This window comes from Rickettsia endosymbiont of Halotydeus destructor (assembly GCF_049278075.1).
In the GTDB taxonomy this organism is placed as follows: domain Bacteria; phylum Pseudomonadota; class Alphaproteobacteria; order Rickettsiales; family Rickettsiaceae; genus Rickettsia.
In genome coordinates this window covers 57,672-115,342 of record NZ_JAPNPB010000002.1, presented here as the reverse complement: position 1 = coordinate 115,342, position 57,671 = coordinate 57,672, and the positions used below count along the sequence as shown (strand labels likewise).

The window sequence follows — 57,671 nt, the reverse complement described above, 5'->3', positions numbered from 1 at the left end:
GCGGGTATAAAGCTTCTAATGCAAAAACATCCAAAATTAAAATTGCATATAGTTCAGCAAGCGGCAAGCGATGATCAAGCAGAGATTAAAAAAATATACTCAAAATTAAATATCTCTTATAAATTAGCAGAATTTTTTGACGATATTGCTCATCAATATCAAAATACAGATTTAGTAATTTCAAGAGCAGGGGCCTCAACCATAGAAGAGTTAACTTATATAGGTTTGCCAGCTATTCTTATTCCTTTGCCGACGGCTGCAGACAATCATCAATATTATAATGCAAAATTATTAGAAGATGCGGGAGCAGGATGGTGTATGGCGCAAAGTGATACTTCTGAAGAAAAATTAGCAGATAAGATATTAATGTTAATAAAAAATCCTGGCATGTTAGAACAAGCTTCACAAAATTTATTAAAAAGAAAAAAAGTAGGGCATAAATTTTTAAGTGATTTGATAGAAGAAATAGTAAAATAAGAGGGGTATGACACCATACTTACAATTTTTTACTTTAAACAGGTTTTATCCTCATTTGTTCCTTGCAACTTTAGTAGTTCTATGGCATTAATTAAGGGTATAGAAAAGATTATTAGGTTATAAACATGTTGAAAAAGTGTATTATCTTATTTTTAGGATTATTTATCCTTACAGGTTGTACAGATAATTTTAGAAGTTATTTTAAAAAGTCAGCAAATGATAAATTAGTCGATAGTAAAGGGTTTAAAGGTGGTAAACGCAAGCCATTATATAATAGTAAATATATTACTTTAGCTAAAAAGAATATTGTTGAAGATAACCTTGATGACGATCAGGAGGATGAGGATAATGACAATCCTTTAAATAATGAAACAATTAATCCAACAAAAAGAAATCGTGATATGTATCTTAACATGATCAAAAGAGATATGGCACGCCAAAAAGCTGAGTCTAGAGATATAGATGATGATTATCCTCTTAATACTGGGAATAGAAAAGTTAGAAAAAATAATAACGATAAAGAAGAAAAATTAGAGCAGGAATTAGCGCAGATTAAAGCCATGCTAAGAGAAACCAGACAAGATTTATCAAAATATTCTTGCCCTGCTGCGCAAGAGCGAAATTATGCTCCAGCAGTTTATCCTTCTTCTCCTCTCAATAATAAGAAATCGCAGGTAAAAAAGAAATTTATTAGAGAAGATGATGATAACATTGGTGCAAAAGATAATGCCTGTGCTATATAGTTTGATAATCAACTTTTATGGTTAATAATAATTTACTTACGCTTAGTTCTGTAACTCAAACCGTTACGACTAATAAAAATATAAGAAAAAAAATACTTGATAATATTAATCTTACTTTAAAATCTAATGAAATAGTTGCGATTCTTGGGAAATCAGGAGCGGGTAAATCAACATTACTTAGAATAATTGCCGGCTTAAATGAGCCTGCGGCAGGCAAGTTAATTTATCATAATCAGGAAACAGCTAAAGATTGCTTTAAAATAGGGATGATATTCCAGACATTTGCTCTTTTCCCCTGGCTTACCGTTCTTGAAAATGTTGAACTCGGCTTAAAAGCTCTGGAAATTTCTGAGCAGGATAGACGAAAGAGAGCCCTTGCCGCTATAGATTTAATAGGGCTTGATGGATTTGAATCGGCATATCCGAGAGAATTATCCGGCGGCATGAAACAAAGAGTAGGTTTTGCAAGGGCCTTGGTTTTAAGACCGGAAATTTTACTTATGGATGAGCCGTTTTCTGCTCTGGATGTTTTAACGGCTAATAACCTAAAGAATGATTTTCTTGATTTGTGGGGTGATGGTAAAACTCAAATGAAATCAGTAGTTATTATTACTCATTCTATTGAGGAAGCAATAACCATGGCAGATAAGGTGTTGGTTTTTTCATCTAATCCGGGGCGTATTGTTTCCGAGCTACCTATTACCTTACCGCATCCAAGAGATAGCCAAACTGCTGAATTTCGTGCTATAGCCGATAAAATTTACGGATTGATGGTAGCTGCTTCTGATAAATCCATTATCAAAGAGAAAAAACTAGATATTTCTAATATTACTCAAAAAATTCATTTAACTCAAATAAATCAATTAATAGGTAGTATGGAAGCTTTGTCTACTCCTCCTTATAAAGGTGTTGCAAATCTTGCTGAATTATCTAAAATTTTCCATATTAATAATACTGAGGATATACTCCGGATAGTTAGCGCATTAGATATATTAAAATTTGCTCTAGTTACAAATGATAATATTAAATTAAATAAAGCCGGTAAGGAGTTTGCTGCTGCAGATTCTGAAGCTCGTAAAAAAATGTTAGCGCATCATTTGCTTGATAATATATCGCTTGCATCTTATATATGTAAAGTTTTGTACCAACGTTTAGATCATAAAGCTCCTTTATCTCGTTTTCAAATGCAGCTTGAAGATAAATTATCTAAAGAAGATGCTCTTATGACTTTAAAATCTATAATAGCGTTTGGCAGATATGCAGAAATTTTTTCATATGACGATAATAAGAAAATTTTTAGTTTAGATAACCCAACCGGTTAATATTACAATTTATAAACCAATAAGCACATTTTTTATCTAGTAAATAAACTTAAATACTTGACTATAAGTTTTATTTTCATTATTTTCTAGTATTAAAATAATGATGCTTAGCTTCCATCATTTGTAAACTTAGATTAACCGGTAATTTACCTTTGTTATATTAAAATAGCGGGAGCAGTAAAAGCTGATTTATAATATTAACAAGATTGTGGGTTAGTGTATCTTAATAATCATATTAAAGGACAGAAATATGAATGAGGAAGAAGAAAAATTATTAAATACTTTAGAAGAAGATGAATATACGGAAGAAGAAAAAAGGCAAAAAGCCGAAGATTCAAGAAAACAGCTTAAAGCAATATTATTTACTTTTTTCCCTTTGTTAATAGGTTTCCTGGTTTTTACTTATTATTTTCTTAATTCTATAGAAGAAAAAGCGCAAGTGCAAAGACGACTTGAAATTCGTGAAGCAATGAAGCTGGAAAGACAAAATAAAGCTCAGCAAAATCAACAAGTTACGCAACCTTTGCAGAATCCACAAACACAACAGTAAAGAAGCGCAACAGTAAAGAAGCGTTGTTTAGCTTATCGATTCTTATGTCATTCCCGTGAAGGGTGCCCCGTTGCGCCTGCGCGGATCGCAAAACGAGTATAATGTCATACCGAGGCCCCTCCCACGGTATCCAGAAAAACAACTTACAATAGTAATTGTTTTAGATTTTTAACTGGATTCCGTGAATAAATCACGGAATGACAGCAGTTTGGCTGATCTTATGAGGGCATCCCGTCCCGTAAAAACGGGAATCTAGGCTAAAAAGCCTTAGCCTGCAAGGTTTTTTTCTATATAATTTTAAATTATCGTTATTCTTTAGCTTAATTTTTCTGGATTCCCGCCTCCGCGGAAATGACAAGGGCGTGCTTTAATTATCTATGCAACAATGCCTGCACAGGAATAACATAAAACATTCAAATAAGCCATAATCCTCTCACTTCCCCCCTCATAATTTACCCTAAATATACGTTGTGACAAAAATGTTATAAAAAACTGTTGATTTCTTTTATATTCACCACTAACGTATATATTACATTAATATTTTAAGGTGAACCAATGTCGCTAATAGATGTCCTGGTAGTAGATGATGAAGAAGATATAAGAAATATAGTTGCAGCAATTTTAAAAGATGAAGGATTTAATCCTAAAGTAGCGGCTAATAGCACACAGGCGCTTAAAATACTTGCCGAGAAACCTATGTCGGCGGTTATTTTGGATATTTGGCTTCAAGGAAGTGAAATTGACGGTCTTGGAATTTTAGAGATAATAAAAAAACGCTATCCATTAATGCCAGTGATAATAATTAGCGGACATGGTAATATTGAAACAGCGGTAAATGCTATAAAAATAGGCGCTTATGATTATATAGAAAAACCATTTAGTAACGATAAATTAATGATTCTGCTTAAAAGAGCTTGTGAGGTGACAAAATTAAAACGTGAAAATCTTGATTTGAAATCAAAAGTTATCGATAAAACGGAACTAATAGGCGAGTCTTCTATTACTTTAAAACATAAGGCTGAAATCGAAAAAGCTGCTTTTTCCTCTAGCCGTATTATGATTCGTGGTAAAGTCGGTAGTGGTAAGGAGTTAGCTGCTAGGTTAATACATAAAAAGTCGAAGCGAGTAAATAACCCTTTTATTATTTTTAGTCCGACATGTATGAGTACCGAAAAAATTAATCAAGAATTATTTGGTGAGGTAGATAAAGTAGAAAATAGCAGTAAACGACCTACTTTATTAGAATTTGCTAATAACGGTACTTTATATATTGATGAAATTAGTAATGTTCCGATCCCTATTCAAATAAAATTGCTTAAATTTTTAAAAGATCAAGCCATAAGGAAGCCATGTGGAAAGAATATTAAGCTTGATATAAAAATAATCACCGGTACTTCTAAAAACATGCAGGAAGAAGTTAATAACGGCAAATTTTTAGAAGATCTTTATTATCGTTTAAATGTTTCTGCTTTAAAAGTGCCTTCATTATATGAACGAAAAGAAGATATACCTTTATTAGTAAAATATTTTGTCAAGCAGCTTTCTAAATTTTCAGGATTAAAAGAGCGCAATTTTGCCGATGAAACTATTGCTGCTCTTCAATCTTACGAGTGGCCTGGTAATATTAGACAGTTACGTAACGTAGTTGAATGGACTTTAATTATGAACCCGATATCTTCGGGTAATAATGAAGTAATTAAACCTTATATGATACCCTCCGAGATTTTAACTAATAGTGCTAATCTTACCAAATTAGAGGATAGTTTTGATATGTTATCCATGCCTTTGCGGGAGGCGAGGGAAGTTTTTGAACGGCAATATTTATCGGCGCAAATGAGTCGTTTTAATAATAATATTTCTAAAACTTCGTCCTTTGTTGGGATGGAGCGTTCAGCCTTGCATCGTAAATTAAAATTATTAAGTTTACATGTTCCTTTAAATAAACTAACTGATGAAGAGTATGAGGAAGTTAATGCTTAATAAAATTAAATTCCTAAAATATAAGCAGTATATATATTTATTAAGTATATTAAGCTTACTATTTTTAACTGCTTGCTCAGAGTCGACGCGAGACGCAAACGGTTTACTAACCGATAAAGAAAGCCTAGTAATTAAAAATTATATAAATGCTCAAAATACTAAAAAACTTAAAGTGAATATCAAAGATAAATTTGGTTCTAATTTAAGAGGATTAAAGTTAATCGGCGTAAAATTAGCAAATGAAGATTTATCAGGGATAGATTTTAGTTCTTGTGAAATATTGCGAGTTGATTTTTCAGGCAGCAATATGCAGCAAGCCATTTTAACAAATAGTATAATTCAGGAAAGTGATTTTTCAAATTCGGTAATACAAAATATATCTGCATATAATTCTGATTTTCAAGGTTCTATTTTTGAAAATACTACATTAACGGATATAAATTTTTCTCAAGCAAACTTTAGCGATACCGCAATTAATAAAACTGTTATGAAAAATATAAATTTTGAAAATGCAAAGCTTGTTTCTACGCTTTGGAACAATAATAACGTGGAGAAGATTAATTTTCAAAAAGCAAGCCTTAGAAATAGTAATTTTAAAAATACAGTAATATTAGACTCTATTTTTTACGGCGCCGATTTACAAGGAGTATCAGTAAGTAATACTAGTCTAATAAATAATTATTTTGAATCGGTGGATTTGAGTAAAGCTAAGTTAGTGTCGGTAGTTATTAAAGATTCAAATTTCACTCAAAGTATTTTCAACGAAACAAATTTTGATAATATTCAAGTTAATAACTCTCTATTTTCTTTTTCTTCATTTCAATCTATTATTTTTAAAGATGTGAATATTACGGCTTGCGACTTTCAAAATACTGGTTTTAGTAGTTCTAGTTTTGATCAGTTAAGAATTGCAAATAGCTTGCTTAATAATACAAATTTTAATGATAATAAGTTAAATAATTTATCAATAAAAAATAGCAATGTTAATTTTGCAAAATTTAATAAAATACAAGCGACAAACATTACTTCAGAAAACTCTACTTATATTAATTCATTCTTTAATAATAATAATATTAAGCAGCTAGCTCTTATTAATGGTGATTTAACTAATAGTGAAATAATGAACTCGAATATTGCAAATAGTAAATTTACTAAAGTAAATTTTTCTAAAGCTTTAATTCAGAATGTTAATTTTTTAGAAGTTAAATTTGCTTTAAGTAATTTAGCGCAAATAGCCTTAATCGATTCACACTTAACAGATACGGTATTTGATACTTCGCCTATTTTTAATTCACAAATAAATAATACGACTTATGTGAATTCTACTTTTGTTAATGCTCTATTTACTAGAAATATCATATTAAATAGTAATGATTTTAGTAAATTCCAGACAGGTATAATAACCTCTCTTAAGGATTTGCAAAAAATTACTGATCTAACAAATATGAATTTTCACGGGCTGGATTTTAGTAATTTAATATTTGATAAAATAAATTTTTCTGGATCTGTTTTTAAAAATGTAAATTTATCAAATACCATTATTAAAAATTCTACTTTGCAAAATACAGATTTTACAACTGCAATGCTTAATAAAACAAATTTTAATAATAGCGATCTAACAAATGCTAATTTCAGCAAAGCCATTATTGAAAATATTTCATTAGAGAGTGCAAAAACTAATGGAACAATAGGTCTTACATCTCCATAAAATCTTTATTTTCTTGTAAAATAAAGTGAAGCAATTAGGATTTATACAAATATAACAGGTATTATTTATGTCTAAGAAGGATAACGACGATCAAGATTTAGAAGATAGGCTTAAAAAGCTAAAAGGTGAAACTCCAACTCTAGAGGAACTAGAGAATAGGCTTGATAAACTAAAAGATAGAAAATCTACTAGAAATTTAACTCCTGCACCGCAAAATGAAGTAGATAAGTTAATGGAGCAAATAACCGATGAAATCAAGATAGAGCAAAGTATTAAAAAGGATAATGAAAAAAAACATCAAGCTTTACAAGACAGGCTCGATAAGTTAAAAGGGAATAAATCTCAGCATTCAAACAAAATCAAATCTACCGGTAATTCTGAAGTAGATGGAATAGTAAAGAAAGCTTTTTTAGATGCAAGAGTAGATAAAGAACAGAAAGAAAGTAGCGAGAGAAAAAAACAGGAAGCCAAAGAAAATATGGCTCGTCTAGATGCAAATTCTAACAAAACATTAGAAGGAATCTATGGAAAAAAGCAGCCGTCAGTAACCGCTAAATCTGTAGATATTAGCAATAAACCCAAGCCCTTAAAATCTAGTGAGGCAAAAAATCCTCAAAAGGTAAATTTGAAAGTTGAGCATAAAACTGATTCTCAAGCTGCTAAAAGATCATTAGATAATTTACCGAAGAAACAACCAAATTTAAAAATTTGGGAAGCTATTAAAAAAATTATTTTTGAACCTATTAAAAAATTTTTTGATAAAGCAGTTGGAAAAGAATCATCTCCTCACACTCCTACTAAATATTCTAATAATACAGAGAACTACAAGCGTTCTAATGAAGAAGTATTACATGACTTTAAAGAAATGATGGAACCGATTAAAGAAATACAAAAAATTGCTGATGGGATTCAAAAAAATCTTACTAATTTAGCACAAAAGAGAAACACGGGACAAGCGAGATTAGGGCAAAAACGAGTAGAACAGATAAGCAAAGTTGGAAATAAAGAAAAAAAATCCGGAGGAAGATCTTTCTGAGATATCAAACAGACCTTCGAGGGCATGCCGGTGAAAGCTGATATCTAATTTTGTTATATTGTTAAGTAGATTCCTTTTTTCAAAGGAAGGCATTGCTGCGTGGATATCCTCAATCATCATTGCAAGGAGGAACACTACCTCGTCATTGCAAGCATTTGCTCGGAACGCGGCAATCTAGAAATAATAAATTTCTTAGGGTTTTGCTATTTTATCAGATTGCCGCGTCGTTGCTATCGCAACTCATCGCAATGACGAATGGAGTTTTGGATTGTGGCGTTGAGGATACCTCCCTTCTCGCAATGACTATTGAGGAACTATTATAAAATTAGTAAAAAGCAATTACTTATGATTGAGTTCGGTATATATAAACATTACAAGGGTAAAGAATATAAAGTAACCGGCGTTGCTAAGCATACAGAAACAGGCGAAAAGCTAGTTGTATATCAAGCTTTATATGATGATTTTGCTCTATGGGTTCGTCCGATTAGTATGTTTAAGGAATTAGTAATAATAAACGGACCGCAGATACCACGTTTTAAATATTTATCAAAATAAATTGTAGTATTATTTTGGCTATAAATAATTATTATAAAATTAAAACTTTATGCAAAATAAAAATACAAGTACGGCTCTTGAAATACTTGCACTTTTGCAAAATTTCCCTTCGGAAACAATAATATTTTTAGATATTGATGACACTATTATAACTCCTAAATTGACCCCTTTTAGAACACCTTCTTATAATTAACTGATTGATGAAATCAAGCAAAATAAAAATAACTATTCAAATTATGAAGAAGTCGTTAGTAATTGGCGATTACAAAGAAAAGCAATATTAATTGATGAAAATGAAAAGTGAGTAGAAGCTTTAAATAGCCTCAAACTTTAATAATAGCGATTTAACAAATGCTAATTTCAGTAAAGCTACTACTGAAAATATTAGTTTTTAAAAATGTTTATTTCCTTCACTTTATTCTTCTCTTCTCATATTTTTGTAACAAAGCCCTTTAAATGTATTTCGAAGACCTTAATGAATAAAACTTATTACCAAAGATTAGAGGACATATGCGTGTAATGAATGTAATGTTAGCACGTGGTGACGGCGGTGTTGAACAAGCTAGTGCAGATTATGTCTTAATGTTATTAAACCAAGGATGTAAAGTAAGTTGTGTGTATGTTCAGAAGGCTAAAAGTAAACAATTATTATATCCCTACCTTAAATATATTGAGTTTCATCAAATTAAACGCTTTGGTTCAAGAGATATTTTGGCTATATTTAAAGTGCGTAAAATTATTAAAGATTTTAAGCCTGATATTGTTATTGCTCATGCAAACCATGCAGCCTTTATTGCTGGTATTGCAGCAATAAAACTTGTGACAACCATAGGTGTATCACATGGTTATAGTGTAAAAGGCACTAAATATACAGATTATGTTATTTGTATCACTAATCATATGAAAAGTATATTACAAACAAAAATATCAAAACCAATATTTGTTATTCCAAACATAACTCCTATTTTCAAACCTATTACTGATAATTTTACCTTTCGTTCTCCTCCAGTCATAGGAGCCTTAGGTCGTTTTGGTTTTGAAAAAAATTTCAGTCTTTTATTACAAGCTGTAAAAATACTTAAAAATAAGAATATTATAGTAAAAGTAATAATTGGTGGAGACGGACCAGAAAGTAATAATTTACAACAAGAAGCCGAACTTTTAGGTATTCATGATCACCTTCAGTGGCTGGGATGGGTTACTGATAAAGATAGTTTCTTTTCTAGTATTGATATTTTTTGCTTAACAAGTAACGATGAACCCTTTGGTATTGTTTTACTAGAAGCTATGATAAACTGCAAAGCTATAATATCAACAAATACATATGGAGCACAAGAAGTATTATCGCATAATAACGACAGTTTAATTATTCCAATTAACAACCCAGAAAAACTAGCAGAAGCAATTATTTGTTTTATTAATAACCCTGAATTTGCTAAACAATGTATAAAACAGGCGTATAATAAAGTAAAAGATCATTATACTCCGGAAATAGTTGGTAAAGATTTGCATAGAGTAATTAAGCTTTGTACAGCATAATCTATTAAGGTTTGGAAGGGAATCATCTTCTCATAACCCTAAATATTTTGATAATACAGAGAACTACAAGCGTTCTAATGAAAAAGTATTAAAAGACTTTAAAGAGATAATGGAATCGAGTGAAAAAACTTTAGCAATTGCTAGGTTCTGTAAACAAAATTTAAATTAATCTATTTTAGTTCTTTTTTGCTGCAAATTATAAGATTTTTTTGAAATATGAATAACTATTCCTACAAAAATCTTATTAATTTTTGCTAAAAAATATCTTAAAATATAAATAACTTAAATTTTGTTCACAGAACCTAAAAAGATTCAAAAAAAATCTTACTAATTTATCTCAAAAGAAGGAAACGCGAAGAGGGAAACCAAGACAGGAACAGATGAAGCAGGAAAGCAGAGTGGAAAATAAAGGAAGAAAATCGAATTCACGAAGCGGAGGAAGACCATTCTGATATTTTACACGTCATTGTGAGAAGTTGAGATAAGCAACAACGTAAGAATCTAAAAGTGCACCGGTTTTGTTTAATGCAATTAGTACGTTCAATAATGCTGCTATGGGAGCTACAACTTATAAAACTTGTAAAAGCCTTGGATGATTTAGAAGATATTTTTAAAGTAATAGATCATTTATAAATAATTTTAAGCCTTAAATTTCTAATCAGAAACTATAATGTATCTAAAGCTCCAAGTACTTCCAGGTGGTGACTATTAGCAAAATTTTCTACCTCATTATGGTTACCGTAATGATCAAAATTTATTAATAGCTCTCCATGAGAATTTTTATATAATATATTTGTATATAAACGCATATCCCCATCAATTTTAACCTCTACCGCTTTATTTTGTAAAAATTTGACGCCATTAACGCTTGTTTTACAATATGTAATACCTTTTTCTATAGCTTTCGTGAAAGAATCAATTAGATTATTATCTAATTTGTTTTTAATTGTCTCCGCAATCTTTGCAAAGCAATTAAGACCTTTATATTTTTGTATAAAAATAGTATCATCTTTTTTAACTTCTTGCTTATTGATATTCCAATTAGTAGTAATTTGGTTATTAGTAATTTTTTGGCTAACTTCTAAAAGTTGTTGTTGTTTTACTCGTTGATAATAGGTATGTATTTCTTTTGCGTCATATTGCTCAATAAGCTCTGCTATATTTTTAGCCTTGTTATCTCTAGAATAGTTAGCTATAATTTCCTGTTGTTTTTCTTCACTTAATTGATTTATATACTCTTTGGCTCTGCTACTGTTATTATTTAATAAAGCAGCGGCTATACCGATTTCTAGAGAATTTTCATTATTAGGATCGTATTGTAAAGCATCTTCTACTTTTTTAGGAACTGCAGCTAATTCGCCATTAGAAATTAAGACACTACTCGAAATATTAATTATATTCGCTGCTTCTTCTCCCTGTAGATTGTTGTTAATAACAAGCTGTGAAGTTTCATAGTTATCTTCTAAGCCTAATAAAATTTTAAATTTATAAAGGAGTTTATTTTGGAATATCTCTTCCTTAGGTAATTTTTGCGTAATTTCTTTTGCAAGCTCAAATTGCTCAGTGTAGAGTGCCGCTGAAAGTAATTCTGTAGTAGTAGGGTAAATTTTAAGAAGTTTTTTAAAAGCTAAGATTTTATCTGCGCCATGGAACTTGCTCTCATTAAATTTAGCTATATATTCTAAACTTTCAATTAAAGGAACCAAGCTTTTAGGCAAAGAGTTTTTATTAATTGTTTTTAATTTTATTGCAGAAACTTCAGGCAAATTAAGAGAAATTTCTAATAGGCTCTTTATATCTCCAGGTGGTAAATTATTTATAGAATTTTCTGCCTTTTCTACTTCTCCAATTTTTAAATAGACTTTATATAACTCTAAAATCGTATCTTGATCATTTGGTAAATGTTTTAAAGCGCTTAAATAATATTTTTTTGCTAACTGATAATTTGCTTTGTTATAATATGCTAACCCAAGGTTATAATAACAATCACCAATATCCTCATTTATTTCATCGGTTGTATCTTTTAGCTTAGGCTCTAATAATTCTATTACTTCATCATAATATTTTTGAGATAATAAAACATGAGAAAAACCTCCTAATATATAGAAATTTTGTTGCCAATGCTTTTTTAATATTTGAAAAGGATGAATTCGTGATTCCGGCTCTAATAAATTTATTATCTCAGAAATAATTATAGTGCTTTCATCATATTCAGGACGACTCTTCGCTAAAAATAAACTTAAATCTAAATCTGCAGTTTTTAATGATTCTTTTATTAATTCTTCAGCTGTTTTTATATGATTATTTTTTATAGCGGTATATATAGCGTAACTCATAGCCTGCATTTTTAAAAATTTATTTTCATAAAAATCTCCTTTATTCTTTTCCTTCGGTATAAGCTTAGTCTCGTAAAAGTTTTTACCTATCTTGTATATAAAAGTTTTTTCGGATAATTTTTGAATTTCATACTTTTCAAGTAATTTATTACCTTTAAAATCGTCATAGTTATAATGAACAAATAGTTCTGCTATAATATTTTGTATGAAAGTTATATTATTTCTTTGAGAGAAATAATTAATTAAATAACTAGCCATTTCTATAGCAGCTTTAACATTTTTTACTAGCGCAATAGAGTGATACAATGTTTGTGTTTCTAGCTCTTTTATCTCTGATAGTTTTGCTAACCCTCTAGAAGTGTTAGCATTTGCAAGGACACCTTTGCCTTCAGGGAAAGTAATAAGCTTGGGATTATTGGGGGCGGAGTTAACAATATTATTGTTTATCATAATAATTAATCAATAATTAATTTCTTAACGCATTATAAACTAAATATTGATTTCTGTAAAGAAGCAATTAGTAAAGAAATAATATTTAAGAAAGTTATAATACTTCAAAAGAATTTTTCGTGAGCTACCCCTGTTATAAAATAGAAAGTTATTACTTTAGAATGAGGATACGATTTTTTTTATAAAAGAATATTCATAACCCCAGTCATTCAAAAGGAGATACTCTGAAAATATTTCCTAGGGTTTTAATACTGGTTCAATTATATTAGGATATCTTGAGGAACATTTGAAAATGTACAAGCTTATTGACTGAAGGATGAAGCTGCTTATAAAAAATTAATAGCTGAAATAATGAGTAGATTTTAAAATAGCTCTTCTTTATAAAATTATGATATATAAATCGCTAAAATTAATTCGTAGTTCCTGCTCTAAAATTGTATATAATTTAATATCGTTTTTTGTTTTCCAGGTGCCCAAATCATAATAAAAATGATAAGGACCGCTAATAGGTGAAGACAACCATATTTCTTGAGCAGCGCTATGTTTATTAATTACAAACATGCCGTTATCGGTTATCAGGTTTAAAATATCACCCTGAAAATCGAGGTCTATTAGGCAATCTTTATCTTGTACTTCAATTATATCAGCTATTAAGCTAATTGTCTTATCGGCTATTTTTGAAAATTCGGTATTTTCCATTGTTATTAATTATTTGTATCTGGATCTATTTGCGGTGTTTTAATAATGAGGCTTTTTCTATAACTGTCTACATGCTTATTATGCTCTATAATATTATCGGAAAAATTATGCCCTCCTATACCGTTGGCAACAAAAAATAGCGAATTAATTTTAGCAGGATTTACTACTGCCTCTAATGATTCTTTAGAAGGGCAACAAATCGGGCCGGGTGGAAGTCCTTTAATATAATAAGTATTATAAGGTAATTCTAGCAGTAAATCTTTTCTAGTTAAAACTCTGCCTAATTTTTCTTTTCCTTCGGTTAAGGCATATATTGTAGTTGGGTCGGCTTGCAACTTCATATTTTTCCGCAGGCGGTTTAAAAATACTGCTGCAATCATCGGTTTTTCTAAATTTGAACCCGCTTCTTTTTCGATTATGGAAGCAAGAGTCAACACTTCAAGTCTGGTTTTTAACGGCGAAGTCGATGAAAGCTTTAGCATAACTAGATCTAAATTGAAAGACATTAACTTTCGCATGCGGTCAATTATTTGCTCTTTTTGATCACCGTAAGAATAAAAATAAGTTGAAGGCATTAAAAATCCTTCAGGTATAATCCCTTTTATCTCACCTATTAAACGATCTTCTTCATTGATCTTTTTTACAATTTCACTAACCCATACTCCTTCTGGAATAAATAATTTGTGTATAACAGATTTACCGCTAGCTAAAATCTTTAAAGTTTGTAACGGCGAGATATTACTCGTAAAAATATATTCACCGCTTTTAAGTGGATTTTTTAAAGAGTAAAGTTTAGCAATTATTTCAAATAACTTAGGATGCTCAATTATCTCGTTAGAGTGTAGCTTAGTAACAATTTGATTTATGGAAAGTTTAGGCTCAATAATTAATGTTTTATTTTTAGGCAACGATCCTGGTACAAAAAGGTAAAATATACTAAAATTTAAAAAAGTAATAAATAAAATTAGTAATAAAATTATAAAAGTAAATTTAATTTTCAACGTTTTTTTTAACATAATAGTTAATAGATAATATTATTTCGTGCATCGATTTTACTTTATCATTCCGAGGAGGCATTTATGCTACGTGGCAATTTATGAAATTAGCTAGATTGCTTCGCTCCGCTCGCAATGACGGGTGAAGTTCTAGATTGCCACGTCGGGACTACGCCCCTCCTCGCAATGACGGGTTGGAATTCTAGATTGGCGTGCTCCAAGCAAATGTTTGCAATGACGTTTAGGGTATTGACGCAACAATGTCATACCGCGACTTGAGCACAGTATGACAAAACAAATTTATCTTCAGTTAAGAACGCGGGTTTTTGAGCAAATTAATATATTTCCCTGTACTTTAACAATAAAAATCCTATCTCCTGCTTTCGCCTCTTGTTGATTTTGCTCTAGCAGCGCATTCATAACAACTCCTGACCATTTTACCTGTCCTATTTCCCTAGAGGAGATTATTGAGCTATAAACTTCTACTTCTTTATTAATCATATCGGAATAATTAGTTTCTTTAGTGTTACTATTCCTATAGAAGTATTTTTTAAGAGGTCGCCATAATATAATAAACCATAATAAAGAAATTAAGCCAAAAATTGTTATTTGCTCTTTTAATAAAATAGGATAATTATGTATTATAATAGTATTTGACAATGCGCCGAAGCCAAAAAATAAAAATCCGATATTAGGAGTAGCAAAGAATTCTATAATAAAGCAAATTACTCCTATGATTAACCATAATTCCGTTAATGAAATATTGAACATATTTTAATTTATCCTACTTATCATGAACATATGTTTTTAAAAATAATATAACATCGGCTATGTCTTGAGGATTTGATAACCCTATAAAAGACATTTTTGTCCCAGGAGCATATTTACTCGGTTTATGCAAAAAGGAAAATAAACTATCGTCATCCCATACACCGCCGATTTTAGTTAAAGCACCGGAGTATTTATAATCTTCTATGCTAGCTTTTGGGCGTCCTGCAACATCCCAAAGATGAGGTCCTATTTTATTAGGTCCGTCCTTATCTAGCGAGTGGCACATCAAGCATTTTCTTGCTATTGCTTTGCCGTTTTCGGCATTAGCATTTTTCATTAACTCTGGTATATTTATTGTCGTGTCCGCAGCTTCCGTATTAGTGGGTAAAGATGACTCACTTACGGCAACACTGTAACCTCGATGAGAGGGTTGTAACTTTGGCTTGTAAAGTATATTTGCAATGAATCCTACCATCATTGCAATTAAACTGGTAAATAAAATAGCTGCAACGATTTTATTTAATTCTTTTCCTGACATTATATTTATGTATATATTAGTTTTTTAGTTATAGAATTAACATAATTTTTTCTAATTTAGATTATAGGGAATATTAATTCAATGACTAAAATAAAAAATTTAAAAAAAACAATAATGGATGATTTAGAAATTGAGAATAGAAAAAAATTATCAAAAAGAACAAAATCAAGAATCAAGCAAGTATTTGATAAAATAAAGTCTGTATGGAACTCTTTTAAAGAGAGCAAAACAGGCAAAATTTTATTTAGTAACAGTTTTAGCTATGCTCTTTCGCTAGGAGGAGTTGCGATTGCACTCAGCGGAATTTTTGCGCCGATCTCTCCTATAATTATAGCGGGAGCAAGTATAGCGGCTACAGGGGTAGGAATTCAAGCGGTAAATGAAACTTTAAAAATACATTCATTACGTAAACTTCAGAAGGAAAATAACTTATTAGTTCAAAATAGAAATGCTAAGACCACACAGGATTATATATTATCGTTAGAACCTAACTTAAAAAATGCTTTGAAAAATGCTTTATTTATGCCGCAGTTAAAGCAAAAAAATCCTAATAAAAATAAATATAATATAAACTCACAAAAACTATCAAGTACCGGTCGAGTGTTAGCGAATAATATCGGTGGGGTAGCTTCTATTGCAAGAAATATTATTGAAGGAGCTAGTGGTAATGTCGTTGCTATTTTAAAAGCTACCGGCTATGGTGTACTTACTACGGCATCTTTAATTACTGGGGGGCTCAGTGAAAAAGAAAAAAATGATATTCAAAAAATGTTTAAGTTAAATATAAATACAGAATATCAAAAGCAAGATACACCGAATTATAAAAATTTAAAACAGTTAGAAGAATTTACTAAAAAACAAACTCTGCAAACGTTAGCTTTAAAAAAATTAATAACGGATAAATATTATTGGAAAATAAAAGATGTAGACAAGCAAGAAAAATTTTATGAAATAGAAAAAGAGTTTAAAGAGGAAATAAATAAAGACGGACTAAAAGCATTTCTGGCAAAAAAAGAATTAAATATAGATAACAATAAGGTAAATTATAAAAGAGATTTTACTAGAGGGTTAGATCCATTTTATGAAAAACCTACTAAAGCTCACGAATACACCCCTTTAACAGAAGCTATGAAGGCAAAACCGGAGCTTATTAATATTAAAGAAGAAGGGAATAAAATTTCCAAGAAGTCGAATAAGATAATAGTTAAAAATGCGAGTAAAAAAAATCAGAAAAAAAAAAGTAATATCAATTCTTTTTAATAGAAAGAGTTGTTGTCTGGGTCGAAATCATTATAAAAAAACCTTGTCATTGCGAGAAGGCATTTATGCCGACGTGGCAATCTTATGATTAGATTGCTTCGCTTGCAATGACGAAGTCTTGATTATTTTTTAGATTGCCACGTTGCTACGCTCCTCGCAATGACAAGAGTCATCTAAATTGCACGCTCCTTTAGTCGGTCACAATGACGTTTATAATATCTATGCCACAACGTCTTAATAGAAAATAATGTTTTTTTAAATATTCTGAAGAAATATTTTATTTAACTCGTGGGTTAAAATAGAAAAGTCTACTTTGTCAAAGCCTTTTCGTGGAATTATTATCATTCCTAAATTAGTTAACTTAAATTTAGGGTTATTAATAATTAACCTTATTAAATGCTTTATACGCCTTTTGATTTTATTACGAATTACTGCTCTTTTATCTAGTTTTTTGCTAACTTTTATTCCTAAAAAAGCAGTATTTTGACAGGTGTGAAGAATATTGGAAAAATTTTTTGCTATTACTAAAATAAAATATTTTCCATGGAGTTTTTTACCTCGTTTATTTACGAGTTCAAATTCTTTTTGATCTTTTAATGAGGTAATAAACAATTTATTTATGCCGGCTTATTTAGGTTCTTTGTACAAAATTTAAAATAATATATTTCGGCTCTATTGTAATTACAATTGTAAGATTTTTTTAAAATAAAATAATTATTCCTGCAAAAATCTTATTAACTTTTGTACAAAATATCTGGAACCTAAGCTGATAATTTTTTTCTACCTTTGGCACGACGTTTTCTTAAGATTTCTCTTCCGCCGACAGTAGCCATTCTAGCTCTGAAGCCGTGTCTTCTTTTTCTTACTAAATTGCTTGGTTGAAATGTACGCTTCATATAATTTTATACCGAACGAAAAATGGATTTCTAAATAATAAGTATTTATAATTAAATAATTCTAACTTGTCAATGTCATTCTCGAGCGTTATTGGTATCAGTGAAACGGTTTTATAATTATATGCGCCTTGCAAGCTATGTATTTAATCTCTCTCTCAAATTTCCTACATATTTTAATATAGAACCATCATATTGTTTTGATAAATTAAAATTATAGCTATAACAAAATAAGCGTAATAAAAGATTTTATTTTTTAAAAAAATTTAGAGTCTGTCCTTGTAACTTCCATACGGTTATACCAAAAAAGCATATGCAAGGCTTAAGAAAGTGAAAAAGCCAAGAGCGTCTGTGATAGTAGTTAAAAACACTCCAGAACCAGCAGCCGGATCAATATCTAGGTAATGTAATGCTATAGGTATAGCTGAGCCAAATAACCCCGCAACAAGGAAATTTAAAATAACTGCAATAGCAAAAATAATACTAAGATTTAAATCAAGTAACATCACAAAACTTAATCCTGCGCCGATAAAGGCAAGAACAAAGCCGTTAAAACCGCAAACAGCAATTTCTTTTAATATTACCTTACTAAAATTATTATAATGAATATCCTTGTTGGCTAAAGCTCGAACAGTGACGGTCATAGCTTGTGTTCCGGCATTACCTCCCATCGAGGCAACAATCGGCATAATAACTACAAGTGCTACAAGTTTTGAGATAGTCTCGTTAAAGTGATTAATAATAAGCGAGGTCATGCAAGCGGTAATCAAATTAACAAATAACCAGGGAAAACGGTGCTTAACCGTATAAAATAAATTAAAGAAAGTATCCTGGGTATGCACCCCGCTAAGAGATAATATATCTTTTTCTGCTTGTTCCTCAATGATGTAAATTATATTATTTATCGATACGCTACCGACTAACTTACCACTTTTATTTACTACTGGCACTATAGTTAACGCATATTGTCTGAAAATAAAGCTCAGCTCGTTTAAATCGGTGAAAGTATCTGCAAGCTTAAAGTCTTTATTTACTAAATCTTTTATTAATTCTTCGTTTTCGTGTTTTAGTAGAGTACTGAGTAATATGATGCCTACAGGACGAGATTTACTATCAGTTACGATAGCTGCATGAAAATCTTGTTTTATATGTTTAATGAAATTTATAGATTTTTCTACCGTCCAATTTTCCTGAAGGTTAATAAAATCTCGCTCGATTACTCGCCCGACGGTATTTTCCGGATAAGTGCAGCCCTCGGCAATTTGTTGACGCTTCTCTTTACTCAGCTTTTGTAAAATTAGTTCTTTTATATCATCGTCTAAATCTATTATTACTTCAATAGCGTCTTCTATGACTAGCTGATTAATTAATTCTGTAGTTTTTTGTATTCCAAGTTCTTCTATTACTAAAGGCTTACTATTAGCATTTAACCATACTAAAATTTCCGGTTTTATAGTATCTTTTAAAAAGGGAAGGATTTTTTTGTAGGTTTTATGATTTACGTTATCTAAAAAATCAGCCAAATCAGCATAATGTAACTCTGATAGCATTTTTGCTGCAGCAGCAAATTCTTTATCATCTAAAAGATCATTAATGTGATCAAAAATTTCAGCAAAATGATCATGATGATCATGTAATATGCTTTTGAACATATTAGGCATAATTCCTTACCTATTAACTAAAAATGCTTAAGTGTTAAACTTAATGGGTAAACGTCAAAAAATGTCACCCCGCGGCTTGATTACGGGGGCTGGAAAAGACCTAAAAAAGAACTGGGTTCCGTGACGGGGCAACGGAATGATAAAATAATATAATTGGTGCGGTCGAGAAGATTTGAACTTCCACTCCTGTTACAGAACAGCACCCTCAATGCTGCGCGTCTACCGTTTCGCCACGACCGCTTAACCGAAACTTCATTATAACAACGACTTCGGTATTGTTGCATAGTTAGGAAAAAGCGTTCGATATCATTTCCGCGAAAGCGGGAATCCAGTCTTTTTTTGTCATGCTGAACTTGTTTCAGCATCTTTTTAGTAGATCCTGAAATAAATTCAGGATGACTATAATTTTCTGGATTCCTGCTTTCGCGGGAATGATATCGGGGCCATGCAACAAACGCCTAACGACTCCTCGCAATGACCGCTTTTTTTAATCATATAGCAAATTATTAGCCTAATATCAACAATTGTTTATAACAAAATCTAGTTTAGCTTGATAACAAAACTTGGCATTACGCCTTGCTCTAGGGCAGCAATTTTTAGCTGTACCAGTTTTTCGTCTAAATCATTATATTTACTGTGAAATTTTTCAGCATTACCGGTTAAAACTAATGCAGAATCGATGCCGAGTTTATTAGCTCCTAAAATATCGGTATAAAAAGTGTCGCCAATCATCAATATACGATTTTTTGGTATATTGTCTAATTGATTTAATACTTTATTATAGATTTCTGCATAAGGTTTGCCGGTATAAATCACTTCTCCGCCGAATTGTTTTAATTTTTCGGCATAATAACCGGCGCAATATCTATACACTCCGCGCTGATTAATACCGATATCGGGATTAGCGCAAATATTAATCATTTTATTTTTAACAGATATTTTAAGAATATCATTAAATTCGTCTAAATCTAAATTTTCATCTTCATCGCGATAAATAGTTAAAAGCAAAATATTGGCATCATTAATATTATTAGTAATAGGGCATTGTATGCCGTTTATTATATCATTCTCTTCATATCCTAAATGGTATAATACCGGTTTTTCGATCCCAAATTGCTCTTTGCTTTTTAAAATCATGTCGACAGCTACTTCTCCTGAACTAATTATCATTTCTGAAGTAGCATTAAGTCCCCAGGATTTAACCATTTGTAATAAGGAAAAAGTATTACGAGGAGCATTAGAAACAAAAAATACTTTTCTTGAGGCAATTATTTTATTAATGTTTTCGACAACGTTTGGGTAAGTATAAGCTCCTTCGATTACTACCCCCCAAAGATCAAATAAAAATACGTCATAGTCATTTACTATGTCCACAATATTTTTAAAATCTAACTTGTTCATTATTCTTCTCTAAATTATGGTTAGGCGGATAGCTGTTAAAACTCAGCAGCATTATGTCATTCCCGCGCAGGCGGGAATCCAGAAAAACACTTAGAAATAAACATTATATAAAAATTTACTATATAATTCGCTTAAATACTTTCTGGATTCCCGCCTGCGCGGGAATGACATAGAGCATGCTTTAATCATCTATGCGACAATGCCTTCTCACAATAACGAATCCTTCCTTTTTAATAAATTTACTCAAAACTTTACTCTTCCTATAAGTTTAAGTATACTGGTTTTTATCGTTTTTATCAGTATGTGAGATGTATGTCAAATAATGAACTAAATATTGTAGAAGAATCATACGGTGCAGATTCTATTAAAGTTTTAAAAGGCCTCGAAGCAGTAAAGAAAAGGCCGGGAATGTATATTGGGGATACCGATGATGGTTCGGGTCTTCATCATATGATTTATGAGGTAGTAGATAACGCTATTGATGAGTCTCTAGCCGGTCATTGTGATTTAGTACAGGTAACTTTAAATAAAAACGGTTCGGTAACCGTGCGTGATAACGGGCGGGGAATCCCTATCGATATTCATGAAGGTGAGGGAATTTCGGCAGCTGAAGTAATCATGACGCAACTACATGCCGGCGGTAAGTTTGATCAAAATTCCTATAAAGTTTCCGGGGGATTGCACGGTGTTGGCGTGTCGGTAGTAAACGCTTTATCTGAATGGCTAGAGCTACGCATATGGCGTGCTAACAAAGAATATCTTATTAAATTTCATAATGGAGTAGCAACCTCTCCACTTGCTTGCCTTGGTGAAGCTGTTGAAAAAAAAGGTACGGAAATTACTTTTTTTCCATCAGTTGAAACTTTTAGCAAGATAGAATTTGATTTTGCAACTATTGAACACCGCTTGCGGGAACTAGCTTTTTTAAATTCTGGGGTAAAGATATTATTAACTGATAATAGATTTGAAGAAGTTAAAGCTGTAGAATTTTATTATACAGGCGGCGTAGAAGAATATGTAAAATATATAGACCGTGCCAAGCATGCTGTGCATCAATGTATAACGATAAATACTAATAATTCGGAATCTGGTATTAGCTTAGAGCTTGCGATGCATTGGAATGATTCTTATCATGAAACTATTTTATGCTTTACTAATAATATTAGGCAACGTGATGGCGGTACTCACCTCAGCGCTTTTAAATCAGGACTGACACGTGTTATTAGTGCTTACCTTAAAAGTACCGGGCTTGATAAAAAAATGAAAAGTGAATTTATTGGTGAAGATGCAAGAGAAGGTTTATCCTGTGTTTTGTCTGTTAAAGTACCTGACCCAAAATTCTCTTCGCAAACTAAAGACAAGCTAGTAAGTTCTGAGGTGCGTCCGGTAGTCGAAAATGCCGTACATACTAAAATTCTTGAATGGTTTGAAGAGCACCCGTCTGAAGCTAAATTAATCGTTAATAAAATCCTGGAAGCAGCAACAGCTAGAGAAGCGGCAAGAAAAGCCAGAGAATTAACTAGGCGTAAATCTGCACTAGAGATATCTAATTTACCGGGTAAGCTTGCCGACTGTCATGAAAAAGATCCAGCCTTGTCGGAATTATTTTTAGTAGAAGGAGATTCGGCAGGCGGTACAGCGAAGCAGGGGAGGGATAGCAAGACTCAAGCTATTTTACCACTGCGTGGTAAAATTTTAAATGTTGAGCGTGCAAGATTTGACAAAATGCTTAATTCAGATCAGATAGGTACTCTAATTACTGCGCTTGGTACTAATATTGGTGTGCAGGATTTTTCGCTTGAAAAACTTAGATATCATAAAATTGTTATTATGACTGATGCGGATGTCGATGGCTCGCATATTAGAACTTTATTACTGACGTTTTTTTATCGTCACATGCCGGAATTAATAAATAAAGGATATCTATATATCGCTCAGCCGCCGCTTTATAAAGTAAAAAAAGGCAGTCAGGAGCTATATTTAAAAAATGAGCAAGCGCTGCAGGATTATTTAATAAAATCTACTATTAATGATGCCGGGCTGATTTTATCGGATCAGGAGCAACTAATCGGTACGGCTTTGGAAGAATTTATTGTCAAGGTAATTAAATTTAATACCTTACTTGATCAGGCAAGCAAAAAATTTAATCGTCCAATTGCCGAATGTCTAGCCATTAATAATTTATTAAATAATGAAATATTTAATATGGAAAGAGCAGCTGATCTTAAAAAAGCCTTGGATATTTTAAATGCTACTCAAATCTCCCTTGATAAAACTGTTTGGGAGGTATCAGTACAGGATAATAGCGTAGAATTTTTCCGCTTTAGCAGAGGTTTAAAAGAAAGTAAAACATTAGTGCGAGAGCAATTAGAATCTTTTGAATTTGGGCAGATATCTAAAATGGCACTTGCTTTTGTGGATATTTTCAAAAATCCATTAAAGTTTGTAACTAAAAATCAGGAATTTAATATATTGACCCCCCATCAATTATTAAATGTTATCATGGAGTGCGGTAAAAAAGGTATAACTGTTCAGCGCTTTAAGGGTCTTGGTGAGATGAATTCCGAGCAATTATGGGAAACTACGCTTGATCCGAGTACCAGGACTTTATTACAAGTAAGAGTAACAGAAATTGATAGTGCGGAAGAGATTTTTTCAACATTAATGGGTGATATAGTCGAACCGAGACGTCAATTTATTCAGGCAAATGCTTTGAATGTAGTAAACCTGGATGTCTAATTAAGATACTAAAACCGTCATTGCGAGCGACTAAAAGGAGCGTGGCAATCTTATGAGAAATTATATTGCTTCGCTTTGCTCGCAATGACGAAGTTGTTATTTTTCTTTAGATTGCCGCGTCAATGCTAACGCATCTTCCTCGCAATGACGGGTAAGGTCGATCCACGCGGGCAAGGTTTCCTTGCAATGGCGGATAATAGGAATGACATAAATCTTTACAGATTACAGATAAATTATTATACTTTACTAATTAATTTAATCCTTCAAAAAATTATAAAAATGAATATTCATGAATACCAAGCGAAAGAAATTTTAAGAAAATACGGAGTGCCGACATCGACCGGTGTAGTAATTACAAAAACCCAGGATATTAATACGGCTATTGATGGATTAGACACAAAAGTATATGTCGTTAAAGCCCAAATACATGCCGGTGGTAGAGGAAAAGCAGGCGGCGTAAAAGTTGTAAAGAGTAAAGAAGAAGCCAAGAAAGTAGCACATGACATGTTTGGTATGAATTTAGTAACTCATCAAACGGGACCGTTAGGGCAAAAAGTTAACCGCTTATATGTTGAGTCAGGCTGTGATATTTTAAAAGAATATTATTTTAGCGTCGTATTTGATAGATCAAGCAGCCGCATCGCATTTATAGCTTCTTCTGAAGGCGGTGTTGATATTGAAGAGGTAGCCGAAAAAACTCCTGAAAAAATAATTAAGTTTTTCGTAGATCCGGCAACAGGTCTGCAATCATTTCATACGCAAGGTATCGCTTATGAATTAGGGTTCAGGGATGATCAGGTGAAGCAAATGAGGAAAATCGTCCAGGCAACTTATAATACTTTTATAGAAACCGATGCAGCGCAAATTGAGATTAATCCTTTAATAGTTACAACAGAGGGAGATTTACTTGCTTTAGATGCAAAAATTACTTTCGACGATAATGCTTTGTTTAAGCATCCGAATATTGTAACTTTGCGTGATCAAGATGAGGAAGATCCGCTTGAGACTAGAGCTTCAAATGCAGGGCTTAGTTATGTAAAAATGGACGGTAATATTGGGTGTATGGTAAACGGAGCAGGTCTTGCTATGGCTACTATGGATATTATTAAGCTTTACGGTGCAAAACCGGCAAATTTTCTTGATGTTGGAGGAGGAGCCGATCGTGAACGTGTTAAAGAAGCTTTCAAAATTATTCTGTCGGACAAAGCAGTGCAGGGTATTCTGGTAAATATCTTCGGCGGTATTATGCGCTGCGATATCATAGCTGAAGGAATTATTGCCGCTGCTAAAGATATCGGCATAAAAGTGCCTTTGGTCGTTCGTCTTGCTGGTACCAACGTTGAGAAAGGCGAGGAGATTTTATCTAGCTCCACTTTGGAAATAATTTCTGCTCATGATTTAGCAGATGCAGCAAGTAAGATTGTTGAGGCGATAAAGTAATATTACTCTATTATGTCATTCCTGCGAAAGCAGGAATCCAGAAAATAATAGTCATCCTGAATTTATTTCAGGATCTACAAAGAGATGCTGAAACAAGTTCAGCATGACATAAATAAGGCTGGATTTCCGTTTTCACGGGAATGACACAAAAAGCTAGAAAAATAATAATAAATAAGGCAAAAAATGGCAATATTAATTGATAAAAACACTAAAGTAATCTGTCAGGGATTTACCGGTTCACAGGGAACTTTCCACTCTGAGCAAGCAATAGCTTACGGCACTAAAATGGTTGGAGGAGTAACGCCCGGAAAAGGCGGGAATACTCACCTTGACCTTCCGGTATATAACACCGTAGATGAAGCAGTAAAAAAAACAGGAGCAAATGCTAGCGTTATTTATGTACCACCGCCCTATGCTGCCGATTCGATATTAGAAGCAATAGATGCGGGCATTGAAATAGTAGTGTGTATTACCGAAGGAATACCGGTGCTTGATATGGTAAAAGTTAAGCGTGCCTTAATTGGTTCTAAAACCAGATTAATTGGTCCTAATTGTCCAGGCGTAATTACTCCGAATGAGTGCAAAATCGGTATCATGCCCGGGCATATTCATAAAAAAGGTTCAGTCGGAGTAGTTTCAAGGTCGGGTACTTTAACCTATGAAGCAGTTGCGCAAACTACCGAAGTGGGGTTGGGGCAATCAACTTGTGTAGGTATTGGCGGCGATCCTGTTAACGGTACTAATTTTGTTGATTGTATTGAGATGTTTTTAAGAGATGAAGAAACGAAATCAATTATTATGATCGGTGAAATCGGCGGAGATGATGAAGAAAAAGCCGCGGAATTTATTAAACACTCAAAAATTAAAAAACCAATAGTAAGCTTTATTGCAGGAATTACAGCGCCGCCTGGTAAAAGAATGGGGCATGCAGGGGCTATTATTTCCGGCGGTAAAGGTTCTGCTGAGGATAAGCTTGAAGCACTTCAAAGTGCCGGCGTGACTATTACTAGATCCCCTGCAGAAATCGGCCGTACTATGTTAGAGTTGCTCAAAAAATAATTGCGAAGAGTTATTTGTTACTTACGTTGACCTTAGAATAATATCATTCTTGCTTTCTTTATGTTATTCCTGCGCAGGCGTTATTGTGTGGATACCTAAAATGTCCTTGATTTCATTCCCTCGAAGGCATTGTTGCGTGGATAATTAAAGCACGTTGTATGTCATTCCCGCGAAGGCGGGAATCCAGAAAAATTAAGCTAAAGATGTAACGATAACTTACAATTATATAGAAAAAAGCCTTACAAGCTAAGGCTTTTAGCCTGGATTCCTGCCTTCGCAGGAATGACATAAAAGGTAACGGGAATGATATACTGCTATTTTATCGATACACGTAATAATACCCTCTCACCATGACATGTAAGTTATCAACGAATATCCACGAAGGTAATACCTTGTGGAAACAGCTTAGAACACCTGCGAAAACTATAACAATTCTTAACGTCTATATAATCTATATTTAATAAAATACCAAAAATAGTAAGCTACAAAAGTACCGACTACTGCAAAAATAGAAAATAGAAAGTTATTATCGTCATTTGAACCATATGCAGAGCTGGAAGATAATGCTCCAGCATACATGCCGATAGAGCACATGGAAAAATATGAAAATATAGCAGTTCTAAGGTCATAAGCTTTAAATTTGTCTAATAATATTAATAAATTACAAATAAAAATTGCGCCTAAACAAATCCCAATTATCATTATAAGACAAGCATTCCACGTCTGCTGTATTCCATAAAAAGGTAATAAAATGAAACAAAATAAAATTGTTAATATTAATAATAAATTAGCAAAATATTTATTCACTTTGTTTAATATATAAGACATCGGTATTATAGAAAAAAACATAGCTATGAATATATAATTAAGTATAACTTCTGAGTTTATTAGTGCTAGTTGATATTTAAGAGCAAAGGCTTCGTAATACCATAAAGTTTCAAAAATAACGTAAGCCATTATAAAACCCGTTAATAATTGTAATTCTATATTTTTTATTAATAGAGAAAATTTGGAGCTTGACTCTAAATTATGGGAAGGTTCGTTTGTATGCAACGTTTCAGTTAAAATATTTATAAAATAAAATAATGCTCCGATTACCATAAGATGATTGGTTGGCTTTAATAGGGGGCTTAGAAAAGCTACAATAATATGCCCGCCCGTCCATAAAAAAATGATGAGGGCTAAAAAAAGATATTTTTTGTTAGCTGTAGATTCAATAATACGCATTATTATAGTAGCAAGGTATGCAAAGGTTGCCCCGCTCATTACAATAAGATTTAATTTTATTATATTATAATCATTGAATATAATAAGATTTATTATACTAATTATAAGTATAAAAAGGCTAATAAGTATAATTTTTTTATTGCTTAATTTATTAATTAATTGTGTTAAAGAAAAAGCAGTTATTATAAGACCGGCTAATCTAATTTGAGAGAGATGTTCTATTTGTTCTCCATTAAAACCTTTACTTAACAAAAATGAACTAATTATGTAAAAATGTGTGCTATTAATGCAAGAGAAAAGAAATATTCCAAGCAAAGAGAAAAAAAGTGTTTTATAATCGACTTTTAAAGGCATAAATAATTGTTTGCTAAACACAAATACATGGTATATAAATTATGGTCAAGAGTATGATTATCCTTGCCTTTGATTATATAGTTTATGATTAAATTTAATATAATTTATTCTTTTTAAATATATATTTGATTGATTATTTAATAAATTTATATACTTAAAATATATATGTTAAAGTATTATATTTAATTTGTATATAACTTTAACTCAATCTTAAAAGATTTTAATAAATGGATGTAACGTAAATTCTACATAATTTTACGGCAGATATAAAAGGCGTTTTTGCATGGATACTATCCCCGTCATTGTGAGCGACCTTTGGTCGTGCGGCAATCTAGAAAATAATAACCACTTCGTCATTGCGAGCGAAGCGAAGCAATTTAGTTAACTTCATAAGATTGCCGCGTCGCTTAGCGGCTCCTCGCAATGACGGTGAGAGTCTTAGATTGCCACGCCTTGACTACGTTCCTTCTCGCAATGACGGGTTTAGGCATTTGTTGAGCCATTACAACAAAAGCAAATATAAAAAAATAAAACAAAATAAAAGAATATAGCGGGTGGCTATTGTTTAAGTATATATAAAAATTCAAACCAAAATTTAGTAATAATATATTGCTCATATGGGGCATATAATTTTTAATTATTACTAATTTTGTGTTTAAGTACATAGTGAGCAAAATTAATGAGTAAAAAAATTATAATAGATGCTAATTTTCCTAACGAAACAAGGGTATTGCTGGTAGGGCATAATAATGTATCAGGGCATAGCAACATAGAAGATATAGAATATGAAACATCAATAAAACAACAAAATAAGGGTAATATTTATTTAGCAAAAGTTACTAAGATAGAACCGTCTTTACAAGCTGTTTTTATAGAATATGCTCCTAAAAATAATATGGCTAAAAGCGGGTTTTTACCTTTTAGCGAGATTCATCCTAATTACTATAACCTACCTCAGGGAGATAAAAGTTTTCCTATTAATGAATTTCCGGAAATAATATCGCATGATATTATTTTAGAAGATGGCGATGAAATACCTTTGACTACTTCTTATGATCCCTTAATGGATAGCGAAGAAATTGACTTAAAAGTTATAGAAGAATTGGTCGATAATAAATTTCAGTCGGAATTTAATTTAGAAGGGGAGGATGATGTTGAAATTATTAGTAATATTAAGGAAGAAAACACGCCGCATAAACAGTATAAAGTTCAAGAAGTAATAAGAAAAAATCAAATATTGTTAGTTCAGGTAACAAAAGAGGAAAGGGGTAATAAATGCGCTTCTTTTACTACTTATATGTCGCTTGCCGGTAAATATTGTGTTTTAATGCCTAATAAACCTGCTCAAAACGGTGTATCAAGGAAAATATCAAACGCCGATGAAAGGAAAAGGCTTAAGAATATTATCGGTAAAATAATAAATAATGAAAATGCTAAAAATATCTCTAGCGTAATCATTCGAACGGCAGGTAAAGGATGTACTACTTTAGACCTGAAAAAAGATTATAATTATTTAGCAAAATTATGGAATAAAATCCGAAAAACTACCGTTAAATTTGCTGCTCCATGTTTTATTCATGCAGAAGATAGTATAATTCGTAAAACTATCAGGGATATGTGTGACCATAGTGTTAAAGAGGTTGTAATTCAAGGAAAAGAGGCCTATCAATCTGCTATGAGATTTATGCAGGATATTCTGCCTTCAGAGGTTGTAAAGCTTAAAGAGCATAAAGATAAAATGCCAATTTTTACTAAATTTCAAGTTGAAGAGCAGTTATCTAAGCTTTATCAACCTATTGTTACTTTACCTTCCGGTGGTTATATAGTAATTAACCCTACCGAAGCGCTTATTTCCATCGATGTAAACTCAGGTAAATCTACTTCTGAAAAAAATATAGAAGAGACGGCATTAAAAACCAATTTAGAAGCGGCAAAAGAAATAGCGCGACAAGTTAAGCTTAGAGATCTGTCGGGCTTATTGGTTGTTGACTTTATCGATATGGGAGAGCTACGAAATCGTAAAATTATTGAACGATCTTTTAAAGAATTTTTAAGCCGTGATCGTGCCCGTATACAAACCGGTAATATTAGTCAATTCGGTTTGCTTGAATTTTCAAGACAAAGATTACGTTCTTCTTTTTTAGAAGCTAACTCAGCAATTTGCTCTCATTGTAACGGTAAAGGAATAGTACGTGCTGATGAATCTAATGCTATGTTGATCTTACGGACAGTAGAAAATGAAATTTTTGATGAAACTACTGACGTAGTAAATATTTTTGCAAATATTTCTTCGGTAATTTATTTACTTAACAACAAACGCCAGGAAATTAAGTTTATAGAAGAGAAATATAATATAAAACTTAATTTTCATTCTGATCCTAACGCTACTTCGGATAATTACTCTATTGAAAAAATAAAATTGCTCAAAAAAAATAACGGTAATGAAGCAATAAATAAGCCAATGATTCAACATGATAGTGCTAATTATCATGAAGAAGTAGCGCAGTCAAAAGAAGTGTTGCGTAAGGGTAAACAAAAATGGAAAACTAATAATAATGAAGTGCGGATATCTGAAGAGTCAAAAAATAAGGATGCAGAAGTAATAAAAGTTACAAAAGAGCTGGTTACAAAAGATGTTGAAAATGAACAGATTGTAAACGATACAGATGAAAACCATAAATTAGCTGATGATAAGGTAGTTGAAGGAACTGAAGCAAAAGTTATTTCAAAACGTAAATATCGTAATAGAAGAGCAAATTATAAACGTTTGGCTGCCGGTAATGTTAATAAAGAAAATCCTAAAGAGAATAGTGAGCCGCCTCCATCGGCTTAAATTTCGTATATTATGAGCATTATTGTATGATGCGATAGAAGCAGCAGTATGTCATTCCCGCGTGGCATTGTTGTGGGGACGCCCTAAACGTCCTCGGTGTCATTCTCTCGAAAGAGGAAATCTACTTAACAATATAACAAAAGTTAGATACCAGCTTTCGCTGGTATGACACCAAAATTCGATCTACGCAACAAGGTTTTCAGTCGCTCGCAATGACGTTTGAGGTATCGACACAATAATGCCTTCTAGCCTGCGCGGCACTGACATCGAAAAAGCCATGCAATAAATAACAATGCAGCCATGCAATAACGCTTATATTATGACTAAAATTAGGCTTGATGAGTATCTATTGAAAAAAGGTTTTACGGATAATATTAATATTGCTCGAAGTCTTATTATTCAGGGGAAAGTTCATAATGAATCAGCGCAATTAATCAAGCCTGGCTTACAGGTTAATATTAATGCTGTAAATATTAAAGTAAAACAACCTGAACATAATTACGTATCAAGAGGAGCTTTAAAGCTTATCGCCGCTTTAGATTATTTTAAAGTTAACCCTGAAGATTTAGTTTGCTTAGATGTCGGGAGTAGCACCGGCGGATTTACCGAAGTTTTATTAGAGAGAAAAGCAAAATTAATTTTTGCCGTAGATGTCGGCTTCGGTGAGCTGCATTGTAGACTGCGAGATAACCCAAATATTATAGTTTTAGAAAAAACTAATGCACGGTATTTAACCGATAAGCAAATTACTATTCCTCCTGATTTAATTGTTTGTGATGCTAGTTTTATTAGTTTAACGACAATATTACCGGCTTCTTTAAGTCTTGCTAAAAAAGATTGCAAACTTATTGCTTTGATAAAACCACAATTTGAAGTTGATAGGTCTGAAGTAGAAAAGGGCGGTATTATTAAAAATCCTCTTTTGCACCAAAAAGTATGCGATAAAATCAAAATTTGGCTTGAAAAAGAGTGTGATTTTAAAATATTCGGTATAATAGAAAGCCCGATACTTGGGGCGAAGGGTAACAAGGAGTTTTTAATATACGCAAGGGCCTGTGTAGAAAATTTAAATTAATCTATCCTAGTTCTTTTTAGCTGCAAATTATAAGATTTTTTTGAAATAAGATCAGCTATTCCTACAAAAATCTTATTAATTTTCGCTTAAAAAATATCTTAAAATATAAATAATTTAAATTTCTGCACAGGCCCTAGGCGAAAGCCTTTATAATTTTGAATTAAATATTGCACATATATTTTAATTAGTGTATTCTCCTTAATCAGTAGAATAGAATGAATTGTAACAGGTGGGTTTTCCCACCTTTTTTGTTGGTAAAGTGATTTAGTGTCATATCGTGGCTTGACTTAGAAGTGTATGAACGTTCCCGATGTCATTCTCGCGAAAGCGGAATCCAGTAAAACATATAAAAAAACTTGTTTTTTTATATGTTTATTTTATTAAATATATAATTTTTGAAGGCTGTTTTTCTGGATTCCCGCCTACGCGGGAATGACCTCCAAGCTACGCAACAACGCTTTTAGTCGCTCGCAATGATGAGGATATACACAAATAATAAGTAAAATTTTAAAATGCAAACTATTGAACAACAAATAACAGGCGTGATAGAAGAAACCTTAACAACTATGGGTTTTGAGCTAGTAATTGTACGTTTGCGGGGAATGAATTTTAAAATACTTGAGATATTAATTGATAGGTTAGATGGGGAGAAAGTAACGGTAGAAGATTGCGGGCAAGTTAGTCAAAATATTTCGGCTATTCTTGATGTAGAAGATATTATTGATGAGGCATATAATCTGGAAGTGTCATCAAGCGGTGTTGAACGCCCATTAGTGAAGTTTGCGGATTATAATAGATTTAGTGGTAGAGAAGTTAATATAAAACTTAAAGCATTATTAAACGGTAAAACCCGTTATCAGGGTAAGATAATTAAAGGCGAAGATAATAAAATATATATAAATTTTCAGGGTGAAGAAGTAATACTTGATTTTGATTTAATTAAAAATGCTTCTTTAGTTTTAACGGATGAAATGTTTAAGGAATTATTAGATAAAAAATAGGTATTGCTAAATAAAGATAGCTATAGTCATTGCGAGCGACTAAAAGGAGCGCGACAATCTAAAAAATAGTCATCCTGAATTTATTTCAGGATCTTTCTGTAAGAGATGCTGAAACAAGTTCAGCATGACAAAAACTAGATTGCCATGTTGGTATTTAGTGCCTCCTCGCAATGACGTAAAATTTCTAAGTTATCTATCTTTAGTTAGTAACGTCAAAAAATAAAAAGTGTAAAAAATTTATGGTAAAAATTTATGTCTAACATAGGTAATGTGGAAATTTTACAAATTATAGATTCAGTAGCTCGAGAAAAAGGGTTGCCCAAAGAAAATTTGATTTTAGCAGTTGAGCAAGCAATTCAAGCTGCCGGACGGAAAAAATATGGTAACGAATATAATATTAAAGCTCAAATTAATAGGAAAACGGGGGAAATAAATCTTATACGAATTCTTGAGGTAGTAGAGAAGGTGGAGAATGACTTAATCCAAATTTCTTTAGAAGAGGCTCTTGAGAAAAAAGCGGATATTAAAATCAGCGATGAAATACACGAATATTTACCACCGATCGATCATGCAAGAGTAGCTGCGCAAGCTGCAAAGCAAGTAATAACTCAACGTGTTGGGGAAGCTGAAAGAGAAAAACAATATTATGATTTCAAAGATCGAAAAGGGGAAATTATAAATGGTATAATTAAAAGAATAGAATATGGTGATGTGTTTGTTGATTTAGGGCGTGCCGAAGCGGTTATTAAAAGAGAACAATTAATTAAAGGAGAAAGCTTTAAAGTTAACGATCGTATTAAAGCTTATGTACAAGATGTAAGGCTAGAATTTAAGGGGCCACAAATTTTCTTGTCAAGAACCGATAATCAAATGTTAGTTAAATTATTTGAATTAGAAGTGCCGGAAATTTACGATAATATTATTGAGATAAAAGCAGTTGCGCGTGATCCTGGTTCAAAAGCTAAAATAGCAGTATTCGCTTCAGATACAAGCATTGATCCTGTAGGATCATGTGTTGGTATTAGAGGGAATAGAGTTAGGGGCGTTACTAATGAACTCAACGGTGAGAAGATAGATATAGTATTATGGACTAATAACGTTGCTCAGTTTGTAATTAATGCTTTATCCCCGGCTGAAATTACAAAAATTTTAATTGATGAAGATAAGAGAAAAGTAGAAGTAGTAGTATCTCCAGAAAATCAAAGTATTGCTATTGGCAGGCGAGGGCAAAATGTTCGCTTAGCTTCAAAGCTAACAGGTTGGAATATCGATATAATGACCGAAGAGCAGGAATCAAAAAGAAGAAATGAGGAGTTTTTAACTTCAACCGAATTATTTATGGAAGCCTTAGATGTTGAAGAAGTTATAGCTCAGCTTTTATCGGTTACAGGCTTTATTTCAGTAGAACAAATAGCAAATAGTGAAGTTGATTCATTAAAAACAATTGAAGGTTTTGAGGAAGAGCTCGCTGTGGAAATTAAAAAAAGAGCAAGCGATTATGTTGATGTTAAAAACGAAAAAATTGTTAAAAAGCTTGAAGAGCTTGGAGTTGAACAGGAATTAATAGATATACTGGAGCTTCAACCTGATTCTATATTAAAATTTGCCGAATACGGTATAAAAACAATAGAGGATTTAGGAGAGCTAAGCTTAAACGAGTTTAAAACCTTAGCTCCGAACTCTAATATGACTGATGAGAACATTAAATTATTAATTAAAACTGCCCGTCAGCATGGAGAATTTAAAGAAAGCCAAGAAAAAAATAATATAGTTAGTTAAGTTTGTTATTTCCGTACAAGGGGCGGAGCGTTGTTGTATGCTCGAATTTTCGATGTCATTCCGTTGATCGCAGGAATCCAGAAATTTTAAAAAAAACACCGTCATTGCGAGGAGCCGCTAGGCAATGTGGTAATCTTATGATTAGATTGCTTCATCGGCAAATGCCTTCTCGCAATGACGAAGAGATAAGACTGGATTCCCGTTTTCACGGGAATGACATAAGAGTGCAAGGAAGGACATCGAAAATTCGAGCCATACAGCAAGACCGGCTTAACTGGACTAGAATAATTTAATAATTGCTAATTATAAGCAGTAAAGTTATACTGCTACTATTTTGGGTTCTACGAACCTAAAAAAACTTTATACTAAATATAATATTGCTACGTAAAGGTTTAACATTTATGACGGATAACCAGGAAATCAAACCCAAAAAGTTGACGCTTGGCAATTCAAAACTATCGCTTAATAAACCTATTGAGTCTCTCAGTGGAACTCAAAGTTTTATTAATTCTAAATCTAGAACATTAGTTGAAGTTAGAAAAAGTACAATAACTAGTGGTAGTACGCTTTCTTTAGGTAAGGAAAAAAATAATTCAGATCACCCTGAATCAACTAATGCGGAGTTTAATAGGCGCTTATCTGTTTTGAAAAAAGCTGCAGAACAAGCAAAATCTAATGAAAATTCTCCCATAAGTACTTTGAGCAGACTTGCTAGCATGAATCAAGTTGCCATGCCGAAAGAAGAGGCGGTAGAAGATATATTGCCTAATGATAATAAAGTAGAAACACCGAGCGATATTGTTACGGATTTACAAAAAACAGAAAAAAAAGAAGATACTTTTGTAAAATCTCCTCTAATTGGAGTTCGCAGTCGCTTTGGAATTGAAGCAGAAAATGATATAGGAAAGGATAAATTAACGGAAGGGAAAGTAGTCGCTCCGAAAGTCAAAATCGAAGAACCGAAAAAATTAAAAAAGACCGATATTTTTAATATGCTTGGTGACGATAGCGGTGATTCAGGTAATAAAGTTAGAAGCCTTGCTTCAATAAAACGAGCTAGAGAAAAAGAAAAACGTAAAGCGGTGCAGCAGCTACCGGACAAAATATATAGAGAAGTTATAATTCCTGAAGTTATAAGTGTTGGCGATTTAGCAAGCGGTATGTCAGAGCGAGCTGCAGATGTTATAAAAGAACTAATGAAGCTTGGAATTCTGGCAAATGCTGCTCAAACGATTGATGCAGATACGGCAGAGCTAGTAGCCACAAATTTAGGGCATACCGTAAAAAGAGTGCAGGAATCGGATATTGAAAATGTCTTAATTAATAAAAATGAAAAAGATGAAGATTTAAAACCGCGTGCGCCTATCGTTACGGTTATGGGACACGTAGATCACGGGAAAACTTCATTATTAGATGCTTTAAAATCTACCGATATTGCTGCAGGAGAAACCGGTGGTATTACTCAACATATCGGTGCTTATAGAGTTACTTTGGCGGATGGAAGAGCTATTACCTTTATCGATACTCCCGGCCATGAAGCTTTTTCGGAAATGCGAGGTCGAGGTGCGCAAGTAACCGATATAGTAATTATAGTAGTTGCTGCCGACGATGGAATTAAAACGCAGACCGTAGAAGCGATTAATCATGCTAAGGCTGCTAATGTACCCATAATTGTTGCCATTAATAAAATCGATAAACCTGATATTGATATCGAAAAGGTTAAAAATGAGCTTTATGTTCATGAGGTTATTAGTGATGAGTCGGGTGGTGATGTTATGGTTATACCAGTTTCTGCTTTGAAAAAAATAAATTTAGACAAGTTAGAAGAAGCAATTTTATTGGTTGCCGAGATGCAAGACCTTAAAGCAAACCCGGTGGGTGCTGCAGTCGGTATTGTGATCGAATCAAGAGTAGAGAAGGGTAAAGGTGTAGTTGCAACTATATTAGTACAACAAGGTACTTTAAAAAATGGAGATATAATAATTGCCGGTACTTCATACGGTAAAGTTAAACGAATGAGTAATGATAAAGGACTAGATATTCGTGAAGCGTTACCATCCGTGCCAGTTGAAGTTTACGGTTTAAATGAAGTTCCGCATGCTGGTGATAAGTTTAACGTAGTACAAAATGAAAAACAAGCAAAAGATATTGTAGAATATCGCGCACGTATCGTAAAAGAGCGCAAAATCTCTATTGCTCCAAGATCAAGCCTGGAAGAGTTATTCCTTAAAGCCGCAGGTACAGGTAAAACAAAAGAATTACCGTTAATTATTAAAGGTGATGTCCACGGTTCAGTTGAAGCTATTAGTGGAAGCTTATTAAAATTACCGAATGATGAGGTGAAACTTCGTATTCTTCATAGTGGGGTAGGGCCGATAACCGAGTCCGATATAAATTTAGCCCAAGCTTCTAAAGCTATTGTTCTCGGCTTTAACGTTAGAGCCGGTAGCAATGCAGCAACACTAGCGGAAAAAGATAAAGTAGAGATTAGATATTATAGAATAATATATGATCTACTAGACGACATAAAAGCGATAATGAGTGGCATGCTTGACCCTATTATTCGTGAGCAATATATCGGTACGGTAGAAATTAGGCAGGTATTTAACGTTTCTAAAGTCGGAAAGATAGCAGGAAGCTATGTAACGCGAGGAGTGATAAAGAAGGGAGCTGGCGTACGTCTATTACGTGATAACGTAGTGGTTCACGAAGGAAAACTTAAAACGCTTAAGCGTTTTAAAGAAGAAGTAAAAGAAGTTAGAGAAAATTTTGAATGCGGTATAGCTTTTGAAAATTATGAAGATATAAAAGAAAATGATATAGTAGAAGTTTTCGAACTTATTGAAGAGAAAAAGCAATTATTATAGTCGGTTGTGAGTAAACATTTCTAGGTTATTGTTGCCGGGGCTTTGTTGTGCAGATAATAGCATATTCGATGTCATTCCTGTCGCTCGATGTCATTCCCGTGAAAACGGGAATCCAGAAAATATTTATAATCGTTATTGCAAGCGACTGAAAAGAGGTGCGGCAATCTAAAAAATAAAGCTAGATTGCTTCGCTTCGCTCGCAATGACGGCGAGAGTTTTAGATTGCCGCGTCCGGGACTACGCCCTCCTCACAATGACGTTGTGTGTCAACGTTTTCGTTCCACGCAACAATGCTTTCAAGAGAATGACACCCAGAATACTTTTAATCTCTCCACGCAAAATAAATACCTCTCTAATAGTTACAAACCTTTCATTCTTTCTAATAAGAGTCGCTTATTATTTTGAGCTTTAAAATTATTAGGATTTAACTTAATAGCCTTATTATAAGCCTCAAAGGCTAAATCATATTTACCGAATTCATCTAAAATTACCCCTTTACCGTTATACGCCTCAGAAAAGCTAGGATTTAACTCAATAGCTATATCATAATTTTCAAGAGCTAACTCGTATTTACCTAAATTACTAAAAACTAATCCCTTACCATAATATACCTCAGAATCATTAGGGTTTAATTTAATAGCCTTATTATAAGCTTCAAGAGCTAACTCATATTTACCTAAATCACGCAAAGCATTTCCTTTATTGTTATAGGCTTCAAAGAAACTAGGATTTAACTCAATAGCTATATCATAATTTTCAAGAGCTAACTCGTCTTTACCTAATCCTTTTAAAACTACTCCCCTATTGTTATATGCTTCAAAATAACTAAGGTTTAACTCAATAGCTTTATTATAAGCTTCAAGAGCTAACTCATATTTGCTTAGCTTAAATAATATAACACCTTTACTATAATATACTTGAGGATTACTAGAATTTAATTTAATAGCCTTATTATAAGCCTCAAGAGCTAAATCATATTGACCGAGTTTATTTAAAATTGTTCCTTTACTGTTATATGCCTTAAAATAATTGGGGTTTAACTCAATAGTTTTATTATAAGCCTCAAGAGCTAACTCATATTTACTTAATTTATAAAATATAATGCCTTTACTATAGTAGCCTTCAGAAAAATTAGGATTTAATTCAATAGCCTTATCAAAAGCCTCAAGGGCTAAATCATATTTGCCTAACTCATATAAATCAGCACCTTTATTATAATAATCTACATAAGAAGAGGATTTATTATCTAATGACCAAGCTTTATCGCTTTGTCCCATAATTAACAAAAAAGTAAAAATAAATATTGCCAATGTTTTTTCATGATGTTTTCTTATGGGGTTTTTTGTTTAGGTTGTTGCAATGGCTCATTTTTTAGCCGTCATTGCGAGAAGACACTATGCGTGGATCGAAAACGTTGACAAATACACCGTCATTGCGAGGAGATTCGATAGCCACGACGCAGCAATCTTATGAAATTAGATTGCTTCGCTTCGCTCGCAATGACGAAGTTGTTTTTATTTTTTAGATTGCCGCATTGCTACGCTTCTCGCAATGAAGATTTTTGTAATGCAATATTTATCTTTAGTTAGCAACGCTATTAGTATTGTTTATATAGGTCAAATAATTATTCATTAAATAATTAAATTCTGCGCCGTAGATAAATATCATATTTATAATGTAAAAAAATATTAGCGTAACTATTATACTGCCTAAAGAGCCGTACATTATGTTTAACTGATTATAATATACTATATAAGTAGAGAGTAAATAGCCGCTTATTATCCACAATATTACGGTTAAAAAAGCCCCAGGAAATACGTCAACAAAATTCAATTTTGCATTAGGTAAGATGTAATATAGAGAAGAGGCGCCAAAAAATAATAAAGCTAAAATTAAAGCATATCTTATAACATTTAAAATGTTTTTATATTGCTCGATAACTTCTAGTATTACAGGAATTTTCGTAAGTATTATAGGTATAAAAACTAATAAAAACATAGCTAGAGTAATTAAAATACTTATTATAAGAAATTGTATAATACTAAGTAGCCGTCTTCTTATATATGGTGGGGGAGACTTTATTTCATATACGCGATTTAAAATTGTTCTAAGACATTCGACAAATGATGAAGCCGTCCAAACGCTTCCTACTACCGCTAGGGTCATAAGACTTTGAGGCGGGGCGCTCAATAATTCTCTTATTCTATTTTGAATTGATTCGGTCGCTTGCTCAGGCATGCTTTCCAGAAAAATTTGTATAAAATTTTGTCCAAGCTCTGAAGCGCCTAAAAAACTTGTAAGAGCTAATAAAAATACTAAAAAAGGGAAAATAGATAAAAGTATCATAAATGACATGTAGCCGGAATGTTCTACTCCGTCATGATCTATAGTTCTAAAAAAAGCGTGATAAAGACAATAAGCAATTTTTTTCATTAAAATTTATCTTAGTATATGTAACTTAAAATTATACGAGCTTTGCCTTAAAGTGTAAATTGATATGTTATATATAATTTTTAGAGCGTAAAAAGCATAAAAATCACTTTATTGTTTTTATAATATAAAAAAATAATAAAAATTAAAATTCTTATTGCTTAAAGTAAAAATATCCATATAATACCAAAAATATAAAGATTCTTTATGAATTATAATTATTAGTGAATAGCCAATTATTAAAAAAAGATAACTTTTATTGATTATATGTAAAGCTTATTACTTATGTGATATTTTTGTTGTAGGTATTATCTTTGGAAATATCATTATTTCCAAATGAAATACTAATATACAGGTAAAATGCAAATTTAATAAGAAATATTTTAAATTTACTATAATTTTTTCTATTTTTAATGTTTAACACAAAAATATTTGAGTATAATTAAGAAATATTTACTAAGTAATTACAAAAAGCTTAAAAAATATTATTTTTTAGTTGTGTATAATGTTTAAATATGATACAAATTCCACTCATAATTGTATAACGTTTTAAAGCACAGCTAAGTTCAAAAATTTTATACAAAATGAATTTAAAAACAAGTCTGCGTAAACAAATCGAAAGTACGGTAAATTTACTCAGACAAATTCTGACAATTCGCTTGCATCAAGCGATCACAATGACGCCTATAGTAGATTAATAGTACTTAGTAATATGTGCAAAATAGTGCCTATAACTATAATAGGCAAAAGGATAAGCAACAAAGTACTAATTAATTGACTATATACCAAACTTTAGTGATTATATAGCGCAAAATAATTTATAATTTTGTTAGCAAAAAATCATTTTGATTATAAGCAGTAATTAATTATAAGGAGATAATAATGGTTAGAAAGAATGACGACATACAAAAAATGGATACTTATATAGGTAAGAAAATTTATTCTTTGCGCATTGCGAAAGGTTTGTCTCGCCAGCAACTTGCAGAGCAAATAGATGTTACTCATCAACAATTACAAAAGTACGAAAAGGCAATTAATAGAATTTCTATAGGTAGGTTAGTATTTATTGCAAAAGCCTTAGATAAAAATATTGATTATTTTTTTGAAGATTTAGAAGAAGCAGGTAATCTACAACCTATTGATACCAAGCATCAGCGTATGCGTATGGAAGTTTCAAGAAATTTCGAAAAAATCGATAGCACTGACCAACAAGCAATCAATAATTTAATAAAATGTTTGGCTAATAACAAAAAGAAATAATTATTAAATTTATACGATATTATTTAAATATCTCATAACTTTGAGTATTAAGTTTCTATATCCAAATTTCGTAATTTTTGTACTACGGGGGTGATATGGTTAATATGCAAATAACGTTTTCAAGGTTTTATTTCACGGTTCTATATTTTTATTCAGACGGGAATCCAACTTTTTTTGTTATTACTTTACTTAAAAATATTTTTTTGGATTCCCGTTTTATAATAAAACACATTGTTGCGTAAGTACTTTAAAATGTCTTAGCTTAGCTAAGCTAAGCAGCTACAAGGAGTGAAGTAATCTAAAAAACAACAACTTTTATAGTTTTTATTTAGATTGCTGCGTCGATTCTTTCCATCTAGCAACGCTTATTGTAGCATTTAAGAAAAACTTCACTGCCTATAAATTCATAATTCCTTCACCTCCTCCAAACTTAATTTAGTCACTTTTGCTACAAATACTGCAGACATCCCTGATTTTATTAATTCTATAGCAACATTTTTTAATATTTCCTTGTTGTTGGCAGTAATAAATGCATTAGTTACCTTCGCTTTGTCTAATTCTTCATCAGGTAAGTCCATTTTTTTAGGTCTAATTTCATTTAACCTAGCAGGAAGGGTAATAATATAATTTGCTTCAGCGAAACGATTTAAGGTAAGGACAATTTTACCATAATGCGCACCGATTATTTTTTGTATCTCTTCAGAACGAATTTCATTTATCGTATTATATGCCGGACGTATCATTTTCCTTACATCTTCTTGTGTTAAAGTAGAATTTTTTGCGATAATTAAAATTTTTACTGCATCTCGTTTAAGTTTTTGAGAATTACTCAAGGATTCAAGATCATATCGTAATTCGCTATCTTCAATTACCACTGAGATATTTGGGGTAGAAGAATTCATTACGGCATGATTAAAGCAATCAAAAAGTGTTTCCTTAATTAATTTCAGATCAAGCTGTATCTCTGTCAATTTGCTTTCAAAATGAATCGGTATTTCAAGATTGGAATAACCATGTAGTGTTTTATACTCACTAATTACGCTTTGTAGAAAAGGTTGAAATTTCATTTTCTCAGGAAAAATTTTTATTTGATCTTTTATTTGAAAAATTACAGTATCTAAATACTCGGCACCAGATTTTAATTTTTCTACAATATTTACTAATTTATGTTTTGTATTTTTTAAATTATCGGGTTTTTGAGTAGTTAGTTCCTGCTCTAAATCATTAATTTGTCGATGAATTGATTTAAATACCGCTATACATTGATCATCAAGGCGTGAAATAAAATCTTCCCGGTAATTTACAAGCTTTATTAGCTCTAACTGTTGTTGTTGATTATTATCGTTAAGATAATTTCTTATCGTTTCAGATACTTCTTCATTTTGTTGCTTAGGTTTAAGAAAAATAATTATTACGGTACCTATCAAAAGAAGCGCATATAAAATAAATTGATTATATTCTATAACCATTTTAATATCACCACCCATATAGTACGAGTATATCTCGATAGCTAAATACACGCCGGTTATAATCATCATAAAGGCAATGTTCCATCGAACTATAATTGCCGCTACTACGATATTTAATATAAAAATAGTAACTTGTAGGTGTGAGAAATTACTTAATAATACAAAGAAAGTACTACAAACTATTAATAAGTAAAAAATTGATAAATACCAGGCGGGTCTTATAATAATATTATTTTTAAGGCTGAGCGGCCAAATCGGGTAAGTCAAAAAACTAATGGAGAGAATTAACATGCTTTCAAAGAAAAATAACAATATTTTATCATCTATCATATTCGGCACGGAGTACATGCTGCTAATAGTAGAAACTATACAAAACACTCCAAAGCCCGTATAGGTTAATTCATTTTTAGGTGCAGTTTGATTAAAAAACGTTACAATATTAAATCCTTTAATAGAAGTAATTATTGTACTAAATTTATTTTGTGATCTAATAACTGGTTCTTTTTTTTGCCATCCTCCTTCCTGTTTTAGTAAATAATGGCTTCCCATCATAAATATAAAATTAATTACCATACCGGGTAAAATACTATCGACATTTGTAATATCCATAAAATATATACGCCATACTATAACTCCGATAAGACCTGCTCCCATTCCGATAAATACGGATTTAGTAGAAGTACGAAACCCTAATATTGCAAGAATAAGAGGAACGTCGATAATAGGAATATAAAAACTTTGTGTCATAAAAACGAGCGGTAATAAATCATATTCTAGTAATGCTAGATATATGGAAATACCGCCGAGAGTAATAGAAATAATCTTTGATAAAACTAATTCATTTTTTAATTTAATATTTAGCGGGCCGCAAAAATCATGAGTTAAAAGTACGGAGGAAGCGTTGATATTTGAATCGGCCGTAGACATACACATTGCTACAATTCCTATTAATATAAAGCTTTTTAATCCTGTGTGAGAATATTTACCTATGATATGCTGAACTAAGGAATTAGGATCAAGGTTAGGATCTATACTATATAGTAAAAAGGCAATCCACGCCATGCAAAGCAGAATTACCATTAATATAATGGCAGAAATTGTAAAAGCTTTTTTTACCTGAGGAATACTGCGCCCCATTGCTACCCTTTGAAACATTACAGGGTTAATATCTGGCAAGGAGAATAATATAAATAATAATAATAATGACCAGAAATTTGGATTTGATAAACCCAGGAATTGTTTATAGTCAAATATTGGACTATTTAGTGCATTGGCGAAAGCAAAATTAGGTTGGCTATTAAAATCACTCCATAATACAAATCCTAAAACCGGGATTAATACTCCAAAAGTAAAAAATTGTATTATATCGGTAAAAGTAACCGACCTAATACCACCGAAAGCAGAGTAAATTATTACTATACCGGCCGCCAAAAAAATCGGCATATTACCTGATAATCCAATAAAATTTTTAAGAACTTCTCCAAAAACTTTAAACTGGACGGCTATAAAACCGGCAGAAGCGATAGTACCAGAAATAGCTGAAATAATACGAACCTTTTCCCCATATAATTTCCCCATGGATTCTGCAACCGAAATACTGCCTAAAAACTCTCCCATTTTAGGAATAAATAAATATGCACTTAAAAGCATACAGACGACCATACCGAGGCAACCGATAGTATAGTGTAAACCCGTATTATAAACTTCAGCTAGGGTTATAAAGAGATAATCTCCGCCGATCCAGGTAGCGATAATAGTAGAAACCAAAGCTCCCGTGCTGAAATTCCTGCCGCCGAGAGCATAATCTTCTATGGTTTTAACTTTCCTACCGTGATAAAGACCGAAAGATAAGTTAATTAATAAAAAACCGAGAAAAATAATCGTATCTAAATTCCAATTGATGCCCATTTTTAAATTCTCCTGATAAAAATTCCTGTTATTAAACTAGTTAGGCAAGCTTTGTTGCAGGCTACAATAAAATCTTCATTGCGCGGCACATCTAGCGTTTTTGCATGGTTAATCGTCATTGCGAGAAGGTATAAAATACTGACGTGGCAATCCAGTAAAAAATGCTAAAACCAGCATTTTTTTTATTATATTTATGGATTGCCGCGCTCCAAGCAAATGCTCGCAATGACGAGTTTTCGCTGTTCTTTCGAACCATGCAATAACGCTTTCAGTGGCTTGCCATGACGGCTTCTTTCACAGAATTTAAAATATTAGTAATTTATATTTAAAAAACAATCATTAATTTATGTTATTATTAAATATTATTAAAATTTATTTATCCTGCAACATAATTATCATTAAAGTCTATCTTTCTATAATTTAATGCTTCAGCGATATGGGATTTATATACTTTATCAGAATCTTCAAGATCGGCAATAGTTCGGGCTACCCGAAGTATTTTATTATAGCCCCGCATGGATAAGCGGAACTTTGTTGCTGCCTCATTTAATAATTCTGCTCCGCCATCTATCGGCATTGCATAATCTATTAGTAACTGTCCATCTAATCGATTATTTATTTTAATGTTATGCCCTTCATATCTTATTTGTTGAATAAGGCGGGCTTTTTCTACTCGCATGGCAATATCTTTTGAGCTTTCCTCTTCGAATTGGTGATTGTAATGTAAAAAATTCATATTATTAGAAACTTCTATATTTAAATCAAACCTATCCATAATAGGCCCTGATATTTTCATTTGATAATCACTACCGCATTTGGGAGCTTTTACACATGTTTTATAGGGATCGTTTAAATAACCGCATTTACAGGGGTTCATGGCTGCTATTAACTGAAAATTTGCCGGATATTTTATATGAGAATTTGAGCGTGAAATTAATATTTCTCCGCTTTCTATCGGTTGCCTTAAAGATTCAATTACATTTTGCGGAAATTCAGGTAATTCATCTAAAAATAATATACCGTTATGCGCTAATGAAATTTCTCCGGGTTTAACTTTTTTCCCTACACCTCCGCCTACCATTGCTGCTATTGAACAGGAATGGTGAGGAGCTCTAAACGGTCTAACCCTAGTAAGTTTACCGCCTGAAAGCTTACCTGCAATGCTTGCAACGGTACTGCATTCCAAAATTTCTTCCGCTGACATTTTAGGGATTATCCCCGGCATACATTGAGCAAGTCTTGATTTACCACTACCAGGAGGTCCAGACATTAAAAGATTATGTCCGCCAGATGCTGCAATTTCCAAGGCTCTTTTTGCAGTTTTTTGTCCTTTTATATCTCTAAAATCAGGATAATTTACTAAGCTATGATCAGCTTTCAGCTCAGGAGGGGTTAAAATTTGTGAACCTTTGAAATGATTTACTAATTCGATTAAATTACTAGCAACCAATAGATTATTATTACCCGACCAAGCAACTTCTGAGCCATTTTGACTTGAACAGATTAGCCCTTTACCGCGTGTTAAAGCTCCGATTGCAGCAGGTAAAGCTCCAGTGACCGGTAGAATAGAGCCGTCTAACGATAATTCACCCATTATAAGATATTCCTGCATTTCAATATTAGGCAAAATATTCATTGCTGTAAGTATTGAGCACGCAATAGCGAGATCGAAATGACTTCCTTCCTTAACTAAATCAGCTGGGGCTAAATTTATAAGAATTTTTTTTGTAGGTAGTGCAAGCCCAATCGAGGAAAGAGTTGCTTTTACCCGTTCTTTTGATTCGGCAATAGTTTTGTCGGCAAGCCCTACTATAGTGAAAGATGGAATACCAGGAGATATTTGTACTTGTACATCAACGTCGGTAATTTCAATTCCGCTAAATGTTAAACTGGCAATGTGGACGATCATGAGTTTGCTTATTTAGTCCTGATTAACCTGAAAGGTAGTCACGCCGTAGCTTGACTATGGCGTCCAGTCCTTTTTTAAGGTCTTTTCTAGACTCCGTGATCAAGTCACGGAGTGACAAGTTCAATTAATTTCTACCCTCAATTGAAAAACCATCCTACAATACAAATTTAGCTAAGTCAAGGTTAGTTATTATTTTTGATAACTGTTTTTCAACAAATTCTTCGTTTATAGTAACTTTCTGTCCTTTCATCTCACTGGCATTAAAACTTATATCCTCTAATAAATTTTCTAAAATAGTGTGTAGTCTCCTAGCTCCTATATCTTCTACTTCCAGATTAACGGTTGTTGCATAACCGGCAATTTTTTCAATAGCGTTATCAGTAAATTCTATTATTACTCCTTCCGTTGCCAGTAAAGCCGAATATTGTTTTATTAAACTTGCTTCAGGCTCCAATAATATTTTTACCATATCGTCTTTAGTTAGCGGGTTTAATTCTACTCTAATCGGTAACCTTCCTTGTAATTCAGGTAATAAATCTGCCGGTTTAGTAGTATGGAAAGCACCAGAGGCAATGAATAATATATGATCAGTTTTAACAGGACCGTATTTAGTATTTACTGTTGTGCCTTCAATTAAAGGTAGTAAATCCCGCTGAACTCCTTCACGGCTTATTTCCGAACTTTTCGCCCCGGAAGAAGAGTTGGAGGCTATCTTATCGATTTCATCAATAAAAACTATCCCATCATTTTCAACTAAATTTATAGCTTGCTGGGTAATTTTTTCCTGATCTATTAATTTTTCTGATTCCTCCGAAAGAATAATAGTCATTGCTTCTTTGACAAGCATCTTTTTTGTTTTCGTTTTACCGCCTCCCAAAGCTCTACCAAGCATATCTCCAAGGTTAAGAACGCCCATTGAAGCTCCTGGCATGCCGGGAATCTCAAAACTACCGCTACCTAAAGGTGGAGTAGTATCGGCAACATTTATTTCAATTTCGGTATCGTCAAGTGCGCCGCTTAAAACCTTTTCACGAAATTTTTCTCTAGTTTCCTCGCTCGAGGATTTACCGACCAAACTGTCTAATATTCTTTCTATTACTTTTTCTCTAGCATTAATATTTACTTCAATTTTAGCCTGAAATTTTTGAGTATTAACGGCGATTTCTATAAGATCACGTATTATTGACTCAACATCACGTCCGACATATCCGACTTCAGTGAATTTAGTTGCTTCTATTTTAAAAAATGGTGAACCGCTAAGTTTTGCAAGTCTTCTTGCGATTTCGGTTTTACCGACTCCGGTCGGTCCAATCATTAAAATATTTTTAGGAACGATTTCATTACGAAGTGAGCCCTGAATGTTTTTTCGGCGACAACGGTTTCTAAGAGCGATAGCTACAGCTTTTTTTGCTTTGTCTTGCCCGACAATAAATCTATTAAGTTCATTAACTATTTGAGAAGGAGTCAACCCCATAGGGTCTTTTTTTGGGGTAGTATTCATACAACTTTTTCCAGAATAATATTATGGTTAGAAAAAACACAGAGATCAGCAGCTATATGCATAGATTTTAATGCAATTTCCTCTGCCGTTAAATTATTATCAAAAGACATTAAGCCTCTAGCAGCTGATAATGCAAATAATCCACCTGAGCCTATTGCCGCTACATTATTTTCAGGCTCAATTACGTCGCCATTGCCAGTCAGGATTAAGATGTGCTCACTATCTGCAACTATCATCATCGCTTCCAAACGCCGTAAATATTTATCGCTACGCCAATCTTTGGCAAGCTCTACAGAACTTCTAAGTAAATTATGAGAATATTTCTCAAGCTTGGCTTCAAGCTTTTCAAATAAAGCAAGCCCGTCGGCAGTAGAACCAGCAAAACCAGCTATAATTTTATTGTTAGCGATGGTCCGAAGTTTACGAGCTCCAGCTTTTAATATTGTATTGCCATGCGAAACCTGCCCGTCGGCTGCGATAATTACTTCCGCATTTTTTCTTATGCACAGTATCGTAGTACCATGCAAGTCTGGATTATTTGACATAATAAAATTTTTTAAATATTGATATTTATTGGTTAATTAAGTAATATATCATGAGGTATATCTGTTTTAGTTAATTATTTTTTCCTGAATTTCAAGGCTTGTTAATGAATATATACGCAATATATATTAATCCTGAACAAAAAAGTAATAATTTTGCTATTGTTAGAGAAGGATTTTCATGGTCAGCTTTGATTTTTAATATTTTTTGGGCATTTTATCATAAAATGTGGCTAATTGTAGCTTTTGTTATAATAGTTAATATAATTATGGCAACTATTAATCTTCAGGGACTAGTTTTTATCAGCAAACTGACTATAATGCTGATATTCGGTTTTTTTGCTTCCGAGATGCGAGAATATGATTTACGACGAAAAAATTACCGATTGAGAGATGTAGTATTCGCACGTTCCGAAATAGAAGCTGAATTAAAGTTTTTAGAGCGTTCGGTTAATTAAGCAAAATAAATATAATATGTACGATAAAAAGAATATTTTTGCCAAAATTATCAATAAAGATATTCCGGCAGAAATAATTTATGAAGATGATAGGCTGTTAGCGTTTAAAGATATAAATCCAGTAGCGCCGGTGCATTTAATCGTTATTCCTAAACAAGAATATATTGATTATGCTGATTTTATTGCTAAATCTCCTTCCGGAGAAATAAAATATTTCTCTGCCAAAATAGCCGATATTGCTAAGGAAGCAGGCTTAAATGAATATCGTTTAATAACTAATAAAGGGGAAAGTGTGGGGCAAAGTATTTTCCATTTCCATTTTCACATTATAGGCGGGAAGAAGATTTCCGGTTTGATAGGTTAAATAAAATATGAGTACAAAATATAACGTTGCTGTAATAGGGGCTACAGGTAATGTCGGACGGGAAATTGTTAATATTTTAGCTGAGCGTTCTTTTCCTATTAATAAACTTTACGTTGTAGCATCAGATAATTCAATGAACACTGAACTTAGTTTTGGTGATGATATAGTAAAAACTATTAGTTTAAATGACTTAAATTTTGATGAAGTTGATATGGCTTTTTTCTGTGCCGGCTCAGATATTTCAAAAAAATATATTCCTAAAGCTACTGCTCAAAATTGTATAGCGATCGATAAATCTTCCTTTTTTAGACTTGACGCAGAAGTACCTTTGATCGTTCCTGAAGCTAATTTAGCGCAGTTAAAAAATTATTCGGTTAAAAATATCATTGCAAATCCTAATTGCTGTACTATACCGCTATCGGTAGTGTTAAAACCATTAGATAACGAAATGAGAATAAAAAGGGTTGTTGTTTCAACTTATCAATCAGTATCTGGGGCAGGAAAAGCAGGTATGGATGAGCTTTTTAACCAAACTAAATCTAAATATACCTTCGGAGAAGTTGAGGCAAAAATATTTCCTAAACAAATAGCATTTAATTTATTTCCTTGTATAGGTTATTTTAATGAGGACGGTTATACGAGTGAAGAAGCTAAAATTGCCCTAGAACTGAAGAAAATTATAGGAAATCATATAGGCGTTAGCGTTACATGTGTTCGAGTACCGGTATTTGTATCTCATTCCATGGCGGTTAATATTGAATTTGAAGGAAAAATGGATGCTACGGAAGCTGAAGAAATATTAAAGGAAGCAGATGGAATTATTACAATTTCTAAACTTAATGAGGTGCCTTATATAACTCCTATTGAGGCTAGTGGTGAAGATTCAGTATATGTTACAAGAATTAGAAATGATGAGACACAGTTAAATACTATAAATTTATGGATTAGCTGTGATAATTTGCGTAAGGGAGCGGCGCTAAACGGCGTACAAATTGCCGAAGAGTTAATTAAGAGCTACCTGTAGATAAATTCTTGTTTTCTTTTATTAAGGTTTAGCGTATAATGCCACGCTTATTAAAATTAAGCTGTTGTATGGATTAATTTTCACTTGTCATTGCGAGAGGTATTGTTGCGTAGGTAGGTTAAAGCGTGTTCTATGTCATTTCCGTGAAAACGGGAATCCAGCTTCACGTCATGCTAAATAAGTTTTCTGCATCTCATTAATAGATCCTGAAATAAATTCAGGATGACTTTTTGGTAATTTTCTGGATTCCCGCCTTCGCAGGAATAACATAGGAAACAGCGAGAATGACATCGAAATTTGACCCACGCAATAATGTCTATTAAATTATAATTTAAGATTTGTAAAAAGTTATAGCCCTGGATGAATATGAATAAAAATAATATTACAAACAATAAAAACCCTTTAGCGCATGCACTAGAGGAATGCAGAACAGCATTCTGGATAGTGTTTTGGTTTGCTTTCGTAATTAACTTATTGATGTTGATTACCCCGCTTTATTCCTTACAGGTTTTGGATAGAGTTCTTGGTAGCGGCAATTTATCTACTTTATTGTTTTTATCGATAATAATAGCTTATGTTTACTTTGTTTATGGACTTCTGCAGGTTGCAAGATCTTTTACGCTAATTAAAGTTGGGGAATGGCTTGATAGGACGGTAGCACCGGTAATTTTTTCCGTCTCTATTTCTGCAGCTGCAACCAGATCTAATATGGGTTCCAGTCAGTTACTGCGAGATTTCCAAACAGTTAAAACCTTTTTAACCAGTACCGGTATTAATACGTTATTTGATGCTCCCTGGAGTATTATCTATATTATAGTTATCTTTTTAATTCACCCGTATCTTGGAGCTATTACTGTTTTGGGAGCGGTTATTATTGTCTCGACTGCTTTTTTTAATGCAGCAGCCACTAATAAAACGCTCGGTGAAGCTACGGAATTTTCGATAAAAGGTATGATGCAAGCAGATATTGCTAATAGAAATGCCGAAGCTGTGGAAGCTATGGGAATGATGAAAAATGTTACTAAAAATTGGCATAAATTTAATCTAGCAGCGCTTGAAAAACAATCAGTTGCCAGCTATCGCAACGGGGTGATTTCCAACTTCTCAAGATTCATTCGTAACGTTATGCAGATGGCAGTAACAGGCATTGGTGCTTACGTCGTCGTTACTAGTAGAGGTGAAAGTATGACGCCCGGAAATATGATTATGAGTTCAATAATAGTCGGTAGAGCGCTTGCTCCTTTTGATAATGCTATTGACTTATGGAAAAGTATGAGCGGAGCGCTTAAATCATATAAAAATATTAATCAGTTATTTTCTACATATAAATCAAGAGATGAAGCTATGGCGATTCCCAATGTTGAGGGGCATCTTACCGTGGAAAATATTTATTATGCTACTCCCGTACCGCCTCATTTACCGCAACCGCCGATACCGAGATATGTTTTAAAAGGTATAAGTTTTGCTATACAACCGGGTGAAGTATTAGCAATTATCGGACCTTCAGCAGTAGGGAAATCTACTTTAGCTAAAATTATAGTCGGAGTCTGGAAAGAATCAGCCGGTTCGGTGCGTCTTGACGGCGCAGAAATTTATCGTTGGAATAGAGATGATTTCGGTAATCATGTAGGGTATTTACCTCAGGGAATAGAGCTTTTTAGTGGTAGTATTAAACAAAATATAGCTAGGATGCTTGAAAAACCTGATCCGCAAAAGGTTATTGAAGCGGCGAAAATAGCCGGTGCTCATGAAATGATTTTACGATTCCCGGATGGTTATGATTCCGATATCGGAGCAGGGGGTTCAAATCTTTCTGGTGGACAAAGACAACGTCTGGGATTAGCTCGAGCATTTTACGGCAATCCGAAGCTTATTATTTTAGATGAGCCGAACGCTAATTTAGATGAAGCCGGTGAAGTAGCGTTGGCCAGTGCCTTGACACAGGCAAAAGCTAGAGGGATTGCCGTATTGGTAATTTCTCACAGACCTTCGGTATTATCAGTAGTAGATAAAATTTTAATAATACAGGATGGTGGGGTAGCTGCTTACGGTGATCAGGAAGAAATTCAAACTCATTTTAAGACTTTAAAAGGCGGCACTATTCATATTAATAATTAATATATATGCAAGATTCAAACAATAATAAACCTCAAATTACCCCGGAACAGTTAAAGCAGTTATTGTCTTTAAAAAATGATACATTATCTGCCAAACATTCTAAACGTAAAATTTTATCTAATAAAATACTTACCAAAATTTCTAAAATAATAGAATTTTTGCTAATCAAGCTTGATAGATTTGTTAATTTTATTACCAAAAAAACTGATGATAAGCGTAACAATGTAGTGCAAGCTGCAAGATCACCGATTATTTTTGGTGTTTACGTAATAATTTTCTTGGTTTTAATTGGTGGAGTATGGGCAAGTTTTGCACCGTTAGATAGCGGAGCCGTATCAAGTGGGATGGTGATGCCAAGTAGTAACAAAAAAATTATTACCCATCATGAGGGCGGAATTATTGCAGGTATTTTTGTTGCACAAGGCGATAATGTTAAAAAAGGTGATAAGTTAATTGAACTTGAAGAAGCTAGAATTAAAGCCGATTATGAAAGCATTTTAAACCAATACAGAAATGCGTTGGCTACCGAAAACCGATTAATTGCCGAGCGCGATAACCTAGAGGAAATTGAATTTTCTGAATTTTTAACAAAAGATATAAATATTACCGAAATAGCCAAAATAATTCATACACAAGAAAATTTATTTAGGTCAAAAAAAGAAGTATATAGATCGGAGAAAAATGCGTTACATCAGAAAATCGGTCAGCTAGAGAAAAGAATTGAAGGATTAGAGGCAAAAAAAATCGCTGCTAAAAAGACTGGGGAAGTATTACAAGATCGGCTAAAGGCTGCGAAAACTTTAATGGCAAAAGGTTTTGCGAAGAAGGAAACTTTATTGGAAATAGAAGCAAAATATGCTAACGCTAAAAGTGATATTGCCGGCATAGATACTGAGATTGCCGGTACTCGCCATGCTATTACCGAAAGTGAAATTAGTATTATAAATTTACAGAATAAATATACCGAAAAAACGTTAACCGAGCTTAGAGAGACGCAAGTACAAGTTGCCAGCCTTAGAGAAAAATTTACTTCTCTTACCGATTCGCTTAATCGCATTGTGATAAAATCACCGGTTGACGGGGTTATTAACGTCTTAAATTATCATACGATCGGTGGATTTATTAGTCCGGGTCAAACTATTTTAGAAATTACTCCAGGTAATGATTCCCTGATAATAGAAGCAAAAGTTTCTCAAAAAAATATTGATGCAGTGCATGAAGGATTAGTAGCTAAAATACGTTTTAGCGCTTTTAAATCAAGAACAACACCGTTATTTACCGGTAAAGTCGTAAAAGTTTCACCTGACATTGTACAAGACCGAAATCAACCGCAACAGCCCGGACAAGATAATTATTATATAGCTCGCATTGAAATTGACATGGATGAGTTTAACAGAATTGCTAAATCCCGAAAGTTAACACTACATCCGGGAATGCAAGCAGAGGTACAAATTGTTACAGGTACTAAAACATTATTGCGATATTTACTTGATCCACTTATTGATACTGCTTTTAAAGCTTTTAGGGAAAAATAATAAATGTACAAATATTAAGAAGAAGCACACTACTAATCTGTTATTTAACATTCGGCATTGCGAGAAGCTTCAGGCATTATTTCAGTGGTTACTTCAAACATCTAAGCTTAAGGGGATTATAAGCTTTGTTACATAGCTCATAATTTTCTAACAATAAATTTTTCTAATTTTAAATTAGGTACATAAGGTTTATTATCATTGCGCACCCCATTTCTATAAATTTTTATAGGAAAATAAAAAATGCTTTTATCTTTAAACTCACCCGCAGGCTTTAACAGAATACGTCTCATGCGTTGTATCCATTATAACGAGTGGGAGGAATATCATCGAATTAAAGAAGAGCAAATTTTTATTTCTCTTAATACTCAATATAATCGCAATCATGAGAGTATAACTGCAAGTAATCATTATCATTTTGTTTTATATAAAGGTGTACAAATAGTTGCTGCTACTCATATGGAATTTTTAAATGAAAATGAGGCAGCATTAAGATCGCTTGCTATCGATGAACCTTATCAAAATCAAGGATTAGGTACTTATTTAATGAAGCTTTTAGAGCGATGGCTAAAGCATAAAAATATTAAAGTGTTGAAAATGCATGCAAGAAGTAGTGCTGAATCTTTTTACCGTAAACTAGAGTTTATAGATATGGAATTTAATGATAGTTCTATACAAGAGAGTTATGTAGATTTAGGGAAGATGTTGTGAGACGCATTATTCGCTTATTAAATTCTTTAGATATAGAAAATATTGTATCAGCTTTTGCAAAAGCAAATTGGCATAAACCTAAAGAACTTTTTGAACAATATTTGCAAGAACAGCAGGAAAATAAAAGGCTTATTTGGGTTGCGTATTTAGATGATCAAATAGCAGGTTATGTAACTCTTGTTTGGTAGTCAGAGTATCCACGGTTTTATAAAAAACAAATACCTGAAATAAAAGACCTTAACGTATTACCATTATTTAGAAATTTAGGTATTGGCTTAAAATTACTAAAAACAGCAGAAGATGCTGCATATACTAAAAGTGAGCAAAATGCTTCTGTAGAAATAAAGGATCCTTTAACTAAGCCATAAGCTATGAATGCTGGTACATTAATAGGACCGGTTGAAATAACAATACTGGTCAAAAAGCCAATTACCATGCCAATGATAGCAAAATGATAAGCTTTAATATAAAATTGTTGTCGATTAAGCCATCGTCTCATAGGAATGATATGGCTCATTTTATGATCAAATTTGAAGAAGGAATTTAGAGCCTCCTCTAGAAATTTACACAATTAAATGGAAACGACCTCTATGATCCCTGCTTTCAGCAATGAATCATAGGGGAAATCAGAAATAATCTCAAAAGCTTATAAGTTTTAAAAATTAATTTTTAACTTGGCAAAACCTTGGTGGCTTTGGTATTTCTTTTGTAAATGGCAGTTATATTCTAACAAAAGACTAATATTAGCTTTTTGAGCAAGAACACTACCGCCGATATTATAACCAATTTTCGGTTGTTTTGGTAAAGTAATAGCGTCTTCTATTACTCGATTCTTCCAAGTTACTTTAGCATTAACCTTTTTCTGTTTATTATTAAAGTAATTCTCAACAGAACCATGAATCGCTGGAGTAATACTAATAGAGTCAGAAATTTTTTGCGCAGTAAAAACTACTTTACCACCTAATATTCCAGTCCATAGATTTTGAGCTTCAGAAGCCACAGATAAATGTTGCACTCCTATATTACTTTCATTGTAAACACCATCTTTAGCATGCCCATATCTCACACCGATATTTGGAATCAGCGCTAAATTATAGTTAGTTTGGTATTTATAATTTAATAACGCTTCAGCACTTACGCTATCGCTTTTATATTTACCGGATACAGGACTACCGGCATAAGTAGTTTTGTTTTTTAAGTAATTACGAGCTCCGGATATAACGCCTTGTAAAGAAAAATTATGGTCTAAATCTTTTTGCCCATAGACACTTAAAACGTGGCTAGTAACATTTGCTTTTCCAAAACTTTTATTAGATTTAAAATGAGACTGTATATTGCTATAGGCAATTCCGATCAAATCATCATTAACTCCAACATCGAATCCAATTGTTACTCCGGCGCTACGGCCTTTATAACCTGGGGCATTGGTAAGAGCTCCCTGTTTATTCACTCCGTATAAACCACTTATCCATGCACCTTTTTTAATAGGCTCGTCTTCATCACCAGCACCAATAGCCGCTAATGTAGATACTTCAAACATACGATTTTTTATTGCACCTACTGCTGTCACGGTAGCAGTTTTAGATATTTCCGTCATCATTTCAACAGTTTTAGTAAATTCTTCAATTATATCATGGGCAGTTTCAGTAAGCAGCGTATTGACAATAGCATCTTGCTTTTTTTGCTCTAATATAAAAGTTTTAGTAGGATTACTACTTTCGGTTTTTCCTAAAGGTTCCGTAACTTCGTCTGCGCTTCTTTTATTGTTTGTATTAGTTAATTCTTCGTTATAATATTCTTTTTCTGGTGATGTTTCTAGTAAAGATAATTCTTCTTTTGTTTGTTGTTGAGTTAAATTTTCTTGTTCTAAAGAATCGTTGCCGTTGTCAATAGCATTTTCATTGTTATTAATTATAGTTGCCTTATCCATCGTACCATTCGATGTTTCTAATAAGGATATTTTTTCTTTTAATTGTTTTATTAATTCAATTTGTTTAGAAGAGTTGTTGTCGTTATTGATGGCGCTTTCATTGTTATTAGTTATAGTTGCCTTATCCATCCTACCATTCGATGTTTTTAGTAAAGATAATTCTTCATCTGTTTGTTGTTGAGTTAAATTTTCTTGTTCTAAAGAATCGTTGCCGTTATTGATGGCGCTTTCATTGTTATTAATTATAGTAGCTGTATCCATCGTACCATTGGATGTTTCTAATAAGGATATTTTTTCTTTTAATTGTTTTATTAATTCAATTTGTTTAGAAGAGTTGTTGTCGTTACTGATATCATTTTCACTATTATTAAGCTGTGCTTCCAATAAATTTATACGGTGTAAAAGCTCTAATTTTTCTTGCTTTAAACTATTTATTAGTATTTTATCGTGATAATTGTCCGTATTATTTCCATTACTAGCTCCAATATTATTACCATTTTCTGCCTCTCTTTTCCTTTTTCCTTCTCCTGCTATTTTAGCACGCACTTCTTTTTCTCTGTTTTCTACTATTTCTTTAGTCTTTATGTCTTCCTCGACCCATTTTGCTTTATTCTTTAGACGATGTTCCTCAGCATTTTTGTTGTTCTGCGCTATTTTTCTTTGATTTTCTTCTTGTCTAAGCTTTTCTTCAGCTTCTAAACGCTGTCTTTCTTTAATTATTTCTGCAGGGGGAAGGTTCTTACGTATCTCTGGAGCATTACTTTTTTCTATAACTGGCTCACCATTAACATAACTTGAGCGCGTGCTTTTTAATTTAAACGCCTGTTGTATAGCTTCAATTACACTTGTCGGCTTTGCGGGTTGTGCTTGTCGATTAGTAATAGTGGGAATTTTCTTAAGAACATTCTCTCCTTTAAGTTGATTCAGTAAATCTTGACTATATAAAGCGATATTATTAGCTCTGCTACTAAGCGCAGGATTATAGAAAAGTGGGGGTGGGGGCGGTGGGCGGTGGCGGTAGAACTCCTGCTCCTCCCCTAGCCTCTAATGTTACACCGTTCAGTACAGTTGTTGAGACGATAGCAAGTATAAGGTTTTTTAAAAATTTAGATTGAGAGTTTTTTGAATTTGGCATAAATATCACTGTTTATAATTCTTAATAAAATTTAATAATGTTGTTAATAAATTATTACTGGAAATTAGTAAAATTAAATTATAGAATAAAAA

General features: G+C 32.6%; 46 protein-coding genes and 1 tRNA gene (1 of these 47 only partly in view). 27 read left to right on the top strand and 20 right to left on the bottom strand.

Annotated features, from left to right (window positions below; all coding sequences use genetic code 11):
• The 10 genes from murG to OTR29_RS02870 form a co-directional block, all read left to right on the top strand.
• Positions 1 to 477 carry the 3' portion of an undecaprenyldiphospho-muramoylpentapeptide beta-N-acetylglucosaminyltransferase gene (gene murG, locus OTR29_RS02915; RefSeq protein WP_422229168.1) on the top strand. 819 nt of this gene lie to the left of the window's left edge, so only the last 477 of its 1,296 coding nucleotides appear in the window; its start codon lies beyond the left edge, outside the window; its stop codon occupies positions 475 to 477.
• Positions 478 to 602: 125 nt separating this feature from the next.
• Positions 603 to 1,220: a hypothetical protein gene (locus OTR29_RS02910; protein ID WP_422229167.1), complete on the top strand. Its 618-nt coding sequence runs from the start codon at positions 603 to 605 to the stop codon at positions 1,218 to 1,220.
• A gap of 17 nt (positions 1,221 to 1,237) precedes the next feature.
• A complete protein-coding gene (locus OTR29_RS02905; protein WP_422229166.1) occupies positions 1,238 to 2,542 on the top strand; it encodes an ABC transporter ATP-binding protein in 1,305 nt (434 codons plus the stop codon).
• A 250-nt stretch (positions 2,543 to 2,792) separates the two neighbouring features.
• Positions 2,793 to 3,092, top strand: coding sequence for a hypothetical protein (locus tag OTR29_RS02900; protein WP_422229165.1), 300 nt, complete (start codon positions 2,793 to 2,795; stop codon positions 3,090 to 3,092).
• Between the two features lie 555 nt (positions 3,093 to 3,647).
• Complete coding sequence (locus tag OTR29_RS02895) at positions 3,648 to 5,072, top strand: sigma-54-dependent transcriptional regulator (RefSeq protein ID WP_422229164.1); 1,425 nt, start codon at positions 3,648 to 3,650, stop codon at positions 5,070 to 5,072.
• Complete coding sequence (locus OTR29_RS02890; protein ID WP_422229163.1) at positions 5,065 to 6,780, top strand: pentapeptide repeat-containing protein; 1,716 nt, start codon at positions 5,065 to 5,067, stop codon at positions 6,778 to 6,780. Before OTR29_RS02895 ends, OTR29_RS02890 begins: the two co-directional genes overlap by 8 nt.
• A 67-nt stretch (positions 6,781 to 6,847) precedes the next feature.
• The gene (locus OTR29_RS02885) at positions 6,848 to 7,816 is read left to right on the top strand and encodes a hypothetical protein (protein WP_422229162.1); all 969 of its coding nucleotides are present in this window, start codon (positions 6,848 to 6,850) and stop codon (positions 7,814 to 7,816) included.
• A gap of 345 nt (positions 7,817 to 8,161) precedes the next feature.
• On the top strand, positions 8,162 to 8,371 hold the full coding sequence (locus OTR29_RS02880; protein ID WP_422229161.1) for a DUF1653 domain-containing protein: 210 nt from the start codon (positions 8,162 to 8,164) through the stop codon (positions 8,369 to 8,371).
• A 49-nt stretch (positions 8,372 to 8,420) separates the two neighbouring features.
• The gene (locus tag OTR29_RS02875; RefSeq protein WP_422229160.1) at positions 8,421 to 8,564 is read left to right on the top strand and encodes a hypothetical protein; all 144 of its coding nucleotides are present in this window, start codon (positions 8,421 to 8,423) and stop codon (positions 8,562 to 8,564) included.
• Between the two features lie 317 nt (positions 8,565 to 8,881).
• The gene (locus OTR29_RS02870) at positions 8,882 to 9,910 is read left to right on the top strand and encodes a glycosyltransferase family 4 protein (RefSeq protein WP_422229159.1); all 1,029 of its coding nucleotides are present in this window, start codon (positions 8,882 to 8,884) and stop codon (positions 9,908 to 9,910) included.
• A gap of 665 nt (positions 9,911 to 10,575) precedes the next feature.
• Here the strand turns inward: OTR29_RS02870 and OTR29_RS02865 are convergent.
• From OTR29_RS02865 to OTR29_RS02845, 5 genes are all read right to left on the bottom strand, one after another.
• Positions 10,576 to 12,696, bottom strand: a complete 2,121-nt coding sequence (locus tag OTR29_RS02865) for a tetratricopeptide repeat protein (protein ID WP_422229158.1) — start codon at positions 12,694 to 12,696, stop codon at positions 10,576 to 10,578.
• A 378-nt stretch (positions 12,697 to 13,074) separates the two neighbouring features.
• Positions 13,075 to 13,395 carry an iron donor protein CyaY gene (gene cyaY, locus OTR29_RS02860; RefSeq protein ID WP_422229157.1) on the bottom strand — a complete coding sequence of 107 codons (321 nt, stop codon included), beginning with the start codon at positions 13,393 to 13,395 and terminating at the stop codon, positions 13,075 to 13,077.
• Positions 13,396 to 13,400: 5 nt separating this feature from the next.
• Complete coding sequence (gene mltG / locus OTR29_RS02855; protein ID WP_422229156.1) at positions 13,401 to 14,411, bottom strand: endolytic transglycosylase MltG; 1,011 nt, start codon at positions 14,409 to 14,411, stop codon at positions 13,401 to 13,403.
• 285 nt (positions 14,412 to 14,696) lie between these two features.
• Positions 14,697 to 15,161, bottom strand: coding sequence for an NfeD family protein (locus OTR29_RS02850; protein ID WP_422229155.1), 465 nt, complete (start codon positions 15,159 to 15,161; stop codon positions 14,697 to 14,699).
• 13 nt (positions 15,162 to 15,174) lie between these two features.
• The gene (locus OTR29_RS02845) at positions 15,175 to 15,699 is read right to left on the bottom strand and encodes a c-type cytochrome (RefSeq protein WP_422229154.1); all 525 of its coding nucleotides are present in this window, start codon (positions 15,697 to 15,699) and stop codon (positions 15,175 to 15,177) included.
• A gap of 114 nt (positions 15,700 to 15,813) precedes the next feature.
• Between OTR29_RS02845 and OTR29_RS02840 the strand changes: the two genes are divergently transcribed.
• The gene (locus tag OTR29_RS02840; RefSeq protein WP_422229300.1) at positions 15,814 to 16,959 is read left to right on the top strand and encodes a hypothetical protein; all 1,146 of its coding nucleotides are present in this window, start codon (positions 15,814 to 15,816) and stop codon (positions 16,957 to 16,959) included.
• A gap of 255 nt (positions 16,960 to 17,214) precedes the next feature.
• On the opposite strand, the gene rnpA is transcribed toward OTR29_RS02840, so the two are convergent.
• The 5 genes from rnpA to OTR29_RS02815 form a co-directional block, all read right to left on the bottom strand.
• Complete coding sequence (rnpA, locus tag OTR29_RS02835; protein WP_422229153.1) at positions 17,215 to 17,571, bottom strand: ribonuclease P protein component; 357 nt, start codon at positions 17,569 to 17,571, stop codon at positions 17,215 to 17,217.
• Between the two features lie 149 nt (positions 17,572 to 17,720).
• Positions 17,721 to 17,855 (bottom strand): 50S ribosomal protein L34, encoded by a 135-nt coding sequence (gene rpmH / locus OTR29_RS02830; protein WP_341748129.1) that lies wholly within the window; start codon positions 17,853 to 17,855, stop codon positions 17,721 to 17,723.
• A 293-nt stretch (positions 17,856 to 18,148) separates the two neighbouring features.
• Positions 18,149 to 19,513: a magnesium transporter gene (gene mgtE / locus OTR29_RS02825; protein ID WP_422229152.1), complete on the bottom strand. Its 1,365-nt coding sequence runs from the start codon at positions 19,511 to 19,513 to the stop codon at positions 18,149 to 18,151.
• 154 nt (positions 19,514 to 19,667) lie between these two features.
• Positions 19,668 to 19,753: transfer RNA gene (locus OTR29_RS02820), tRNA-Leu, on the bottom strand.
• Between the two features lie 300 nt (positions 19,754 to 20,053).
• Positions 20,054 to 20,914: a TIGR01459 family HAD-type hydrolase gene (locus OTR29_RS02815; protein ID WP_422229151.1), complete on the bottom strand. Its 861-nt coding sequence runs from the start codon at positions 20,912 to 20,914 to the stop codon at positions 20,054 to 20,056.
• Positions 20,915 to 21,226: 312 nt separating this feature from the next.
• On the opposite strand from OTR29_RS02815, the gene gyrB reads away from it, so the two are divergent.
• The 3 genes from gyrB (at position 21,227) to sucD (ending at position 26,152) form a co-directional block, all read left to right on the top strand.
• Positions 21,227 to 23,653, top strand: a complete 2,427-nt coding sequence (gyrB, locus tag OTR29_RS02810; RefSeq protein ID WP_422229150.1) for a DNA topoisomerase (ATP-hydrolyzing) subunit B — start codon at positions 21,227 to 21,229, stop codon at positions 23,651 to 23,653.
• 279 nt (positions 23,654 to 23,932) lie between these two features.
• Positions 23,933 to 25,093, top strand: a complete 1,161-nt coding sequence (gene sucC, locus OTR29_RS02805) for an ADP-forming succinate--CoA ligase subunit beta (protein WP_422229299.1) — start codon at positions 23,933 to 23,935, stop codon at positions 25,091 to 25,093.
• Positions 25,094 to 25,276: 183 nt separating this feature from the next.
• Positions 25,277 to 26,152: a succinate--CoA ligase subunit alpha gene (sucD, locus tag OTR29_RS02800; protein WP_422229149.1), complete on the top strand. Its 876-nt coding sequence runs from the start codon at positions 25,277 to 25,279 to the stop codon at positions 26,150 to 26,152.
• A gap of 435 nt (positions 26,153 to 26,587) precedes the next feature.
• Here sucD and OTR29_RS02795 read toward each other — a convergent pair whose 3' ends face one another.
• A complete protein-coding gene (locus tag OTR29_RS02795) occupies positions 26,588 to 27,733 on the bottom strand; it encodes an MFS transporter (protein WP_422229148.1) in 1,146 nt (381 codons plus the stop codon).
• 679 nt (positions 27,734 to 28,412) lie between these two features.
• Here OTR29_RS02795 and OTR29_RS02790 point away from each other — a divergent pair.
• The 5 genes from OTR29_RS02790 (at position 28,413) to infB (ending at position 37,288) form a co-directional block, all read left to right on the top strand.
• Positions 28,413 to 30,566, top strand: a complete 2,154-nt coding sequence (locus OTR29_RS02790) for an Rne/Rng family ribonuclease (protein WP_422229147.1) — start codon at positions 28,413 to 28,415, stop codon at positions 30,564 to 30,566.
• 319 nt (positions 30,567 to 30,885) lie between these two features.
• Entirely contained in the window at positions 30,886 to 31,641 is a 756-nt protein-coding gene (locus OTR29_RS02785) for a TlyA family RNA methyltransferase (RefSeq protein WP_422229146.1), read from the top strand.
• 512 nt (positions 31,642 to 32,153) lie between these two features.
• Positions 32,154 to 32,642, top strand: coding sequence for a ribosome maturation factor RimP (gene rimP / locus OTR29_RS02780; protein WP_422229145.1), 489 nt, complete (start codon positions 32,154 to 32,156; stop codon positions 32,640 to 32,642).
• Positions 32,643 to 32,894: 252 nt separating this feature from the next.
• Complete coding sequence (gene nusA / locus OTR29_RS02775; RefSeq protein WP_422229144.1) at positions 32,895 to 34,421, top strand: transcription termination factor NusA; 1,527 nt, start codon at positions 32,895 to 32,897, stop codon at positions 34,419 to 34,421.
• 401 nt (positions 34,422 to 34,822) lie between these two features.
• Positions 34,823 to 37,288 carry a translation initiation factor IF-2 gene (gene infB / locus OTR29_RS02770; protein ID WP_422229143.1) on the top strand — a complete coding sequence of 822 codons (2,466 nt, stop codon included), beginning with the start codon at positions 34,823 to 34,825 and terminating at the stop codon, positions 37,286 to 37,288.
• Positions 37,289 to 37,647: 359 nt separating this feature from the next.
• Here the strand turns inward: infB and OTR29_RS02765 are convergent, their stop codons facing one another.
• A complete protein-coding gene (locus tag OTR29_RS02765) occupies positions 37,648 to 38,565 on the bottom strand; it encodes a tetratricopeptide repeat protein (RefSeq protein ID WP_422229142.1) in 918 nt (305 codons plus the stop codon).
• A 304-nt stretch (positions 38,566 to 38,869) separates the two neighbouring features.
• On the bottom strand, positions 38,870 to 39,721 hold the full coding sequence (locus OTR29_RS02760) for a YihY/virulence factor BrkB family protein (RefSeq protein ID WP_422229141.1): 852 nt from the start codon (positions 39,719 to 39,721) through the stop codon (positions 38,870 to 38,872).
• An 879-nt stretch (positions 39,722 to 40,600) separates the two neighbouring features.
• Here OTR29_RS02760 and OTR29_RS02755 point away from each other — a divergent pair.
• Positions 40,601 to 40,978 (top strand): helix-turn-helix domain-containing protein, encoded by a 378-nt coding sequence (locus OTR29_RS02755; protein WP_422229140.1) that lies wholly within the window; start codon positions 40,601 to 40,603, stop codon positions 40,976 to 40,978.
• A gap of 404 nt (positions 40,979 to 41,382) precedes the next feature.
• On the opposite strand, the gene OTR29_RS02750 is transcribed toward OTR29_RS02755, so the two are convergent.
• The 4 genes from OTR29_RS02750 to hslV form a co-directional block, all read right to left on the bottom strand.
• Positions 41,383 to 44,355: a sodium:solute symporter family transporter gene (locus OTR29_RS02750; RefSeq protein ID WP_422229139.1), complete on the bottom strand. Its 2,973-nt coding sequence runs from the start codon at positions 44,353 to 44,355 to the stop codon at positions 41,383 to 41,385.
• A 376-nt stretch (positions 44,356 to 44,731) separates the two neighbouring features.
• The gene (locus tag OTR29_RS02745) at positions 44,732 to 46,264 is read right to left on the bottom strand and encodes a YifB family Mg chelatase-like AAA ATPase (RefSeq protein ID WP_422229138.1); all 1,533 of its coding nucleotides are present in this window, start codon (positions 46,262 to 46,264) and stop codon (positions 44,732 to 44,734) included.
• 154 nt (positions 46,265 to 46,418) lie between these two features.
• Complete coding sequence (hslU, locus tag OTR29_RS02740) at positions 46,419 to 47,765, bottom strand: ATP-dependent protease ATPase subunit HslU (protein WP_422229137.1); 1,347 nt, start codon at positions 47,763 to 47,765, stop codon at positions 46,419 to 46,421.
• On the bottom strand, positions 47,762 to 48,310 hold the full coding sequence (hslV, locus tag OTR29_RS02735) for an ATP-dependent protease subunit HslV (RefSeq protein WP_422229136.1): 549 nt from the start codon (positions 48,308 to 48,310) through the stop codon (positions 47,762 to 47,764). The genes hslU and hslV overlap by 4 nt, the downstream gene beginning before the upstream one ends.
• A gap of 104 nt (positions 48,311 to 48,414) precedes the next feature.
• Between hslV and OTR29_RS02730 the strand changes: the two genes are divergently transcribed.
• The 7 genes from OTR29_RS02730 to OTR29_RS02700 all read left to right on the top strand — a co-directional run bounded on the left by OTR29_RS02730 (position 48,415) and on the right by OTR29_RS02700 (position 54,702).
• Positions 48,415 to 48,765, top strand: coding sequence for a DUF2628 domain-containing protein (locus OTR29_RS02730; protein ID WP_422229135.1), 351 nt, complete (start codon positions 48,415 to 48,417; stop codon positions 48,763 to 48,765).
• A gap of 16 nt (positions 48,766 to 48,781) precedes the next feature.
• On the top strand, positions 48,782 to 49,129 hold the full coding sequence (locus OTR29_RS02725; RefSeq protein ID WP_422229134.1) for an HIT domain-containing protein: 348 nt from the start codon (positions 48,782 to 48,784) through the stop codon (positions 49,127 to 49,129).
• A gap of 7 nt (positions 49,130 to 49,136) precedes the next feature.
• Positions 49,137 to 50,153 (top strand): aspartate-semialdehyde dehydrogenase, encoded by a 1,017-nt coding sequence (gene asd / locus OTR29_RS02720; RefSeq protein ID WP_422229133.1) that lies wholly within the window; start codon positions 49,137 to 49,139, stop codon positions 50,151 to 50,153.
• Positions 50,154 to 50,519: 366 nt separating this feature from the next.
• Entirely contained in the window at positions 50,520 to 52,271 is a 1,752-nt protein-coding gene (locus tag OTR29_RS02715) for a type I secretion system permease/ATPase (protein WP_422229132.1), read from the top strand.
• Positions 52,272 to 52,276: 5 nt separating this feature from the next.
• Entirely contained in the window at positions 52,277 to 53,806 is a 1,530-nt protein-coding gene (locus OTR29_RS02710) for an HlyD family type I secretion periplasmic adaptor subunit (RefSeq protein WP_422229131.1), read from the top strand.
• A gap of 288 nt (positions 53,807 to 54,094) precedes the next feature.
• Positions 54,095 to 54,514 carry a GNAT family N-acetyltransferase gene (locus OTR29_RS02705; RefSeq protein ID WP_422229298.1) on the top strand — a complete coding sequence of 140 codons (420 nt, stop codon included), beginning with the start codon at positions 54,095 to 54,097 and terminating at the stop codon, positions 54,512 to 54,514.
• A complete protein-coding gene (locus OTR29_RS02700) occupies positions 54,511 to 54,702 on the top strand; it encodes a hypothetical protein (RefSeq protein ID WP_422229130.1) in 192 nt (63 codons plus the stop codon). Before OTR29_RS02705 ends, OTR29_RS02700 begins: the two co-directional genes overlap by 4 nt.
• Positions 54,703 to 54,719: 17 nt before the next feature.
• On the opposite strand, the gene OTR29_RS02695 is transcribed toward OTR29_RS02700, so the two are convergent.
• From OTR29_RS02695 to OTR29_RS02685, 3 genes are all read right to left on the bottom strand, one after another.
• Positions 54,720 to 55,013 (bottom strand): hypothetical protein, encoded by a 294-nt coding sequence (locus tag OTR29_RS02695; RefSeq protein ID WP_422229129.1) that lies wholly within the window; start codon positions 55,011 to 55,013, stop codon positions 54,720 to 54,722.
• 156 nt (positions 55,014 to 55,169) lie between these two features.
• Positions 55,170 to 56,990, bottom strand: a complete 1,821-nt coding sequence (locus OTR29_RS02690) for an autotransporter domain-containing protein (RefSeq protein WP_422229128.1) — start codon at positions 56,988 to 56,990, stop codon at positions 55,170 to 55,172.
• 433 nt (positions 56,991 to 57,423) lie between these two features.
• Positions 57,424 to 57,579, bottom strand: coding sequence for a hypothetical protein (locus tag OTR29_RS02685; protein WP_422229127.1), 156 nt, complete (start codon positions 57,577 to 57,579; stop codon positions 57,424 to 57,426).
• Positions 57,580 to 57,671: the final 92 nt, after the last annotated feature.

What these genes read in the sequence shown, in the direction of transcription:
- OTR29_RS02910 (WP_422229167.1), top strand. Translation starts at nt 603, where the DNA reads ATGTTGAAAAAGTGTATTATCTTATTTTTAGGATTATTTATCCTTACA.
- OTR29_RS02905 (WP_422229166.1), top strand. Translation starts at nt 1,238, where the DNA reads ATGGTTAATAATAATTTACTTACGCTTAGTTCTGTAACTCAAACCGTT.
- OTR29_RS02900 (WP_422229165.1), top strand. Translation starts at nt 2,793, where the DNA reads ATGAATGAGGAAGAAGAAAAATTATTAAATACTTTAGAAGAAGATGAA.
- OTR29_RS02895 (WP_422229164.1), top strand. Translation starts at nt 3,648, where the DNA reads ATGTCGCTAATAGATGTCCTGGTAGTAGATGATGAAGAAGATATAAGA.
- OTR29_RS02890 (WP_422229163.1), top strand. Translation starts at nt 5,065, where the DNA reads ATGCTTAATAAAATTAAATTCCTAAAATATAAGCAGTATATATATTTA.
- OTR29_RS02885 (WP_422229162.1), top strand. Translation starts at nt 6,848, where the DNA reads ATGTCTAAGAAGGATAACGACGATCAAGATTTAGAAGATAGGCTTAAA.
- OTR29_RS02880 (WP_422229161.1), top strand. Translation starts at nt 8,162, where the DNA reads ATGATTGAGTTCGGTATATATAAACATTACAAGGGTAAAGAATATAAA.
- OTR29_RS02875 (WP_422229160.1), top strand. Translation starts at nt 8,421, where the DNA reads ATGCAAAATAAAAATACAAGTACGGCTCTTGAAATACTTGCACTTTTG.
- OTR29_RS02870 (WP_422229159.1), top strand. Translation starts at nt 8,882, where the DNA reads ATGCGTGTAATGAATGTAATGTTAGCACGTGGTGACGGCGGTGTTGAA.
- OTR29_RS02865 (WP_422229158.1), bottom strand. Translation starts at nt 12,696, where the DNA reads ATGATAAACAATAATATTGTTAACTCCGCCCCCAATAATCCCAAGCTT.
- cyaY (WP_422229157.1), bottom strand. Translation starts at nt 13,395, where the DNA reads ATGGAAAATACCGAATTTTCAAAAATAGCCGATAAGACAATTAGCTTA.
- mltG (WP_422229156.1), bottom strand. Translation starts at nt 14,411, where the DNA reads ATGTTAAAAAAAACGTTGAAAATTAAATTTACTTTTATAATTTTATTA.
- OTR29_RS02850 (WP_422229155.1), bottom strand. Translation starts at nt 15,161, where the DNA reads ATGTTCAATATTTCATTAACGGAATTATGGTTAATCATAGGAGTAATT.
- OTR29_RS02845 (WP_422229154.1), bottom strand. Translation starts at nt 15,699, where the DNA reads ATGTCAGGAAAAGAATTAAATAAAATCGTTGCAGCTATTTTATTTACC.
- OTR29_RS02840 (WP_422229300.1), top strand. Translation starts at nt 15,814, where the DNA reads ATGGATGATTTAGAAATTGAGAATAGAAAAAAATTATCAAAAAGAACA.
- rpmH (WP_341748129.1), bottom strand. Translation starts at nt 17,855, where the DNA reads ATGAAGCGTACATTTCAACCAAGCAATTTAGTAAGAAAAAGAAGACAC.
- mgtE (WP_422229152.1), bottom strand. Translation starts at nt 19,513, where the DNA reads ATGCCTAATATGTTCAAAAGCATATTACATGATCATCATGATCATTTT.
- OTR29_RS02815 (WP_422229151.1), bottom strand. Translation starts at nt 20,914, where the DNA reads ATGAACAAGTTAGATTTTAAAAATATTGTGGACATAGTAAATGACTAT.
- gyrB (WP_422229150.1), top strand. Translation starts at nt 21,227, where the DNA reads ATGTCAAATAATGAACTAAATATTGTAGAAGAATCATACGGTGCAGAT.
- sucC (WP_422229299.1), top strand. Translation starts at nt 23,933, where the DNA reads ATGAATATTCATGAATACCAAGCGAAAGAAATTTTAAGAAAATACGGA.
- sucD (WP_422229149.1), top strand. Translation starts at nt 25,277, where the DNA reads ATGGCAATATTAATTGATAAAAACACTAAAGTAATCTGTCAGGGATTT.
- OTR29_RS02795 (WP_422229148.1), bottom strand. Translation starts at nt 27,733, where the DNA reads ATGCCTTTAAAAGTCGATTATAAAACACTTTTTTTCTCTTTGCTTGGA.
- OTR29_RS02790 (WP_422229147.1), top strand. Translation starts at nt 28,413, where the DNA reads ATGAGTAAAAAAATTATAATAGATGCTAATTTTCCTAACGAAACAAGG.
- OTR29_RS02785 (WP_422229146.1), top strand. Translation starts at nt 30,886, where the DNA reads ATGACTAAAATTAGGCTTGATGAGTATCTATTGAAAAAAGGTTTTACG.
- rimP (WP_422229145.1), top strand. Translation starts at nt 32,154, where the DNA reads ATGCAAACTATTGAACAACAAATAACAGGCGTGATAGAAGAAACCTTA.
- nusA (WP_422229144.1), top strand. Translation starts at nt 32,895, where the DNA reads ATGTCTAACATAGGTAATGTGGAAATTTTACAAATTATAGATTCAGTA.
- infB (WP_422229143.1), top strand. Translation starts at nt 34,823, where the DNA reads ATGACGGATAACCAGGAAATCAAACCCAAAAAGTTGACGCTTGGCAAT.
- OTR29_RS02765 (WP_422229142.1), bottom strand. Translation starts at nt 38,565, where the DNA reads ATGGGACAAAGCGATAAAGCTTGGTCATTAGATAATAAATCCTCTTCT.
- OTR29_RS02760 (WP_422229141.1), bottom strand. Translation starts at nt 39,721, where the DNA reads ATGAAAAAAATTGCTTATTGTCTTTATCACGCTTTTTTTAGAACTATA.
- OTR29_RS02755 (WP_422229140.1), top strand. Translation starts at nt 40,601, where the DNA reads ATGGTTAGAAAGAATGACGACATACAAAAAATGGATACTTATATAGGT.
- OTR29_RS02750 (WP_422229139.1), bottom strand. Translation starts at nt 44,355, where the DNA reads ATGGGCATCAATTGGAATTTAGATACGATTATTTTTCTCGGTTTTTTA.
- OTR29_RS02745 (WP_422229138.1), bottom strand. Translation starts at nt 46,264, where the DNA reads ATGATCGTCCACATTGCCAGTTTAACATTTAGCGGAATTGAAATTACC.
- hslU (WP_422229137.1), bottom strand. Translation starts at nt 47,765, where the DNA reads ATGAATACTACCCCAAAAAAAGACCCTATGGGGTTGACTCCTTCTCAA.
- hslV (WP_422229136.1), bottom strand. Translation starts at nt 48,310, where the DNA reads ATGTCAAATAATCCAGACTTGCATGGTACTACGATACTGTGCATAAGA.
- OTR29_RS02730 (WP_422229135.1), top strand. Translation starts at nt 48,415, where the DNA reads ATGAATATATACGCAATATATATTAATCCTGAACAAAAAAGTAATAAT.
- OTR29_RS02725 (WP_422229134.1), top strand. Translation starts at nt 48,782, where the DNA reads ATGTACGATAAAAAGAATATTTTTGCCAAAATTATCAATAAAGATATT.
- asd (WP_422229133.1), top strand. Translation starts at nt 49,137, where the DNA reads ATGAGTACAAAATATAACGTTGCTGTAATAGGGGCTACAGGTAATGTC.
- OTR29_RS02715 (WP_422229132.1), top strand. Translation starts at nt 50,520, where the DNA reads ATGAATAAAAATAATATTACAAACAATAAAAACCCTTTAGCGCATGCA.
- OTR29_RS02710 (WP_422229131.1), top strand. Translation starts at nt 52,277, where the DNA reads ATGCAAGATTCAAACAATAATAAACCTCAAATTACCCCGGAACAGTTA.
- OTR29_RS02705 (WP_422229298.1), top strand. Translation starts at nt 54,095, where the DNA reads ATGCGTTGTATCCATTATAACGAGTGGGAGGAATATCATCGAATTAAA.
- OTR29_RS02695 (WP_422229129.1), bottom strand. Translation starts at nt 55,013, where the DNA reads ATGAGACGATGGCTTAATCGACAACAATTTTATATTAAAGCTTATCAT.
- OTR29_RS02685 (WP_422229127.1), bottom strand. Translation starts at nt 57,579, where the DNA reads ATGCCAAATTCAAAAAACTCTCAATCTAAATTTTTAAAAAACCTTATA.